Consider the following 57,671-nt stretch of genomic DNA (forward strand, 5'->3'; position numbering starts at 1 on the left):
CGGGAGCGAGAAGTCGCCGCCGGGGCCGGAGAGCAGGCTGCCGAAGAGCGCGACGGCGAGCGCCCCGCCGGTCTGGCGCAGGGAGTTGAGCAGCCCCGACGCAGTCCCGGAGCGCTCGGCGGGGACGGCGTCCATCAGCAGCGCGGTCAGCGCGGGCACCACGAGCGCCCCGCCGATGCTCAGCGGCAGCAGCAGGACCAGCACCAGCCACACCGGGGTGTGCGCGGCCAGCGGCAGCATGGCCAGCATCGCCGCAGTGAAGACCAGCTGCCCGGCGACGATCACCGGCCGCCGTCCGACCCGCTCCGCCAGCCGCGGCGAGACCAGGTTGGTTGCCGTCACCACGACCGACATGGGGACGAACATCAGCCCGGCCGCGATCCCCGGCATTCCGCGCAGCTGCTGGTAGTACAGACCGAGGAGGAAGATCCCGCCGTAGAAGGCGGCGTTGACGGCGAAGCCGACCGCGAGCGGGACGGCCACCCTGCGGTCCCTCAGCACACCCAGCGGGACCATGGGCTGGCGGTGCCGAGCCTCTATCGCACGGAAGGCGCAACCGGAGGCGACGGCGAGCGCGCCGGCGGCCAGCACAGGGCCGCTCGTCCACCCCAGGTGACCGCCCTCGATCACCGCGAAGGCCAGCCCGGCCAGGGCCAGTACGGCCGTGAGCTGGCCGCCGCCGTCCAGCGCGGCGGGCCGGCGCGGGGAGCGCGGCACCCGGATCAGCAGTCCCAGGATCACCGCGCCCACCGGGAGGTTGAGCAGGAAGACCGCCCGCCAGCCCACCGAGTCGGTGAGCAGCCCGCCCAGCACCGGTCCCGCGGCCATCGCCACCGAGCCGCCGACCGTCCACAGCGCGATGGCGCGGGCGCGAGCCCGGGGGTCCTCGTAGGTCTGCCGGATCAGCGCCAGCGAGGCCGGCATCACCACCGCGGCGGCGCCGCCCTGCGCCACGCGCGCGGCGACCAGCACACCGATGCCGGGCGCGAGCGCGCAGCCGAGCGAGGCGAGGGTGAACAGGGCGACGCCCCAGGCGTAGGCGCGCCGGGCGCCGACCCGGTCGGCGAGGGCGCCTGCGGAGAGCATCAGGGCTGCGAACATGAGGGTGTACGCGTCCACCACCCACTGCAGTCCGGTCATCCCGCCGCTGAGGGAGTCGCGGATCGCGGGCAGTGCGATGTTCACGGCCGAGACGTCGATGGTGATCACCGTGAACCCGAGCAGCGAGGCGACGAGCGTGACGCCGCTGCGCCGCTGCGCGGCCGGTCGGGCCCGGTCCGGCTGTCGTCGCTGGAGCGTGGGCGTAGGCGCGGGCGTGGCCGGCATGGTGAACTCCTTGGAAGAACGTAGGTCTGATGGACAGTCGGAGTGGATCCGCGGCGGGCGGCGCAGCCCGCCAGGGCCGCGGTCCGGTGTCTCGCACCCCCTGGGCCCCGGCGGCCTGGCCGCCCGCTCCCGACCAACTCTGCGCTTCCGCGCGGCCGTCCGGCAGACCGCGCTGTACCCGGGGTGCCGCGTTCCAGGCCCTGACACAGCCCCCCAACGCTCGCCGCCCACCTGCGATAATGATCAGATGACAGCATCAGCGGACGCGCGGGGCACTGAGTTGGGCAGATATCTGAAGGCCCGTCGGGCCCAGGTCCGCCCGGAGGACGCCGGCCTGCCGGTCGGCGCGGGCGTGCGTCGCACTCCCGGTCTGCGCCGGGAGGAGCTGGCCGTGCTGGCCGGGGTGAGCGTCGACTACTACATCCGCCTGGAGCGCGGCCGGGAGACCAACCCCTCCCCCGCCGTCGTGGACGCCCTCGGTCGTGCCCTGCGGCTGCGCGGCGACGGCTACGAACGTCTGCACGAGCTCGCGGAGCTGGCCTCCGGCCGGGCCTCCGAGTTGACGGCCTGCACGGACCACACCGTCCGCGACTCGATCCTGCGGATGCTGGAGTCGGTGCGCCCGCTGCCCGCCTACGTGGTGAGCCGCTACAACCGTGTGCTGGCCGCTAACCCGCCCGGTCGGCGGCTACTGCCCGGGCTCTGGGACTGGCCCCTGGAACAGCGCAACCTGACCCGCTATCTCTTCCTCCACCCGCTCGGCCGGACGCTCTACGAGCCGTGGCTGGACACCGTCGCGCTCTCGGTCGCGCATCTGCGGGCGGTCGCCGGGGCCGACCCGGACGACCCCGAACTGACCACGCTGGTCGGCGAACTGGTGCTGAAGTCACCGGAGTTCGCGAGCCTCTGGGAGCGGTACGACGTCTGCGAACGCGGCGGCGGGCAGAAGTCCTTCCGGCATCCGAAGGTCGGACCGATGACCCTGACCTACGAGGTCATGCAACTCGCCCGGACCGGCGGCCAGCGCATGGTGGTCTACCAGGCAGCCCCCGGCAGCCCGGACGAGGAGGCCATGCTCCGCCTCGAGTCCGCAGGCGCCCGACCGGAGCCGACGCCTGCGGGCCACCCGGAGCCCGCCACCGAGCCACACCGCGCCGGCGTGAGCTAGCCTGCGCTGCAGGCCGGGTGCGCAGGAACGACCACGGGGTGCGCACGGACCGGCCGACGAACCATTGGGGGGTTCACATGTCCATGATCATCACTGCCGCCATGCCCGCGCACGGGCACACCGCGCCGCTGCTGGCGATAACCGCCGACCTGGTGGCCCGCGGGCACCAGGTGGCCTTCCTCGGCGGGGCGCGGTTCGCCGAGGCCGCCGAGAAGACCGGGGCTCGATTCGTCGCCCTGCCGGCGGAGGCGGACTTCGACGACCGCCGGATCAACGACCACTTCCCGGGCCGGGCCGAACTGGCGCCCGGGCCGCAGCGGATGGCCTTCGACGCCCGGCACATCTTCATCGACCCGGTCCCCGCGCAGTACCGGGCGCTGCGCGCTCTGCTGGCCGAGTTCCCGGCCACGGCCGTGATCGGCGACTGCTTCTTCCACGGCGCGCTGGCCCTGGCGCTGGCCCACCCGCGCGACGAGCGGCCGGCCGTGGTGAGCATCGGAGTGGCGCCGCCGATGATGCAGAGCGTCGACACCGCACCCTTCGGCCTCGCCCTGCCGCCCCAGCCGGGACCGGAGGGCCGGGCCCGCAACCGCGAGCTGAACGCCGCGGCGGCGCAGCGCGGCGAGCCGCTGCGCAGGTACGCGGCCGAGGTGTTCGCCACGGTCGGGGCCGAACTGCCGCCGGGGCCACGGGCGGACGCCGCCGTGGCCGTACCCGACCACTACCTGCAACTGACCGTCCCCGGGTTCGAGTACCCGCGCAGCGACGCGCCGGCCTCGCTGCGGTACATCGGCGCGCTGCCCTTGCAGACCCGGGGCGAGGCGGAACTGCCCGCGTGGTGGCCGGACCTGACGGCGGCCCGGTCGGTCGCGGTGGTCACCCAGGGCACCCTGGCCAACGACGACCCGACCGAGCTGCTGGTCCCCGCAGTACGGGCCCTCGCCGACCGCCCCGACCTGCTGGTGGTCGCCGCCACCGCCCGCCAGGACGGGCCCGAGCTGCTGGCCCAGGCGCTCGGCGGCCTGCCGGACAACGTCCGGGCCGCCGGCTACCTGCCGTTCGACCGCCTGCTGCCGCACGCCGACGTACTGATCAGCAACGGCGGCTACGGCGGCGTCCACACCGCCCTCACCTTCGGGGTACCGCTGGTGGTCGCCGGCGGCAGCGAGGACAAGCCCGAGGTGGCCGCCCGGGTCGCCTGGCGCGGCGTCGGCATCGACCTGCGCACCGGCCGCCCAGGCGAACCGGAACTGCGCGAGGCCGTCGACCGAATCCTCGCCGACCCCACCTACCGCACCAACGCCGCCACCCTGGCCACCCAACTCGCGGCCCACCAACCCCTGACCGCAATCGCCGAACTGGTCGACTCCCTCACCTGACCGACACGCACTGACCCGGCGCGAGGCATCAGATACTCCTCGCGCCGGGCCAGCCCCAGCCACTGGTACCACGGCGGGCCCTTGACCTGACCAGCCGTCAACCCTCGGGGCTGTGAGGCGACATGGGTACGATCGCGCAGGCCGAGCGTGGCCGTGAATCGTGCGGCTCTACAGTCGAACGCCTGCGCCAGGTGCGGTTCGGGCGGGATGATTGGCGCCCCAAGTTGTCTGCCAGCACGGGAGCTTCAATGCCGGACCCGCAGGACGCTCAGCAGATAATTGAGGCCTTGGCCCTGACCGGCGCCACGACGGTAGTGGCGGCGATGGCTACCGATGCCTGGCAGTCGACCCGTGCCCAAACGGTCCGACTGTTCCACCATCGAGGCCATGATCTCCAGACTGTCGAGACCCAACTGGAGGGTGACGCCGTTGTCGTGGCACAGGACGAGAACGCCGAGGCGGCCCGGCAGGAGTTGGTCGGGCCGTGGCGGCGGCGCCCGGTGGCCCTGCTGCGCGAGGACCCCGACGCCGCGGCCGAGCTGACGGCGCTGATCGACGAGGTCCGCGAGGAACTGCCGCAGGCCCAGCGGAGCTGGGCGCAGACCATCACCGCCAGTGGCCACGGCGTCGTCAACGCGGTGCAGCACGGGAACCAACACAACTACTACATGGATTCCTCGGCCCCCGACCGTCAAAGGGGTACGGCGGCCCGTGAGGCCGACGCGTGAGCGAGCAGACACAGGGCTGGACCCAGCCGGACGGCGCGGTGTTCACGCAGACCATCGCGGCGGCTGGTCACGCCCGGGTGAACGCGGTGCAGCACGGCGATCAGTACAACTACATCTACCGCGGTGCGCCGCCGTACCGGGTGGAGGCACTCCCCCTCGCTGATCCGGCCGAGGTGCCCGCCGGGCTGAGCCGTGTGCCCAGCCGGCTGCTGATGGCCCGTCACCGCGTGGTCCCGTTCCTTCCGCGCCCGGAGCTGGACCTGTTGGAGTCCTGGCGGGACGACCGGGTTCCGGGCTTGTCGGTCCGCCTGCTCCATGCCGAAGGCGGCGCGGGCAAGACGCGGCTGGCCGGCGAGTTCGCCATCCGCTCGGCGCAGGGCGGGTGGGCCGTCGCGATGGCACGCCACCGCAGCGAGGTCGCCGCGGCGGGTGGCGAGGACGAGAGCCTGACGGTGCGTTCGCCGGGCCTGGTGCTGATCGTCGACTACGCCGACCGTTGGCCCTTGGAGGACCTGATAACCCTGGTGCGCCAGCACCGGGACGCCGCCCGCGACCGGCTGCGCCTTCTCCTGGTGGCCCGCCCCGCCGGCATGTGGTGGCAGGGTCTCGCCCACCAGTTCACCAAGATCGACATCCTCGACGTCAACACCATCACCTTGGCGGCACTCCCGGACGACACCGGCATGCGCTCCCAGATGTACACCGCAGCCCGGGACCGCTTCGCCGAGGTCTTCGCGCCCCCCGACCGCGCCGCCCTTGAGGTCCCCGGCGACCTCGACGATCCGATGTACGGCCTGACGCTAACCGTGCACATGAAGGCCTTGGTTGACGTCGACGCCCTCTCCCGCGGAGAGTTGCCTCCGGTCGGCTGTGACCAGGCCCATCTGTCGTCCTACCTGTTGGACCGTGAACACGACCACTGGCGCTCTTCGTACAACGGCGGGAAGGGGCCCGTGGCGACCAGCGAGCAGACCATGGGACGCGCGGTCTACCTCGCCACCCTCACCCGCCCCCTGGATCCCACCAGCGCGTCGGAAGTCCTGGCCCGCACGGGTGTCGCCACCAGCGCCGCCGCATCCGATCAGATCCTGCGCGACCACACCCACTGCTACCCGCCCGAGGACCCCGGCCGCGTCCTGGAACCGCTCTACCCCGACCGGCTCGGTGAGGACTTCCTCGCCCTCACATTACCCGGCAGTGAACAGCAGTTCGACTACTACGCCACCGACTCCTGGGCCACCGGCGCGCCGGAACTCCTGCTGGCGCCCAGGGCCGGTGACACCGGCCCGCTCCCCTGCACCCGCCAGGCGCTGACCGTCCTGATCGAGGCCGCCCACCGCTGGCCCCACCTGACCGTCCATCACCTGGAACCGCTCCTTCGTCGGCACCCAGCCCTGGCACGCACGGCGGGCAGTACCGCGCTCATCCGCCTCGCCGACCTCACCACCCTCGACCCCGCGATCCTGGCCGGCGTCGAAGCCCAGCTGCCCCGCGGCCGGCACGTCGATCTCGACCTCGGCGCCGCCGCCCTCACCCGGCGCGTCACCGAGCACGAACTCGCCCGCACCACCGACCCCGACACGCGTGCGACGCTCTGCCACAACCTCGGCTGGCGCTACAGCAACGCCGGCCTGTACCAGCAGGCTCTCCCGCCGACCGAGGAGGCGGTGGCGATTCTCCGCCACCTGGCCGGGGCCGACGCCGCCGCGGAACTGGGCCGCCTCGCAGGGGCGCTGAGCAACCTCTGCGCCATCCTCGCGGGACTGGGCCGTAGGACGCAGGCCCTCGCCGCCGCAGAGGAGGCAGCGGCGATCGAACGCCGCCTGGCCGGAGCTGCCCCCACCACCCACCTGCCCCAGCTCGCTCTGACCCTGAACAACCTGAGCCCAAGGCTCTCAGAGGCCGGCCGGCTCCAGGAGGCCATGGCCGCGTCCGAGCAGTCGGTGGCGATTCGCCGCCGACTTGCCGAGACCGAACCAGCGGATCAGCTACCCGAACTGGCGAGCGCCCTACTCAACCTCGGCGTGCTGCTCGGGAAGTGCGGAAGTCCTCAGGACGACCTGATCATCACTCAGGAAGCAGCCGACCTCTACCGTCGGGCCGCCGAAGCCGACCCCGCAGCTCATCTGCCCGACCTCGCCGCAGCGCTGAACAATATCGGTTTCACGCTCCTGAAGTTGGACCGTCCCCAGGAGGCGCTCGCCCCCACCCGGGAGGCGGTCGACCTCTACCGCCAGGCCGCCGAGGCCAACCCGGCAGGCCATGCATCCCAGCTGGCGAGGGCACTGAGCAGCCTCAGCATGGGATTCGCGGCACTGGGCCGCTTCGAGGACGCGGTGATTCCCGCACAGGAGAGCGCGGTGCTCCGGCGCCGACTGGCCGAGGCCGACCCCATCACTCATCTGCTCGACCTCACCGGTTCACTCAACGACCTCAGCCTGTGGCTGCAGCGAATCGATGGCGACCACGACTCCCTGAGCCCACTCCAGGAGTCGGTGATGGCTCTCCGGCGACTTGCCGAGATGCAACCCACCACCGCGCTGCCCCGCCTGGCTGCGTCATTGAGCAACCTCGGCGTCATACTCGCCGAGCGTGGCCGTATCCAGGAAGCGCTTGCCCCCGCCCAGGAGGCCGTTGAGGTCGGCCGCCGGCTCGTCGAGACCGATCCAGCAGCCCATCAAGGTCTTCTCAGCTCGTTCCTGACCAATCTCAGCCTCCGGTTGACCGAGCTTGGGCGGCAGCAGGAGGCGCTCGCCGCAGACGAGGAAGCGGCGGGGATCCGCCACCGAGTGGCCGAGGCGGAGCGAGCCGAGTCGTTGAGCGAGCAAGGCATCCGGCTGTCAGCGCTGGGCCGGCACCGGGCCGCGCTCGCCGCGATGGAAGAGGCGGTGGCGATCCGCCGCCAACTGGCCGAAGCCGACCCCCTCACCCAGCTGCCCCACCTCGCGGAGGCGCTGAACGTCCGAGGCGTTCGGCTGTCGGAGCTGGGCCGGCGCCGGGACGCGCTCGCCCCCGTGCAAGAGGCGGCGGACATCGTGCGCCGACTCGCCGAGGCTGACCCTGGCACCCATCTTCCCCACCTCGCCATCGCGCTGACCAACCTCGGCCGTCTGTTGACCGAGCTGGGGCGGCACCAGGGTGCGCTCGCCGCGATGGAGGAGGCGGTGGCGATCCGCCGCCGACTGGCCGAGGCCGACCCTCCAGGCCACCGACACAGCCTGACGATATCCCTGATCAATCTCGGCGCCCTGTTCGCGCAGTGCGACCGCCTTCACGAGGCGGTCGGCACCACGTACGCGGCTGTCGACCTGAGCCGTCGGCTGGTCGAGGCCGACCCGGCAGTCCACCTGCCCGAGCTCGCGGCGGCACTGAACAACATCGGCTTCTGGCTCTTGGAGCTGGGCCGTCCGCGGGACGCACTCGCCGCCACCCAGGAGGCGGTCGACCTCTACCGCCAGGCCGCTGAGGCCGACCCGACGGGCCAGCTGCCCCATCTGGCGATGGCACTGAGCAGCCTCAGTACGGGATTCGCGGCGCTGGGCCGCTCGAAGGACGCGGTGATTCCTGAGCAGGAGAGCGTGGCGATCCACCGCCGACTCGCTGAAGCCGACCCCCTCACCCATCTGCCCAGCCTCGCCGAGGAGTCGATGATTCTCAGCCGCCGACTCTCTGCGGCGGGGTGGCCGGCCGAGGCGTTGGCGGCGGCCGAAGACGCCATGAAGACCGTCCGGTCACTGACTGCTGCTCGGCCCGGAAAGTTCCTTGACCTTGTGGCGCTTGCTGAAAAAGCGCTCGCGGCAGCCCGGGAAGAGCTGGGACCCCTCGGAACCGCCCAGCGGATCCGCCCCCGGCTGTGGCAACGCGTTTTCCGGAAAGGTCCCCGTCCATGAATTTCCAGGTGAGTTCAGCGGGTACTGAGTCTCCTCCGAGGGCCCAAGGAACGGCAAGGGCCGCTACCGGTCACGCAAAGCCGAATGGCAGCCAACCCGATCGTGCCCATCGAACGCCTTCACCAACTGCTCGACCGCCATGGGCTGATGCGCGTCGTCCTCTTGCAAGTACCGGCGCCCCCGCGGGAAAATCCGGCCGCCTCGCTGGCTGCGGCCCGGGCAGTGCCGCAGATCCGCTTCGGCGATCTCATGCGCGCTCAGCTGTCCCAGGGCACCGATCTGGGGATCCGAGCAGCCGAGATCATCAACTCCGGCGGACTGGTCCCGGAGGAGATCATCACCGCGATCGTCCGCGACGCCCGGGTTAGCGGGGGACTGCCCGGACCAGCAGGAGGGCGATGTCGTCGGTGCGGTGCTCGGCCTGCCTGGCTTCGCCGATGAGGGCGTCGGCCAGCTTCTCCAGCGGTTCGCCGCCGTGGCGGGCGAGGGTGGCGGCGAGGTCGGCGACGGCCTGGTCGAGGTCGACGCCGGGGGCCTCGATCAGGCCGTCGGTGTAGAGCACCAGGGTGGTGCCGACCGGCAGGTCGACGCGGGTCAGTGGGTACTCGGCGGTTCGGTTGACGTTCAGTACCAGGCCGCTGCGTGGCTCCAGGGCGCTCGCCCGGCCGTCGGGGGTGCGCAGCAGCGGCGCGGGGTGCCCGGCGTCGGCCAGCCAGGCCACCCGGCCGGCGAGGTCGACGCGCAGGTAGAGGCAGCTGGCGAGCAGCGTGGTGTCCAGGTCGGCCAGCAGGCTGTTGGTGCGGGCGAGCACCGTGCCGGGGTCGGCGTCGACCGTGGAGAAGGCGCGTACGGCGGTTCGGAGCTGGCCCATCAGGGCAGCGGCGTTGACGTTGTGGCCCTGGACATCGCCGATCACGACGGCCGCGCTGTCGCCGTCGAGGCGGATGAGGTCGTAGAAGTCGCCGCCGACGTCCATGCCCTCGGTGCCTGGGAGGTAGCGGACGGTGGTCTCCAGGCCCGGTAGGTCGGGCAGGGCGCGGGGCAGCAGGCTTTCCTGGAGGCCGTGGGCGAGGCCGAGCTTGGTGTCGTACAGCCGGGCGCGGTCCAGGGCCTGCGCGATCAGACCGCCCAGCGAGGTGAGGACGGTGCGTTCCTCCATGCTGAAGCGGTGCGGCTCGGCGAACGCCAGTACGCAGGTGCCGATCAGCCGGCCCGAGGTGACCAGCGGCAGGTAGGCCCAGGCGGCCATGTTGTCCTGGGTCTCGTGGCGGTCGGGGTAGAGGCGCTCCAGCTCCGCCCGGGTCTCGAAGAAGGTCGGCACCGCGTTGGTCGACGTCTGGACCCCGGGCGTGGACTCGGACAGCGGGGTGCCGTCGAACTCGTCCACCAGGCCGGGCGGGTAGCCGCGGTGGCCGACGATGCGCAGCCGGCCGCCCTCGACCATCAGCACCGCGACGGCCTGGCCGCCGAAGCCCGGCACGATCTGGTCGGAGATCATGCGCACCACGTCCTGCACGCTGACGGCCTCGGTCAGCGCGCTGGCGAGGTGCAGCACGTGGTACAGCGCTCCGGGCCGGGTGTGCACCACGGACTCGGCGGGCGGGTCGGCGACGGGGCGGTCGTGCTGGGCGATGTCGACGGCGGTGACGCTGACGGTGAGTCCCCCGGAGGCGTCCGGGTAGAGCTGGAAGGACAGCCACCGGTCCGGCGGCCGCAGCGCCACGAACGCCATGGTCCGCCCACTGATCACCGCCGCGCGGTAGTGGTACTCGTAGACGGGATCGCGCAGCCACGGGAGCGCCACCCACGGCTTGGCCCCCAGCAGGCGCTCGGCCGGCTCCCCGAGCAGCTCGGCCGCGCTCGGCGTGACAACGGTCAGCCGGCCGTCCAGGTCGACGCCGCAGATGCCCCCGGGCAGCCGCGCCACTATCGCCGCGAGCGAGTCCGACGCTACGTTCTCGGCGTCGATCGCCGCAGGTCGCGGGCCGGGTCGGACCGGACGGCCCGCCTGCGCCGCCCGTGCCAGCACCTCGCCCAGCTGCGAGGCGAGTACCGTCAGCCCGCGGCGCTCACGCGCCGACAGCTCGGGCGGATGCGCGGCGGGCCACAGGAAGAAGAGCGCGCCGTACGTGGTCCGCCGCGCGACGACCGGGGCGGCGGCCAGGCAGAAGGTGTACGGCATGGCGACCGCGACCCGCGGATACCGGCTCGCCAGCTCCTCCGCGCCGCCCACCCAGATCACCCGGCCGCTGCGCACCGCATCAGCCACCGGTATCGGCGTGCCCAGGCCCACGCCCTGCCACGGTCTGGTGAACTGCCGCGCGGCCCCCAGCGTCATCGCCAGTTCGAGCAGCTGGCCGTCCTCGGAGAGCAGGTAGAGCCCGCCCAACTGCGCGCCGACCCGCTCCGGCGCTGATCGCAGCAGCTCGGCGAGCGTGTCGAGGACGTCCTCCTCCGGTGGCTCGGCGCCCGCAGGCCCGCGCCACCAGGATGCGGGCCGTGACGTACTCACCGTAACCACCTCATCCGACGGACGGGGTGCGCCCGCCCGGCCTCCTCCCATCTTGGCCCGTCCGGGTGCCGGCTGTCCCGCCGATCTCCAGAACCCCCTGCGATCAGTGCAGGATGTTCACCGCGCGGGCCACCACCAGGAGCACGGTCAGCAACGACACCACGGACTGCAGCATCATCAGCATCTTGGCCCAGAGCGAGAGCGGCATGGTGTCGGTCGGGCTGAAGGCGGTCGCGTTGGTGAAGGCCACGTAGAGGTAGTCCAGGAAGCCGGGCTCCCACATGGCCGGGGCGATGTCCGGCTGCTGCATCTGCGGGAAGAGGAAGTCGGGGTAGTCGGCAGTGCCGCGGGAGCGGGCGGCCGGGCCGCCGCGGTCCCACTCCCAGTACCAGAGCGCGAAGGCGATCACGTTCGTCGCCCAGACCGCGCCGCCGGTGCCGAGCAGCCCGAGCGGGGTCGGCGCTCCGGCGCCGGTGATCAGCTCGCGGACCAGTTTGACCGCCGACCAGCCGTTGGCGAGGCTGATCGCCGCGACCAGCGCCAGGCTCAGCGAACGCAGGGCACGGGTGCTGCGGTCGAGCCGGCGGTGCGGGTTCAGCGCGACCAGGGCGATCAGCAGGCCGATCTCCAGCGCCGGGAGCATCCAGCGCGGGTGGATGCTCAACCGCGGCGGCAGGAAGAGCTGCAGTGCGACGGCGGACAGAATCGCGACCGTCACGGCCCAGCGCTGCTCGGCCTCGGTCCCCACCCGCCAGACCGGGCGGGTGGGGAGGCCGCCCGCATCCTTCGCCACGACGGCCGCGACTGCCGCGGCTGGCCCGCCAGCCGCGTCAGGCCCGCCAGCCGCTTCGGCCGCGCCGCCCGTGAGCAGTGCCTCGATGCGGTCGAGCCGGTGGTGGAGCTGCCGGCTGAGGTACTCCGGATCGGGGGCGTCGCCCTCGTGATGGGTAGTCATGGCGCTCATTGTCCCCGGCAGGATCCGCCCGGCGGCCGAAGGGCGGTGAGCGCGCGGACTCACGCCTCGCAGCGGACGGCCAGCAGGGCCGCGTCGTCCGTCAGGCCCTCGACGACGTAGCCGCCGACGTCCGTCAGCAGCTGGTCGAGCACCGGGCCCGGCTCCTGCGCGGGAAAGGCGGCGAGCCGGGATGCGAGCGGGTAGAAGCGCCCGTTCGCATCCCTCGCCTCGGAGACCCCGTCGGTGTAGAGCAGCAGCAGATCGCCCGGGTACAGCTGAATGCTGCGGACCCGGTAGTGCTCACCGGTCAGGTCGCGCAGACCCAGCGGCGGCGCGAAGCCGGGCGGGTCCACCTCGCTGACCCTGCCCGCCCGCCGCAGCAGGGGCGAGGGGTGGCCGCAGTTGACCACCTGCGCCGGCTTCGCCCCCAGAGGCACGCCGACCAGGACGGCCGTCACGAACCGGTCGCCCCGCGCACCGCGGGCGAGCTGCGAGTCCAGCCGCTCGGCCACCGCGGCGAGGTCGCCCTCGGTGCGGGCCGCCTCGCGGAAGACGCCCAGCACGTCCGAGGCCGTCTCGACCGCCGCCAGGCCCTTGCCCTGCACGTCGCCGAGCAGGATCCGCACGCCGTGCGGGGTGTCGAGCACCTCGTAGAGGTCCCCGCCGATCCTGGCCTCGGCTGCGGCCGCCGCGTACCGGACGGCGATGCGCAGCGGGCCGACCCGCGCCGGAACCGGGCGCAGCAGGGCCCACTGGGCCGCCTCGGCCACCGAGCGGACCTCGCGCAGCTCGCGGTCGCGGGCCAGCAGCAGGACGACGTTGGCGGTGCTGGCCATCGTGACGGCAGCGACGGCGATCAGGGCGGCCACGTGGACGGAGGTCGGCACGTCCGGGTTGGCCAGGCTCAGCAGCCCGACGGACGCGAGCGCCAGCAGGCCGGCCAGGAGCGGCACCCGGGCGGTGCGGCTGCCCGTGCCCGCCAGGACGGGGACGGCGGCCAGCACGGGTGAGACGGTGGTCCCGGGGCCGGTGACGAGGTCCGCGACGATCGCCGCGACGAGCAGCACGTAGGCGCCGACCAGCAGCCGGCGCGACCCGCGGGGCAGGCGCGCCGCCTCGGCGGTCCGCAGGCCCAGTGGGGCGGGTGGCCGCGGCAGGACGTCCTCAGGCACGGTCGGCTCCCTCGGGGTCGGTCCGCTCCTCGGGGCCGCACGGCACCCGGCGGGGCGGGGGCGGCCCGGCTCTCCCCTCAACTCTCCCCCGTTCCCGCCGCCGCTGCGACGCGGCGCGGCCGGTCACCGCGCTGCTCCCCAGCGCGGTGACCGTGCCCTCGGCTCAGCGCAGCAGGGTGTCCAGCAGCGGGCTGCTGAAGACCCGGTGCGGGTCGTAGCGGTTGAGGGTGGCGACCGCCTCGTCCCAGCCCGCGCCGCCGCCGGCCCGGTGGCTGTCGGGGATCACCCGGGCTATCACGTCCGGGTCGGCCCAGGTGGCGTCGGCGGTGTAGGCCCAGCCCTTGGACCACTCGACGCGCAGCGCGGCCCGCGTCCCGTCGAAGGTGGTCAGCAGGTACTGCTCCAGGTCGCGGCCGAACTGGTGCAGCCCGGGGGTGGACGGCAGGGTCAGCACGTCGAACCAGACCGCGACGTCCCACTCGGGGTGGTCCGGCCGCGGGCTGAGTGCGGACAGCAGCGGCGCGCGGGCGCCCGGGACGCCGACGACGGCCGGATCGTCGAGGCCGGTCACCCGGATCTCCACCGCGCCGTTGATCGGGAAGGCGCCGCGCGCCTGGTACTCCGTCAGCAGGTTCTGGTAGCCGGAGGTGACCTGGCTGACCACCCACTGCACGTCGTCCCGCTTGCACATCACCGCGTACCCGTTGGCGGTCATCCGCAGGGTGGTCGGCCGGACGTACTGCAGCAGGGTGCGCGACGGGCCCCAGAGGTCCGAGCTCAGGCCGCTGGCGAGCAGGTGGGTGATCACGTCGAGGGTGAGCAGGTCGCGCAGCAGGCCGCCGGAGAGCAGCACGTCGGTGATGTCCCCGGTGAGGCCGAGCCGGGCCAGCAGGAACTGGAGTTGGCCGAAGACCGGCGCCAGCGCCCAGGACCCGCCGACCAGTTGACCGGCGAGATCGGCGACCGGGGTCGGGATGCTGTCGGAGAACGGGTAGTTGTAGGGCTGGTCGACGGCCCGCGAGGGGAACGGCCTGTCGGGCGTGACGCTCCAGGACTTCAGCCACGGGTACTCGGTGAAGGCGAACCAGATCGCCTCCACCCGACCGTCGCGCTCCAGGAAGTCGGCGAACCGCCGGGAGCTGGACGTCGACCCGGGAGCGGCGAAGAGCTCGGTGGCAGGGATGTCCAGGCGGCTGACGCAGCGCAGGTTCTGGTCGGCCCCGGCGACCAGCACTGCCTCCGTCACGAAGGCCCGGCCGAGGTGGACCAGGAACGCGGCGCTGTCGGCCTCGGCCCGGCTGAAGGTGCGCAGCGCGTACCGGCCGGCGGCCTCGTCCCAGACCACGGCGGTGAGTTCGGTGACCAGATTACTGACCGACCCGTAGCCGTGACCGGGCAGAGCGGTCTCGCCGGCGGCCGGGACGGCCGTGCCGTGACCGCCGATGGCGAGCACGCCGCCGAGCGTCACGTCCCCGGGGGCCGGGCAACTGGTGACGCCCAGGCCGCGGTCGGCGAGGAAGGCGAGCACCTGCTCCATCCCCGCGCCGGCCTGTGCGCGGACGGCGGACAGGCCGCCCGCCGTGGTGGCCGGGCTCAGCGCGGTGAGGTAGCGGGTGGTGTCCACCAGCAGCACGGCGGCCGAGGACGGTGTGCCGTCCGCCACCGTGAGCGGCGCCCAGGTGTGCCGGTACCCCTGGGCGCGCAGCCGCCAGCCCTGGGCGTTCGCCCAGTCGGCGAGGGTCACCACGTCCTGCGGGGTGCGCGGGGCGCACGTCCACAGCTGGTCGGTGTGGATCTCGCCGGCCCAGTTCTCGAAGACCTGCCGGTAGACCTCCACCCCGGCGGGGAAGGCCGGCGGCGCGGCAACGGCGTCGGCCGACGCCGAGTCCGGTCCGATCGCCCCGCGCAGCAGCCACACCCCACCGCCCAGCGCCGCGGAGCCGGCCAGCAACCGACGCCGCGTAAGCCCCGCCGCCCCGCCCGCGACCTCGCCGACCGCGTCACCCACCACATCACCCTTTGAGTCACCCTGTGGCGATACCCGTCCCGGTGACCTGCGCACTGCCATTGCCGCCCCGCCCTCTCCCACGAACCGTCAGACCACGGACGGCCCACGCCGTTCCGTGGGACAGACGCTACGGATCACCCTGGGCTGCCCGCCGGAAGTTCGCATTCAATCATTAGTTCGAGTGAAACTCGGATCACCGGGAACTTTCTCCGATCACCCTGGCCCCGACTGACCGGGGCAACTGCGAGGGCCGAAGCAGCGTCGTAGATCATGGACGACGTGCCACTCCACCCGGAGCAGGCGCGCCGTCCCGAGGTCGGGAGGAGCGCTTCCCAGGCAGCCCGTCGGCAGCACGTCGCCGGTGCGCCGGCGTGTTGCTCGCGACCTCCTCGGCGGCCCCGCCCGGGGCCACCGCCCGGTTCGTCCGGCCGGGCGTGATATCGATCGGAGAGTTCTCACCGTGCAGCACCCGCAGTCGCAGTCGCAGCCAACCCGCACTCGTGCGGTCCTGGCCGGTATCGCCGCGCTCGCACTGTTCGGCACCCTGGCGGCCTGCAGCAATGGCAGTAGTGGCAGCAGTGGCAGCAAGCCGGCCGCCGACGCCAAGCCGGGCGACAGCGCGGCGGCGGGCAGCCCGGCCCCTGCGGCGAGCAGTGCGCCGCCGAAGAACTCCAAGGTCGTGATGCCGACCGGTCCGGCCGCCAACCTGACGAAGACCCGTGACACCAAGGCCGGTCCGATCATGATGACCACCCTGGCGGGCCAGAAGTCCGGCGTCTCCGCCAATGTCTGGGTCTGGCTGCCACCGCAGTACAACGACCCGAAGTACGCCAAGTTCGGCTTCCCGGTGCTCACCCTCTACGCGGGCGGTCAGAGCAACGGCTACAACACCTGGACGGACAACCAGCTGCCGATCCAGGAGATCGACGCCCAGCTCGTCCAGCAGCAGAAGGCACACCCGTTCATCATGATCATGCCGGTGCAGAACCTGACGGCGGACGAGCACCACTCGCTGGACTGCTCCGACATCCCCGGCCAGCCCAAGATGGGCACCTGGTTGTCCCAGGACATACCCGACTTCGTCCGCGCCAACTTCCGCACCCTCAAGGGCCCCGACAGCTGGGGGCTGATGGGCGCCTCCAGCGGCGCCGACTGCAGCGCCAAGCTGGCCATGCAGCACCCCGACCTCTACAAGGCCGCCGTGCCGATCGACGGCGACTTCAAGGCGGACTCCCAGCTCTGGAAGGGCCACCCGGCCGAGCAGAACGCCAACGGCCCGGACAAGTTGATCTCCACCAGCAAGGCCGACGTCAGGATGCTCGCCACGGCCGGCGGCGGCAGCGCCTACGAGGTCAACGTGGTCAAGCAGTGGGTCGCCAAGGCCGTCCCGCCGACCACCGTCGAGTACTACGAGCTGCCCGGTGGCCAGCACAAGACCTCGGACTTCGGGAAGTTGATCCCGATGACCCTGGAGTGGCTCACCAAGAACCTCACCGGCCCGGAGGGCGACAGCTGACGACCCGAGGGGATTGGTCTGGACCATAAGCCGAACGGCGGTTAGGGTCCTCACCAGATGCCGCGCCGCACCGAAAGCAGGCCCTGGTGACCGCACCGCCCCGGCGCACCGTCGTGCTCTCCCCGCACTTCGGCGACGCCACCCTCTCGCTGGCCGGCCTGATCCCCGAACTCCCGGGCCCGGCCGCCGTGGTGACCGTGTTCGGCGGCGCCCCGGCGGCCCACCTCCCGGTCTCCTGGTGGGACAGCAGCTGCGGCTTCTCCTCCGCCACCGAGGCCCACCGGGCCCGGCTGGTCGAGAACGCCCGGGCCAGCGAGCTGCTCGGTGTCGAGCAGCTCGCTCTGGACCATCCGGACGAACCCTACGCACAGTCGCCCGAACTGCCGCACCTGGAAAGGTTCCTGGCCGAGCTGCCGGCGCACGCCACGGTCCTCGTCCCGCTCGGCAGCAACCAGCCGGACCACGAGCGGGTCCGCGAGCTCGCCCTGCGCACCCTGGACCGCCTGGGCGCGCCCCCGCCGCTGGTCTACGCCGACCTGCCGTACACCGACCTCCCGTACACCGGCCACCCGTACACCGGCCACCTGCCGCAGTGGGCCGGCGACCAGGCGTGCCCGGACCTGCTGCTGCGCTACCGCACGACCGTGCGCCACGACCTGCGGCTGACCGACGAGCAGTGGGCCCGCAAGCGCGCGGCGGTGCTCTGCCACGGCTCCCAACTCGCCCCGCTGGCAGCCGATCACGGCAGCGTACTGGCCCGCGGCGGCCCGCTCTGCGGCGAGCTGGTCTGGTCCCTGGAGAAGGTCTCCTGAACACCGCGGCAGCGCTACTGCTGGGAGCGCGTGCGCCGACCGGGTGAGCGGACGCCGCGTCGGCGCCGTGCCCGCCGGGGGCGCTGCCAGGCTGGGCGGGAGGCGGTCCCGAGGCGGCCTGCGCCGTGCGGACCCGGGAAGGGGCATCGGGATGACCGCGAGCTCGAAGCGTCCAGGACCACTGACCGCGGTGCTCGCGACGCTGGCGGTGCTGGCGGTGCTGGCGGCCTGCACCCCGGGGCGGAGCCAGCGAGGCGGGAGCTTCCCCAGCGCCGCGGCCCTCTCCCCGGGCACACGGGCCGCGGTCGTGCTGGAGCCGGGCGACTGGCCGACGTACCACCGCGACGCGGCCCGCAGCGGCCTGGCCCCCGGCCTGCCGCCGGCCGGGGAGGTGGCCCGCCTCTGGGCGGCCCGGCTCGACGGAGCGGTCTACGGCCAACCGCTGGTCGTCGGGGGGAGGGTTCTCGCGGCGACCGAGAACAACACCCTCTACGCTCTCGACGCCGCCACCGGCGCGGTCCTGTGGAGCCGCCATGTCGGAACTCCCGTCCCCGGCACGGACCTTCCGTGCGGCGACATCGATCCGCTGGGCATCACCGGCACGCCGGTCCTCGATCCGGCCACGGGGCTGGTCCTGGCGGTCGCCGAGCTGAGCGGCGGCCGGCACCAGCTGGTGGGGCTCGACATCGCCACCGGCGCGCCCCTGGTCAGCCGGGAGGTCGAGCCGCCCCGCGGGAAGCGCATCGCGCACCAGCAGCGAGGTGCGCTGGCGCTGTGGAACGGACGGGTCCAGATCACCTTCGGCGGCCTGTACGGCGACTGCTCGCAGTACGTCGGCACCGTGCTGTCGGTCCCGGTCACCGGCAGCGGACCCGTCCTCGACTACACGGTGCCCACCGCCGGCCAGGGCGGGATCTGGGCGCCCGGCGGACCGGTGGTGGACGGCGACCGGCTGCTGGTCTCGGTGGGCAACGGCGCCTCCACCAGCGGCCCGTACGACGGATCCGACTCCGTGCTCGCGCTCTCCGCCGACCTGCACCGGACCGACTTCTTCGCCCCCGCCGACTGGGCCCAGGACAACGCCGCCGACCTCGATCTCGGTTCACTCACACCGGCTCTGACGGGTAGTCACATCCTCATCGCGGGAAAGCGCGGCGTCGCCTACGCCCTGTCCGCCGAGCATCTCGGCGGCGTCGGCGGCCAGCTCTCGCAGGCCCCGGTGTGCGCAGCCTACGGCGCTGCCGCGGTGGACGGCGGCACCCTCTACCTGCCGTGCGACGACGGCCTCACCCAGCTGTCGGTGGCCGGCGACGGCACGATCCGTCCGGGCTGGCACGTCCCGCTCCACGGCGCCGGGTCGCCGGTGGTCGGCGGCGGCGCGGTGTGGGTGGTCGACCAGGGCAGGGGACTGCTGGACGTGCTCGACCCGGCCGACGGCCGGATCCGCCAGCAGCTGCCGGTCGGGCCCGTACCGCACTTCGCCTCGCCGTCGCTCTCCGGCGGCCGGGTCTTCCTCGGCACGATGGACGGAGTCCTCGCGCTCAGCGGCGCCTGACGGCCGCCTGCAATCTCACAGCAGGGCCCGCCGTGGACGGGATTCGGCACCTGCCACGCCCTCAGCCCGTAGGCTGATCTCGGTGATTGGTGCGGCGTTGCCCGGTAACCGCCCGGCGGACGGAGAGGATGACGGATGTCTGACAGCGAGGCGGGTGCCGAAGGCAAGGCAGGCGAGGCGGGAGGCCGCGACCGGGCCGTCGGCAACACCGTCTCGGGCGGTTCCGTCGAACACCTCCTCCAGACGTCCTCCATCGGGACCGTCAACATCCATGCGCCCGACCGGAGTCGGCCGTCGGAGCGGCTGCGGGTCCCCCGGCAGATCCGGCCGCCGTTCCGCAGCTTCGTCAACCGGGCCGCGGAGCTCGCCCTGCTCACCGAGGCGCTGGAGCTGCTGGGCGACGGAGCCGGGCCGCCGATCGTCGCGTTCACGGGACTGGTGGGGGTCGGCAAGACCGAGCTGGTCGCGCAGTGGGCCAGGCAGGAGCGGGACCGGTTCCCGGACGGCGAGCTCTACGTCGACCTGGGCGAGGGCCGCCACGAGGGCGGGGTCGACGTAGGGGTGGTCCTGGGCCGCTTCCTGCGCTCGCTCGGGGTCGAGCCGGAGTACGTGCCGCACTCCACCGGCGAGCGGGTGACGCTGTTCCGTTCCGTCACGGCCGGTCTGCGGCTGCTGGTCTTCCTCGACAACGCCGAGCACGCCGCCGAGGTCCGCGCGCTGCTGCCGTCCGACGGCCTGGTCGTGGTGGCCGGGCGCAGGCGCCTGGAGGGGCTGGCGCTGCACGGTGCCCGGGTCCTCGAAGTGCAGCCGCTGACCACGGGGGCCGGCAGCGAACTGGTCCGGCGCTGGCTCGGCTCCGGGCGGGGAACCGATCAGGAGCTGGCCAGCCTGGTGCGGCTGTGCGGCGGACTGCCGGTGGCGCTCAACGCGGTCGCGGGCCAACTGCTCACCCGCCGGCGGTTGACCGTCCACCGGGTGGTGGCGGACCTGTCGGCCAGGCATCGGGAACTCGATCCCGCCGAGGGCGGGGAGACGGAGGCGGTGGTGGACGACGCGTTCGAAGAGGTCTACGGCTCGCTGTCCGCACCGGGGCGCCGTCTCTACCACCTCATCGGGATCCACCCCGGCCGGACCTTCACCGCCGAACTCGCCCTGGCCGCCGGCTGCGAGCAGATCGACGAGGCCCTGGACGAGCTGCTGGGCGCCCACCTGATCGACGAACTCGCCCTCGACCCGGGCGGGGAGGCCGCCGTCGAGGACCGCTACACCTGCAACGACGTGGTCCGCCGGCACGCGCGCCGCCGAGCGCTCGGCGAGCTGTCCGCCGACGACCAGGCCGACGTCCTGCGCCGGATCGTCGCGTACTACCGGGCCTGCGCGGCGGTGGCCGACCGGTGGATCCTCGGCGAGCGCTTCCGGCTCCAGGAGTCCTCCGCCACCGCCGAGTCGCTCGGCTTCCCGGTAGGCGTCGCGCCCGACCTGGCCTGGCTGGAGCGGGAGAGCCCGAACTTCGCCGCCGTCCTGCGGATCGCCGCTCAGCACCGGTGGCACAGCGCGGTGTGGGGCCTGTGCGAGTCGCTGTGGCCGCTCTACCACGGCCAGAAGCTGTACGCCGACTGGATCGACGCCCACGAACTGGGCGTCGAGGCCGCGGGCTGGGACGCCCGCCCCGACGCCGAGATCCGGATGCGCAACCAGCTCGCCCGCGCCCACCTGGAGCTCGCGGACTACCCGCGGGCCCTCGAGCAACTGGACCTGGCCGAAGCGCCGCTGAGGCTGGTCGCCGATCCCCGGCTCGACGGGATGGTCCGGGAGACCCGGGGGCTGATCTGCCTTCAGCAGGACCTGCCCGAGGAGGCGGCGGCGCTCTTCGTCCGGGCCCGCGAGGCCAACCGGGGTGACGCGCACGGCGTCATCGTGCAGAGCTACAACCTGGCCCAGGCCCTGCTGGCCTGCGACCGCGCGCAGCAGGCCTTGACCGTCGCGGTGGAGGCCGCGGCGCAGGCCGAGCGGACGGCGGACCGGGCGATGGCCATGCGGCTGGGCGTGCTGCGCGGCCGGATCCACGACCGGCTGGGGGACACGGCCGCCGCCATCGCCCAACTCGCCCTGGCTGCACAGCAGGCAGCCGATCTCAAGCAGCGCTTCAAGGAGCAGCAGGCGCGCGAGCTGCTGGTCGAACTCGCGGCCCGGGTCGGCGACCGGGAGCTGGAGCGGGCCGGACGGGACCGGATCCGCGAGCTGCGCCGACTGGCCGGCCTCCCGCCGCAGGAATAGACACAGGCGCTCAGCGGGCCGGCGGGCGGGCGGTGAAGCGGACGGTGATCCGCTGCGCGGTGCGGATCACCAGGTCGGCGCCGGTCAGATCGGCGTCCGGCCGATCGGCCAGCCGGAGCGCGACGGCCGCTCCGAGCACCACCGGGTCCAGCCGGGCGGGCGCGCTGCCCCACGGCCGAACGGCCTCGGCCTCCAGCAGCAGACCCGAGCGCAGCCGCACCAGGTGGCGGTTGGCTTCGAGGGCGGCCACCGCGACGGCCAGGCCCGGCAGTTGCGCGGCCGTCCGCTCCAGCCAGGTGGCCGGCTCCGGCTCGGCGTGGGCCTCGGTGCGGGCGATCACCTCGGCGCTGAGGCGCCGGCGCAGGCGGCTCTCCTCGGCCGTGACGGCGTAGAAGCCGCGTGCCGCGGTGTGGTCCGGGCCGACGGCGTACCGGCGCAGCGCCACCTCCTCGGCGGTGGCCTCCCCCACGACGTCGTAGGAGGTCGGGCGGCGCACGTCCACCGGGACCGGGTCGGCGTAGGGCGTCGGCTGCGGGTCGTCCTTCGGCTCGTCGACGCCGTGCAGGTAGGAGTAGAGGATCTCGCGCAGGATGCGCACGGAGTGCCCGCGCTCGCCGAGCGAGCGTTCGGTGAGCGCGGCCAGCCCGCTGCGGTCGTGGAGTTCGGCCGCGCGGTGGAGCTGGGGTTCCAGGGCGCGGTCCAGGTCGAGGGCGGGGGCGCCGCGCCCGAAGGCGTACGTCGGCGACCCGGGGTCGAGTTCCTCCTCGCCGGTCACGGTCAGTAGCGTCACCCGGTCGAGGGCCGCGCCGTACAGCGACACCGAGCCGTGGTCGCCGACCACCCAGTCGGCTGCGACCAGCGCCGCCTGCCAGCCACTGTGTGGCGGGATGATCAGCAGGCCCGAGTCCTCGGCCTCGCGGAGCAGGCCGAGCGGGTTGTGCCGGGCCCAGATGTTGGGGTGCAGGACGACGGCCACCGCGTACTCGTCCACCGGCAGCTCGCGGACCAGTCGCAGCGGCAGCTCGGGGAACCGGCCGAGCGAGGAGTGCGCGCTCCAGGTGGAGCTGACCACGACGAGCTTGCGACCTGCCACCGCGCCCAGCCTGCGCCGGTAGCGGTCGCGCTCGGCCAGGCTGTCCAGGAGGCGGTCGAAGCAGGGGTCACCGACCACCCGGGCCCGGGGCAGGGCCTCCGGGCAGGCCAGCCGCAGCCGTTCGAGCTGCTCCTCGTGGGAGAGGCCGATCACGACCGGAACCGGTCGGCCGTGCCAGGTCAGCTCGTGGCGCGACAGACCCGCCGGGGAGCGGTCGTCGCCCGTGGTCGGGCGGACCAGCCGGTTGTATCCGGCGCCGTGCGGCAGGACGACCAGCGGGGCCCGCAGCTGGTGCATCGAGCGGTGCACCGTGCAGGCCACCGCGAGGTCGAAGGTCCGCCGGGTGGCCTCGCTCCAGGGCAGCACGGTGATGCCAGGCAGCGAGGCCAGGTAGGCGTCCAGGCCGGCGGCGAAGGCCGAACCGGGGTTCACCGTGATGTAGAGCTCGATGCCGTCCTGCGGGCGCAGCAGCGGCAGCACGTCGAGGACCCGGGTGGCGGAGGTCAGCGTCCGGGTGACCGCGAGGACGCGCGCCTTGGCCGACCAGGTGTCCCACCGGTCGTCGTCGACGCGCCGGGGCAGCAGGCGCGAGAGCAGATCGAACAGCGCCACACCTCCCGCTCGACCGGACGACGGCTACCCCGTGATCGTAGTCAATGCGACCAGGCCGTGAAGGACCGGGCTTGCGCGCAGGCCGCCGCCGTTCGGGCGACGGCCTGCGCTGGGTCCGGGCCGCGAGGTACGGGCGCCGGGCGTCAGCCGCTGACGCTCGTGCTGCCCGTCTCGATGTGGCCGGTGGCCCGGCGGGACCAGGAGGCGTCGCCGCTGACGGTGACCGTGAAGTCGTACCAGCCGCCGGCGATGGTGACGGCGTTGAAGTAGTCCGAGACGGTGGTTCCGGGGGCGACCTGGTAGGTCCACGGGCCGTCGGTGCGGTAGTTGGTCGACGTGATGGTGAAGGTGACCGTGCTGGAACCGGTGTTGGCCATCTTGAACCAGACCGCCGGCTGCCCGGTGTTCGGTGCCGGCGCGTAGTACGTCGAGGCCTCGGCGGTCTTGCCGGCGGTGGTCGCGTTCCCGGTGAAGCGGCGCAGGAAGCGGTTGGGGCCGACCACGCTGAGGTCGTACTGCCCGTTGCCGTAGTTCGTACCGATGTTGAAGAAGTCACTGGCGCTGCCGTCGGCGCCGGTCGCGGCGTTGTAGGGCGCGACGGTGTACTGCCAGGGACCGCCGGTGCGGTAGGCGTTGGCGTAGATCGAGTAGTGCGCGTGGGCGGTGGCCTGCGGGCCCTGGTTGGCCATGTCGATCCAGAGCAGGATCTGGTTGTTGGCGTCGTACTCGATGCGGTCCACCCAGGCGTTGGGCTGGTACGGCAGCGCGCGGGCGGGCTTGCTGCCGGACTCCTGGACGGGCATCGCGTTGGTGCCGGGGCTCGGGTTGATCTGCGTGTTGGCGGTGGCCTGGCTGATGGTGGCACTGGTGTCGGGCAGGCCGGGCAGGCCGTACACCGGGTTGGCGAAGTCGAAGGCCCCCGTCAGGTCGCCGCAGACCTGGCGGCGCCAGGCGCTGATGTTCTGACAGGCGGCGGGGGTGCCCAGGGCGGCGGTCCAGGTCTCCAGGAACTGCAGGACGCTGGTGTGGTCGTAGACCTGGGAGTCGACGTAGCCGCCGCGGGTCCACGGCGAGGCGATGATCATGGGCACCCGGAAGCCGAGGCCTATGTTGGTGCCGGAGTAGAACTCGCCCGCGGTCCCGGCGGGCGCGACGGGCGGCGGCACGTGGTCGAAGAAGCCGTCGTTCTCGTCGTAGTTGAGGAACAGGACGGTGGAGTTGAAGGTGTCCGGGTCCGCGGCCAGGGCCTGGATCACCAGGTTGACGAAGTGCGCGCCGTTCTCCGGCGGGCCGTCCGGGTGCTCGGAGAAGAGCTGGTTGGAGACCACCCAGGAGACCTGCGGCAGGGTGCCCGCGAGAGCGTCGGCCCTGATCGCGGCCGCGATGTCGTCCGGCGTCGAACCGGTGCTGGGCACCGAGGCCATTCCGCGCTGGGCGAGCGGGCTCGAACTCGGCGCTCCCGTGAACTGGTTGAAGTAGGCGAGGGCGTTGTCGCCGAAGTTGTCGGAGGCGTTCTGGTAGACCTTCCAGCTGACGCCGGCGTTCTGCAGGGACTCGGCGTAGGTCTGCCAGTGCAGGCCCGACTCCGAGCCGCCGTCGTAGGCCGGGCCGCCCGCGGTGGCCGACGGGTCGATCGTGCCGGACCACAGGTAGGTGCGGTTGGGACCGGTCGCCGACAGGATCGAGCAGTGGTACGCGTCGCAGATCGTGTAGGCGTCGGCCAGCGCGTAGTGGAACGGGATGTCCGAGCGGTTCATGAAGCCCATGGTCCGGTTCGAGCCCTTGGCGGCGATCCAGGAGTCCATCTTCCCGTTGTTCCACGCCTGGTGCTGGGTGGACCAGGAGTGGTCGAGCGAGCCGTCGCACTGCGCCAGCTGCTCCTTGCTGACACCCCACCACCAGGTGCTGGTGTCGCTGAGCTGCCACGGGTACTGCCGGCCGCTGCCGTTGGGCTGGTTGAAGACGCTGTTGCCGCCCGCGAGTTGGATGGTGGCTCTGTCACCGAAGCCGCGCACGCCCTTCATCGCGCCGAAGTAGTGGTCGAAGCTGCGGTTCTCCTGCATCAGGACGACGACGTGCTTGACGTCGGCGATCGTCCCGGTGGTCCCGGTGGTCGCGGCGGCCGCGCGGGGCGTCGCACCGGGCAGGGAGTCCAGGCCGATGGCGGCGCCCAGCGCGGCGGCGGAGCCGAGGAAGGTGCGGCGAGTGACGGGCGTCATACGAGGCCTCCGGAAAGTTAGCTGGACAACTACAGCCAGCAGACTGTGCAGCAGGCAGATGTCTACTGTCCAGTAGTCACGTAGCAATCAGATGAAGCGCAGAGGTCGGCTGGCTGGGGAGCCGGCTCCACCACTGCCGGGCCCTGCTAAAGTCCCGATAAATTACCCAAGGTGTGCCGGGAAGCCTGGTCGGCTCGGGGGACGACTGCGCCGATCGGGCGGCAGCGACCCCGCTCGTCGTGATGGGGTCTTTCGCAGATGCACGCCGTGGGAATCGTCCTGTTCCTGGTGGTTCTGGCCACCGCCGTGGCCACCTTCGCCCGGCGCCTGCGCGTGCCCGCGCCCTCGCTGCTGGTCCTGGCCGGCCTCGGGGTGGCGCTGATACCCGGCGTGCCCGCGCTGCACATCCCGCCGCAGGCGATCGCCCTGGTGGTCCTTCCCCCGCTGCTGTACGCCTCCGCCGAGGAGCTGTCGCTGCGTGACCTGCGCGCGGTGTGGAAGCCGGTGACGATCCTCGCCTTCGGCCTGCTCTTCGCCTCGGCGGCGGCCGCCGGCTTCGCGGCGGTCGCGGTGACCGGGCTGCCACCCGCGATGGCGTTCGTGCTGGGCGCCGTGCTCGCCTCCACCGATCCGGTGGCGGTCACCGCGCTCGGCCGTCGGCTCGCGCTGCCGGGGCGCGTCCAGGTCCTGGTGCAGGCGGAGAGCCTGTTCAACGACGCCACCTCGCTGGTGCTGTTCAAGGTCGCCGTCGGCATCGCCGTGGCCACCGGAACGGCCGTCAGCCTGCCTGCGGCCGGCGGGGAGTTCGTGCTGCTCGCCGGCGGTGGCAGCGTGATCGGCGCCGCCGTCGCCGGCCTGGTGTGGCTGGTCCGCCGGCGTACCGCGGACCCGGTGCTGGAGACCGTGATCGCCCTGGTCACCCCGTACGCGGCCTATGTGCTGGCGGAGTCCGCACACACCTCGGGCATCACCTCGGTCGTCGTCGCCGGCGTGCTGCTCGGCCGGACCGGACACCGCCTCACCGACGCCCGCATCCGCCTGCAACTGCACGCCGTCTACGCGGTGGTGGTGTTCATCCTGGAGAGCGTGGTCTTCAGCATCGTCGGCCTGGAACTGCCCACGCTGGTGCGGGACCTGCCCCGGGGCAGCGGCTGGTGGCCGTTGCAGGCCCTGGCCCTGGCCGGCGTGCTGATCGCCGTCCGCGTGCTGTCGACCCTGCCGCTGACCCGGGCGATCAAGCCCTCCCGGGGCCGGCTCTCCTGGCGGGTGGCCGGGGTGCTGACCTGGGTCGGCACCCGCGGCGTGATGCCGCTGGCCGCAGCCCTGTCGATCCCGCTCGCCGCGGACAACGGCACCGCGCTGGCCGGACGCCCACTGGCGCTGGTGCTGACCACGGCGGTCGTCGTCTTCACCCTGGTCGTCCAGGGCCTCAGCCTGGCGGCCGTGGTCAACCGCTCCGGGCTGGCCCTGGAGCCCGAGCACACCGCCCGCGAGGAGGCCAGCGCCCGCGACGCCCTCAACCGTGCCGCGCTGACCCATGTCGACGACCTCGCCGCACTGGAGGCGATACCCGACACCGTCATCGACCGGGTCCGACGCGCCCTGACCGCTCGCCTCGACCACAGCATCGACGGCCCGGACGGCAGCACCGTGGACGCCGTCTACCGCGAGCTGCGGCACGAGGTGATCGCCGTCCAGAGCACCGAGCTGCGCCGCCTGTACGACGAACACCGCATCAGCGACACCACCCGCCGAAGCCTCCAGCACGACCTCGACCGCGAGGAAGCCGCCCTCGGCACCCCGTGAGGGCCTCGGCTCGGTGCGCCTTCTCCCTGACGCGCGATCAGCCCTCTTTCGCACAGCGTCAGACTTTCCCGAACTTTATCGGACACACGGTCACACTTGGCGTGTGACATGTGCAATTGTACGTGCCGACCAGATCGGTGTGTGCATCCGCCACCGATGACACCGAGAAAGGAACGCTGTGACCTCATCACGTTCCAGTGCGCGGCGCGGGACGGGGCTGTTCGCCTCTGCCCTGCTCGCACTCGGCATGGTGCTGACCGGGCTCGCCGGCACCGCACAGGCCACCGATCCCGTGCCTGACGCAGCGTCACATCCGGCTTCAGCCGGGTGGGTTCAGACGCACGGCAACTGGGTCCAGATCCAGCCGGGCCACCCGCACGCCGCGCTCAGCGCGCGCCCCGCCGCGCCGTCGGGTCCGCAGTCCGGGCCGACGTCCCACGCCGACCCGGCCAAGGCCGACGTCGTGGTCAACAACGACCAGCCGAACATGACCTACCGCGGCGGCCAGGACTCGGTCGGCGTCACCTCCGGGCCGCCCAAGGTCTACGTCATCTACTGGGGCTCCCAGTGGGGCACGGCCGGCCAGGACGCCGACGGCAACACCACGCTCTCCAACGACCCCGACAACGCCGCGCCGTACCAGCAGTCGTTCTTCAAGGGCCTGGGCACCAACAACGACGCCTGGAGCGGCGTGCTGACCCAGTACTGCGAGAACGTGGCCTCCGGCAGCGGGAGTTGCCCCTCCAACGCCTCGCACGTGGGCTACCCGCAGGGCGGCGCACTGGCCGGCGTCTGGGTGGACAACACGGCGGCTGCCCCCGACCGCGCCACCGAACCGCAGATCGCGGCCGAAGCAGCGGCCGCCGCCAAGCACTTCGGCAACACCACCACGGCGCAGAACCGCAACGTCCAGTACGTGGTCAGCACGGCCAAGGGCATGGACCCGGACAGCTGGCACGAGCTCGACACCTGGTGCGCCTGGCACACCTTCGAGCGCTCCAGCTACGGCACGCTGGCGTACACGATCATGCCGTACCTGACCGACAACAAGTACTGCGGCACCAACTGGATCAACCCGGGCCCGCGCGGCCGGTTGGACGGCTACTCCATCCTCGGCGGGCACGAGTACGCCGAGACCCTCACCGACCAGAACGCGATGGGCGGTTGGATCGACCCGGCCGGCCAGGAGAACGGCGACAAGTGCGCCTGGATCACCCAGGGGACGCCCGGCGGCCTGTTCAACCTGCAACTCGCCACCGGCCCGTTCGCCGTGCAGACCACCTGGTCCAACGACCAGCACACCTGCTCGGGTTCGCATCCCGTGGTGGCCAACCAGCCGCTCGTCGTCAGCACCATCTGCGACCAGACCGCCGCACCGGGCCAGCAGGTCAGCGTCCCGGTGGTCGCCACCGACCAGAGCGCGCGACGACTCACCTACCGCGCCACCGGCCTGCCGCACGGCCTTAGCATCGACCCGCACACCGGGGTCATCCACGGCCGCACGCAGGACCGCGGCTACCACGACGTCTCCGTCACGGTCCGCGACGACGCCGGCCACCAGGCGGGCACCCGGTTCTGGTACGGCTTCTTCACCTCGGGTGAGTACGGCTGCCTCGGGATCGAGCAGATCGTCGACCCCGGCTTCGAGGTCCCGGCGGACGCGAAGGGCAACTACCCCGGCTGGTGGTCCCAGTCCTCGCCCGGCATCATCACCCAGTCCGCCGCCCACCAGCCGCACTCGGGCGCCGGGTACGCCTGGCTCGGTCACAGCGCCGCCCAGGACGACTCGCTCTCCCAGGGCGTGGAGACCACTCCCGGCTACACCCGGGCCTCGCTCTCCTTCTGGCTGCACGTCGACTCCGCGAACACCGCGGCGACCGCGCAGGACAACCTGACCCTGGAGCTGGACGACCAGTACTCGGGCAAGCAGATCGCCGTCCTGAAGAACTGGTCCAACCTGGACGCCAGCAGCGGCTACGTTCCGGTCTCGATCGACCTGACGCCTTACGTGGCACCGGAGTTCGGCTCCACCGTGATCGTGAAGTTCACCTCGCACGAGACCGGCAGCGCCAACACCGCGTTCCTTGTCGACGACACCTCCATCCACCTGAGCTGACCCTGCGGCGCGCCGTCCCGGCCCACCCCACGGCCGGGACGGCGCGCGTCCATGAGGGCGTGGAAGCTACTCGGCACCACCGGGGCGACGCGCGGGCAGTTCAAGGCCGAGCAGCTCCCGGAACGCCGTGCGGCCGCCCGGGGTGACCGCCAGGGCCCGGCCGGTGCCGATCCGCTCCACCCAGCGCTGGTCGAGCGCCCGTCCGCACAGCGCCGCACCGACCGTGCCGGCCAGATGGTGGCGGCGTTCCGTCCAGTCCAGGCAGCTGCGCACCAGCGGCCTGGACCCTTTCAGGGCCGCCAGGTCGATCCCCTGCGACGCCAACCAGGCCCGGCCCGCCGCGGTGACCGCGAACCCCGCGTCGTCGCTGACCAGGCCCCGGGCGAGGACGGCGTCGGTGACGGCGACGCCGAGCCGGCCGGCGAGGTGGTCGTAGCAGGTCCGGGCCTGCGCCTCGGCGCTCATCCGGACCGACTCGCGCAGGTTCCCAGGGGTGGCGGCGGGAGCGGCGACGGACGACGCGTAGACGGCGAGATTCTCGATCAGTGCCGCGGCCGCCGGGTTGGCCAGCCGGACGTAGCGGTGCCGGCCCTGCCGCTCCTCGGCCAGCAGGCCGCCGGCGACCAGCCGGGAGAGGTGCTCACTCGCGGTGGACGGTGAGACTCCGGCGTGCCGGGCCAACTCACCTGCGGTCCAGGCCCGTCCGTCCAGCAGCGCCATGCAGAAGGCGGCCCGGGTGCGGTCGGCGAGCAGCCCGGCGAGTTGGTCCAGTGACATTCCTCCATCATGCCCTCGGCACAGTTCGGCGGGCACCGAAGTGTTCGGGTCGTAGGTTGGGTGCATGACCAGCTCGACGCACGAGTTCAACCGCTACGACGACGTCCGCGCCGCACTCGCCGATCCGCTGCTCGTCCCGCTGCCCGCCGCGCCCGGGGCGGAGAGCGGCGTGGCCTGGCTGCGCGCCGCGGTGGCCCGGTTCAGCACCGGTGCGGAGCATGCCCGGCGCCGGGCGCTGGTGCAGGCCGAACTGGACCGGCTCGATCCGGCGGCCCTGCGGTCGGCCGCGGCGGCCGGGCCGGAGGGCGAGGCGCGCCTGCTGGTGGTCCGCGCGCTGGCCGAGGGCCTGGGACTGCCGGAGCCGGACGCCGTCGCCGAGGCCGTCGCACTGGTGGCGCGGACGTACTTCGGCGGGGAGGACGCCGAGGCGGACGCCGCCGTGGCCTGGCTGCTGCCCCGGATGTTCCCTCACCACGCCGGCGCGGACCAGGAGGCCGCCGCCAACCGGATCGGCCTGCTCGTGCAGGCCTGTGACGCCACCGGCGGCCTGGTGGAGCATGCCCGCCGCGCGGCCGCCGACTGCGCGGCGCCGCTCCCCCTCCCCGCGCTGCTCGCCGAGACGCTGCGCCACGACCCGCCCGTCCGGGTGATCCGCCGAGTCGCCGCCGGCGACACCAAGCTTGCCGAAGTCCCGATCGCCGAGGGCGACCTGGTTGTCCTCGACGTCGCCGCCGCCAACCGCGACCCGCTGCACTTCGCCGACCCCGCCGTCTTCCGCATCGAACGCACCGGCCCGCCGGCGCTCACCTTCGCCGGCCCGCCCCGGCTCTGCCCTGGACGCGACCACGCGCTGGCCCTGGCCGCCGGAGTCCTGGAGCGCGACCAACTCCCCTCCACCCGCACCGAACCGAGGACGCCATGACACCCTTCGCCGCCCTGCACCGCGCCGACACCCCGCTGCTGCTCCCCAACGCCTGGGACCACGCCTCGGCTGCCGCCCTCGCCGCCCAGGGCTTCGCGGCGATCGGCACGACGAGCCTGGGGGTGGCCGCGGCGGCCGGCCTGCCGGACGGGACGGGGGTGACCCGCGAGGAGACGCTGCTGCTGGCCCGGCGGCTCGGCGCCGGGCCGTTCCTGCTCTCCGTCGACGCCGAGGGCGGGTTCAGCGACGATCCGGCCCAAGTCGCCGAGCTGGCCCGCGAGCTGGCCGCCGCCGGGGCGGTGGGCATCAACCTGGAGGACGGCCGCGGCGACGGCACGCTCACCCCCATCGCCCTGCACGCGGCCAAGATCGCGGCGGTGAAGGCCGCCGTGCCGGAGCTCTTCGTCAACGCCCGTACCGACACCCACTGGTTGGGAGGCCGGGAGGACGAGACGACGGCCCGGCTCGACGCGTACCAGGAGGCGGGCGCCGACGGCGTGTTCGTCCCCGCACTCACCGAACCGGCCCGGATCACCGCCCTGTTGAAGGGACTGGATGTCCCGCTCAACATCCTCTACTCCCCCACCGGCCCCACCCTCGGCCAGCTCGGCGAACTGGGCGTGCACCGGGTGAGCCTCGGCTCGCTGCTCTTCCGGGTCGCGCTCAGCGCGGCGGTGGGCGCGGCGCTGGACATCCGGGCGAGCCGTCCGGTGACCGCGCCCGCCGTCACCTACGCCGAGGCCCAGGCCCTTACGAAGTCCTGACGCCGCCGCCTCGCAGCAGCTTCGACGCCCGCCGCGCCGCTAACGTCGGGGCATGGAGATTCTGCTCACCGGCGGCGCCGGGTTCATCGGCTCCGCCGTCGCGGCCCGGCTGGTCCGGGCCGGCCACCGGGTCCGGGTGCTGGACGCGCTGCTGCCGGCCGTGCACCCGGACGGGCTCGCCGGGGTCACGCTGCCGCCCGAGGTCGACTTCACGCACGGCGACGTCCGCGACCGCGCGACCGTCGAGCGGGCGCTGCGCGGGGTCGACGCCGTCTGCCACCAGGCAGCCATGGTCGGTCTCGGCCTGGACCTGAACGACGCGCCGGAGTACGTGAGTTGCAATGAGCTGGGCACCGCCGTGCTGCTGGCCGCGATGGCGCGCGGCGGTGTCCGCCAGTTGGTCCTGGCGGGGTCGATGGTGGTCTACGGCGAGGGGCGGTACAGCTGCGCCGCGCACGGGCCGGTCGCGCCCGGGCCGCGGCTGGCGGCCGACCTGGACGCCGGGCGGTTCGAGCCGCCCTGCCCGCGGTGCGGCGCGCCGCTGCTGCCCGGGCTGGTCGGCGAGGACGCGCCGGCCGACCCGCGCAACGTCTACGCGGCGAGCAAGCTCGCCCAGGAGCACCTGGCCGCCGCCTGGGCGCGCGCCTGTGGCGGCCGGGTCGCCACGCTGCGCTACCACAACGTCTACGGCCCGGGGATGCCGCGCGACACGCCGTACGCGGGGGTCGCCTCGCTGTTCCGCTCGGCGCTCGCCGCGGGCCGTCCGCCGCGCGTCTTCGAAGACGGCGGCCAGCGCCGCGACTTCGTCCATGTGGCGGACGTCGCGGCCGCCAACGAGGCCGCGCTGCTGTCGCTCGCGACGAGCCCCGAGGGCGGCGTGCGGGCGTACAACACCGGCAGCGGCGAGGTGCGGACGGTCGGTGAGATGGCGAGCGCGCTGGCGCAGGCGTTCGGCGGCCCGGCGCCGGTGGTGACCGGGCAGTACCGGCTCGGCGACGTCCGGCACATCACCGCCGACTCGCGGCGGCTGCGGGAGGAGCTCGGCTGGCGGCCGAGCGTCCCGTTCGCCTCGGGCATGGCCGAGTTCGCCGCCGCCCCGCTGCGCGGCGCCCGTGTCTGACTTGTAGTCAGTCCTGCCTACGTGCAGCGGCGTTGGCCGTGATCGCCGCCACCAGCGCCGGCCAGAGCGGCCGCGGCAGGTCGTGCCCCATGCCCGGCACCAGCCACAGCCGAGCCCCGGGGACGGCCGCCGCGGTGGCCCGGCCGCCGTCGGCGTTCACCAGCGGGTCCTGTTCGCCGTGCACCACCAGGGTCGGCACAGCCACCGAGCGCAGGCCCTCGGTGCGGTCGGGCGAGCCGTAGATCGCCGACAACTGGCGCAGGAGCCCGTCGGGGCGGTAGGCGCGGTCGTAGGCGGCGGCGACCTCCGCCCGCCGCTCGGCCGGGTCCATCGGGTGGTCCGGCGAGGCGATGATCTCCCCGAACGCGACGCCGGCGTCGACCACCCGCTCGCGCCCCTCGCCGGGCCGGTTCATCAGGAACTCGTCGACCTTCGGCTGCGTACGGCCGCTGGCCCTGTCACCGGGCCGGGACATGATCGAGCACAGGCTCAGCACCCGGCTCGGGTGATCGATCGTCAACTGCTGGGCGATCATGGCGCCCATCGATGCGCCGACCACGTGCGCGGCCTCGATCTCCAGCGCGTCCAGCAGTCCGACCGCGTCCTCGGCCAGGTCGGGCATCAGGTAGGGCGGCCGGCGGACCCCGGCGACCCTGACCCGCGGCGGCACCGGGCCGACGTTCACGGTCAGCCCGCAGTCGCGATTGTCGAAGCGCACCACGCGGTAGCCGCACTCGGCCAGCTGCGCGCAGAACTCGGTGGGCCACCAGGTCAGTTGCGAACCCAGCCCGGCGATCAGCAGCAACGCCGGGTCGGCCGGCCGGCCGAAGGCCTCGTACTCGGTCTCCAGCCCCTTGAGCCGTGCGCGCGCCATGGACCCAACCCCCCGTCGTACGACCCGTCCCGCCCCGGACGGACGAACGGTTCGTAGGCACGCTACGGGCAGCCGCCCCACGTGACAAGCACCTCAAGCCACCGGCCACGCGCCGTCCGCGGCCACAGCCAGGACCAGCGCGGCGATGTTCCAGGCGTCGTCCTCACCCCGGTGGTGCCGGCCCTCCAACGGCAGTCCGGCCAGCACCAGCGCCTGCGCCATCCCGGGGCGTTTGCGCAGGCCGCGGGCGGCGGTGAAGACGGCCTTGGCGTTGGTGTGCCGCGCGCCGAACGGGTAGGCGGTCCCGGTCGCCGCGCACTGCCGGGTGAACTGGTGCCGGTCGTAGTCACCCCAACTCGCCCACGGGCGCTCGCCGCTGCGATGCTCGACCGCCAGCAGGCGGCAGGCCTCGGCGAAGGACAGGCCGCTGTCCACCTCCGCCTGGGTGAGCCCGGTCAGTTCGGTGCAGAACGCGCTGACCGTGGAGCGCCGCGGACGCACCAGCACACGGTGGCGGCCGATCCGCCGGCCCTGCGCCAGGTCGACCACGGTCAGCCCGATCTCGATGATCTCGCTGACCGCACCCGGCGGCGGCTGGCCCTCCCAGCAGGTCGCCTCGACGTCCACGACATTGAGCAGTTGCACCGTCATGGGAGTCGATCATCCTGACCACCGGGTCACACCGGCAACCGCTTTTCAGCCCAGCGCCGACCGGGCCGCCGGCAGGGCGATCTCGAAGCAGCACCCGCCGCTGACGTTGCGCACCGACGCCCGTCCCGCGTGCGCCTCCACGATGCCGCGGACGATCGCCAGACCCAGGCCGGCCCCGGTGTCGCCGTGGTGCTGGACGGCCGAGCCGCGCGGACCGCCGCTGACCGGGCGCGCCGCGCGCGGGGTGCGGGCGCTCTCGGCGCGCCAGCCGGTCTCGAAGACCCGGTGCAGGTCCTGCTCGGGGATGCCGCCGCAGCCGTCGGTCACCGACAGCACCACCTCGCCCTCCTCGCGCCGCGCCGCCACCGCGACCACGCCGTCCGCGGGCGTCGAGCGGATCGCGTTGATCAGCAGGTTGCCGAGCACCCGGGTGATCTCCCGGCTGTCCACCTCGACCGGCGCCGGCTCCACCTGCTCGCCGAGCAGGTGCACGCCGCGCTCGCGGGCCAGCGGGTAGGCGCCCGCGATGGCGTCGCCGACCAGGTCGTAGACGGAGATCCGGGAGAGCGAGAGGGTCAGCGCGCCGGCCTGGATCCGGGAGAGTTCGAAGAGGTCGTCCACCATGCCGGTCAGCCGGTCCACCTCGGTGCGGATCCGCGCGTGGTAGCGGACCGGGTCCTCCGCGACGCCGTCCTCCAGTGCCTCGGCCATCGCCCGCAGGCCGGCCAGCGGGGTGCGCAGGTCGTGCGAGATCCAGGCGATCAGCTCGCGGCGGGACGACTCCAGCGCCTGCTCGCGCTGCCGCGACTCGGCCAACCTCGCGCTGGTGGCCGCGAGTTCGGCACTCAGCTCGGCGAGCTCGGAGCCCAGCGGTTCGGCCGGGGCGGCAAATCCCCCGTCACTGCCGACCGTTCGGGCAGCCACCGCCAACGCCCGGCTGCCGGCCACCACTTGGCGGCCGAGCAGGGCGGCGGTGATCAGCGAGACGACGGCCGCCATACAGGTCACCGTGATCACCACACCCAGGTCGTGGTGCGAGAGGAACATCGCCTGGGCCACCGCGACGGTGCCGGCGGTCATCGCCAGCACGGTCACCACCGCGACGGCGAAGAGCGAGAGCGCCACCGAGCGACGGCGCAGCAGCCGCACGGCGGGCCAGCCGAGCAGCCCGGCCGCACCCGCACCGAGGGCCGCGAACACGGCGATCAGCAGCAGATCGCTCACGCGGACGCACCCCCCTGCGCGGCCGGCGTACCGGCCGCGGTGCCGACCGGGTCGAACCGGTACCCGACACCCCACACCGTGTTGATCAGCACCGGCGCCGCCGGATCGTCCTCGACCTTCTCGCGCAGCCGCCGCACGTGCACCGTGACGGTGGAGAGGTCGCCGAAGTCCCAGCCCCACACCTTGTGCATCAGCTCCTCGCGCCCGAATGCCGTCCCGGGGTTCCGCGCCATGAACGTCAGCAGGTCGAACTCCCGCAGAGTCAACGAGAGTTCACGCTCACCGCGGTAGGCCCGGCGGGCTGCCGGGTCGAGTGTGAGATCCCCGGCGCGCAGCGGTGCGGTGCCCGCGCCGGGCGCCGGGGCGGCGTGCCGGCGCAGCACGGACTGGATCCGCAGCACCAGCTCGCGCGGACTGAACGGCTTGGTGACGTAGTCGTCCGCACCGAGCTCCAGGCCCAGGATCCGGTCCGACTCCTCGCCCTTGGCGGTCAGCATCACCACCGCCGGGCCCGCGCCGCCGACCCGCAGCCGCCGGCAGACCTCCAGGCCGTCGATCCCGGGCAGCATCAGGTCGAGCACCACCAGGTCGGGCTTCCCGGCTGCGGCCCGATACAGCGCCTCGGGGCCGTCGGCGGCCCGGTCCACGGCGTAGCCGGCCCGCAGCAGGTAGCCGGCCACCACCTCGGCCACGGTCGGGTCGTCGTCGACCACGAGCACGCGGGCGGCGGGCGGCGCGGGGGTGGGCGGGGTCGGCAGGGTCTCTGTCACGCTTCGAGCATAAGGAGTGCGGACGCGCGCGAGGCGCCGCGCGACCCCCCGTACGACTTCCGTAAGGTGCCGTAACCCCCTTCCAGGCGGTGACCGTACGTAGCGTGGTCGCCGTGACCACACCCCACTCCACCCCCTCCGTCGACGTCCTGCTGCCCTGCCTCGACGAGGCGGCCGCCCTGCCCTGGGTACTCGGCCGGATCCCGCCGGGCTGGCGGGCCGTCGTCGTCGACAACGGTTCCAGCGACGGCTCGGCCGAGCTGGCCCGCTCGCTGGGCGCCACCGTGGTGCACGAGCCGCGCCGCGGCTTCGGCGCCGCCTGCCACGCCGGACTGCTGGCCGCCACCGCCGAGGTGGTCTGCTTCCTGGACTGCGACGGCTCCCTGGACCCGGCCCAACTCCCGCGCGTGGTCGACCCGGTGGTGTCCGGCGCCGCGGAGCTGGTGCTCGGGCGCCGGCGCCCGACCGCGCTGGGCGCCTGGCCGGCCCACGCCCGGCTGGCCAACGCCGTGCTCGCCCGCAGGCTGCGCGCCCGCACCGGCGCGCCGCTGCACGACCTCGGTCCGATGCGCGCGGCCCGCCGCGAACGGCTGCTGGCGCTCGGCCTGGGCGACCGCCGCTCGGGCTACCCGCTGGAGATGGTGCTCACCGCCTCCGCCGCCGGGATGCGGATCGCCGAGGTGGACGTCGACTACCGGCCGCGTGCCGGACGCTCCAAGGTGACCGGGACCCTGCGCGGCACCCGCCAGGCCGTCCAGGACATGCGCGCCGTGCTGGCCGCGCCGCCGCCGACCCTGCTGGTGATCGCCAAGGCCCCGGTCCCGGGACGGGTGAAGACCCGGCTGACCCCGCCGTACTCCCCCGAGCAGGCCGCCGCACTGGCCGAGGCCGCCCTGGTGGACACCCTGCGCACGCTGGACACCGTCCCGGCCGGCCGGCGACTGCTGGTACTGGACGGCGCGCCCGGGCCCTGGCTGCCGCCCGGCTGGCAGGTGGTCCCGCAGGTGAGCGGCGGCCTCGACGCCCGGCTCGCCGCCGCCTTCGCGCACGCCCCGGCCGGCGCCCCGGCGCTGCTGGTCGGCATGGACACCCCGCAACTGCGCGCCGAGACGCTCGCCGCGCCGCTCGCCGCCACCGCTCGCGCGGGCGCCGACGCCTGGTACGGACCGGCGGCCGACGGCGGATTCTGGGCGCTGGGCCTGGCCCGGCCCAGCGCCGAGCTGGCACAGCGCCTGCTCGCCGGGGTGCCGATGTCCACCCCGCGCACCGGCGCCGCCCTGCTGGAGCGGCTCGCCGAGGCCGGCCTGGCCGTCCGCCGCCTGCCGGAGCTGACCGACGTGGACACCGCGGCGGACGCCGACCAGGTGGCCGCCGAGGCCCCCGACGGCGCCTTCGCGGCTCGGCTGCGAGAGCTGCGAGAGTTGCGCGATCTCGGCCGACGCGCCGGGGTGACCGGGTGAGCCTGCTGCAGACCGGCACTGCCCGCCCCGCCGTCCACCCGGCCACCGCCACCGCCACCCGCCCCTGGAGCGACGACCCGTTCGCCGAGGCGATGCGCACCGGGCGCGGCCCGCTCTGGCTGCGCCGCGCCGACGGCGGACGCCACCACCTGGACGTGGAGCGCTGGTGCGCGCCGCCGGACGCCGCCGACCGCAGCCTGCTGCTGCGCTGCCTGGCCGCCGGCCACCCGGTGCTGGACATCGGCTGCGGACCCGGCCGCCTGGTCACCGAACTGCTGGCCCTCGGCCTGCCCGCGCTCGGCGTCGACATCACCCGTGCGGCGGTGCTGCGCACCCGCAGCCTGGGCGGCGCGGCGCTCTGCCGCTCGATCTTCGACCCGCTGCCCGGCGAGGGCCGCTGGGGCACCGCGCTGCTGGCCGACGGCAACCTCGGCATCGGCGGCGACCCCGCCGCCCTGCTCGCCCGCACCGCCGAACTGCTGGCCCCCGACGGCGTCCTGCTCGCCGAGGTGGAGCCGGCCGCCGTGGACGAACGGCTGACAGTCCGCGTCGAGGACGCCACCGGCTGGTGCGGACCGCCGTTCCGCTGGGCCCGGCTCGACGCCGCGGCCGCCGTCCGCTGCGCGGCCGAGGCGGGACTGACGGAGTGCGAGCGCTGGACCGTGCGCGGGCGCGCCTTCGTGGCACTGCGCCGCTGACAGTCCCCATCCCGGCGCGCGGCGCGGCGCACGATGCCGCACGGTGGAGGGGAGGGCCGTCAGGCTCTCCCGTCACCACCAGCCGTCCCGATCCGGAGGCCGCCATGTCCGAGCACACCTACCGAGTGACCGAGATCGTCGGGACCTCCCACGAGGGCACCGACGCCGCGATCCGCAACGCCCTGGCCCGTGCGTCGCAGACCCTGCGCAACGTCGACTGGTTCGAGGTGGTGGGCACGCGCGGCCACGTCGAGAACGGCGTGATCGGGCACTTTCAGGTGACCGTCAAGGTCGGCTTCCGCCTGGAGGACGCCGGCTCCTGAGCCGTCCCGCTGCTTCCCCTTCTTCCCCGCCCCGCGCGCACCGCCGCGGCCACCAGCACCAGTGCCAGCGCCGCCGCGTAGGCGGGCTGCTGGGCATCGCCGCCGAGCAGGTACTGCACCTGCCCGGCGGCCGGCACACCCAGCCACTCCCACCGGCCGTCCAGCCCGACCAGCGCCACCACCAGCAGCCCGTACCAGGGGTAGCCGGGCGTCAGGGCCAGCAGCGCCGTCCCGGTGACCAGCAGCGCGCCCCGCCACGGCCGGGCCGGATCACCGCAGCGCAGCACGTACAGCACCGCCGCCAGCACCACCGCGGCGGCCCCACCGGCGGCCAGCGAGTCCGGCACCAGCAGCCGGACCAGCGCGAAGCGCTGCACCCGGCCCTGGTCGTACCCCTCCTCGCGCAGGTAGCCGGGCAGGAAACCGAGCACCTTGCTGCCGGACAGCGCCAGGTACGGCAGATAGCTCAGGACGAAGACGCCCAGCGCCACCACCGGCAGCAGCAGCGCCCGGCCCCGGTCGGCGGCGGACCGCCGACCTCGCGCCAGCAGGCCCGACAGCGCGCCGGGCAGGGCAAGGACCGGGATCAGCTTCACCGCCACCGCCGCCCCCAGCAGCGCCCCGCCGGCCGTCCGGCGGCCACGCGCGGCGATCCCCAGGCCGAGCACCATCAGCAGCGCGCCGAGGGTGTCCACGTGCGCGTCGTTCACCGACCACACCGCCACGCCCGGGAACCACCCCCAGAGCGCGGCCCGACGACGGCGCTCCGGCCGCAGCAGCCACAGCAGCGCCCCCGTGGTGGCCACCGCGAGCAGCGCGCCGCCGACCTGCGCGGTGCGCACCCCGTGCCCGTGCCCGACCAGGTCGAGGCCGGCGAACCAGGCCTCGGCCACCGGCGGGTAGATGGTCGGCACACCCGGCCGGTTGACATGGCTGCAGAAACCGGGCGCGGCCCGCCGCAGATCCCAGCCCACACAGTCCCCACCCGACGGGAACAGCGCCGGAGCCTGCGCACGCAGCGCGCCGAGCTGCGGCGCGTCCGGCGGATAGGCGTACGGGGAGATGCCGGCCACCTGCACTTGTCCGTCCCAGAGGTACCGGTAGGCGTCATCACTGGTCCGCGGCGCCACCAGCACCCCGGCCCCCGCCACCGCCACACTCCCCAGCAGCACCACCCCCACCACCCACCGCACCGGCACCCTGCGCAGCGCAAGCAGCGCCAGCACGAACAACCCGAGGTCCACCGGGTACCAGAAATACAGCGGACCGTGCTGCGCCAACGTCCCCCCACTCCCGAACGTCAACCCGAGAGCAGCCGCCAGCGCGGCAAGGACGGCAAGGCAGAACAGGGACGATCGAGTACCGGACATCCCGCCACCCTCCCACCCCCACCACCCCCAAACCCCGCCCCACCACCCGCCGTACGACTTCCGTAAGGGACTCCGCCGGCGTCAGAGCGGGCAGTACATGATGTGCAGCCCCACCAGGCCCTTCTGCGGGTGGCGAAAGCCCTCGGGCAGGGTGCCCAGGATCTCGAAGCCGAGGGAGTGGTAGAGCTGCACGGCGTGCACGTTGGTCTCCACGACGGCGTTGAACTGCATCGCCCGGAAGCCCGCTGCCCGGGCCCACTCCAGCGAGTACGTGCACAGCGCGCGGCCGACGCCGCGGCCCGCGTGGGCCGGGTCGACCATGTAGCTGGCGCCGGCGATGTGGGAGCCGTTGCCCAGGTGGTTGGCGTTCATCTTGGCCGTGCCGAGGACCGTTCCGCTCTCGTCGACGGCGACGACCGAACGGCTGGGGGCCGAGAGCAGCCACCAGTCGCGGCCCTGCTCCTCGGTGAGGTCCGTCGGATAGGTGAAGGTCTCGCCGGCGGCGACGATCTGGTGGAAGAACGGCCAGATGGCGGGCCAGTCGGCGGCGGTGGCTTCTCTGATCAGCATCCGGCCAGGATGCCGCCGCGCCGACCCGGTCCGCCAGCACTTTTCCTCATCCGCCGGACCTGCGCAGCAGGATGCCGACGGCCTCGGGGACGGTGTCCACCGCGTGGTCGGGCGGCGCCTCGGTCGGCGGCCACGCTCGGCCGCGGCGGATCCACACCGTGCCCAGGCCGGCTGCCCGGCCGCCGCCGACGTCCGCGCCGATGCTGTCGCCGACCATCCAGCCGTCGTACGGTCCGTCGACCTTGCAGCGTTCGGCCGCCAGGGCGAAGATCCTGGGATCGGGCTTGCGCAGGCCCTCCGCCTCGGAGATGCACCAGCCGTCCAGCAGCGCGGTCAGGCCGGTGTGCCGCAGGGCGCCGAACTGCGTCTCATGGTTGCCGTTGGTCACCACGCCGACCCGCCATCCCGCTGTCCTCAACTGCCGTACGGCCTGCGGGACTCCTGGTTCGCAGCGCATCAACTCGGCATGGCGGGAGCGGTACTGGGACCAGAGCCGCTCCACCGAGGCGTCCAGTCCGAAGCGTTCACGCACGGCGGTGAAGAACGCGTCCTTGGGACGCAGACCGTCCTGGTCCAGTTCCGTCAACCACCCGACCGCCTCGGGGTCGAGCCGCCACTGGGAGGCGAACTCCCTTGCCCAGCGCCCGAAGGCGGCGCCGCGGTCGGCGAGGGTGTTGTCCAGGTCGAAGAGGGCGAGGCGCTGCATTGGGCCGACTCTAACCGACCGGTACGCCCAGTGCGTCCGGGCGGGTGCGTGCGGCCCAGGCAGCCAGCGGCGGGCCGAGCAGGCCGAGGACCGCGAAGAACACGCCGAGCAGCAGCCAGCCGAGCTGTCCGAGACCGAGGCAGAGCGTGGTGAGGATCGCCGGCGCCAGTGCCTGGCAGGTGTCGAAGCCGAGCCCGACCAGCCCCTGGTACTGGCCCTGGGCGTGCTCGGGCGCCAGGCCGAAGCCGAGCGCGAAGCCGGCCGAGGACTGCCAGACCTCTCCGACGCTGTGCAGGGTGATCCCGACGAGCAGCAGCAGGACCGCGGCCCAGGGCGGCACATCGGCGGTCAGGGCCATCAGCGGACAGCTGACCAGGAAGAGCAGCCCGGCGTGGCGCAGCGCCCGGCCGCCCTCCCGCGGGGTCTCCACCGCCGACCCGATCCTGAGCTGAAGCAGCGCGCACACCCCCGAGTTGACGGCGTAGACGGCGGCGACGGTCCAGCGCGGCGCGTGCGTGTGCGCAGCGATCCAGACCGGCAGCAGCAGCGAGGCCACCGGATACTGCAGGCCCATCGCGCCGTCGAGCAGGGCGAACGCGGCGAACGGCCGGTCGGCGAGGGCCGCCCAGCGGCTCACCCGCCGCGGCCGGGGCAGCGCCTGGTAGTCCGGCACCCGCAGGAGCAGCAGACCGCAGCCGACGTAACTGGCGGCGTTGGCCAGGATCAGCGCCGTGTACGCCGCACGGCTGTCGATCTGCACGGCGAACGCCGCGCCGAGCGTCCCGCACACCACGCCCACGTTGACGAACGTCCGCAGCCGCGCCCGGAACGCGGCCGGCCGGTCTCCGCCGACCCGCGCGATCAGCGCGCCGCGCGCCGCGTTGTTGGCGGACCCCGCCAGCAGGTCCAGCGAGGCGATCAGCGTGAACGCGGCCCAGGCGTGCACGAAGACGAACGCCGTCATCGTCAACGCCTGCACTGCCAACGTCAGTTGCATCACCCCGCGCGGCCCGCGCCGGTCCGCCAGATCCCCTGCGGGAATCCCCGCGAACAGCCCGACCAGCCCGGCGATGGTGAGCCCGAGCCCGACCTGAGCCGCCGACAGGTGCACCACCCGCGTGAAGTAGAGCACCGACGCGGTGTTGAACAGCCCGTTGCCGACCCGGTTCACGAAACTGGACAGCAGCAACGACCGTTGGGGCCCACGCGGCGGCAGCGCGCCGCCTATTCGCGCGGCCGTTCGCACTGTCATTCGCTTGGCGCGTCGGAGTTCGATCATGACCAGCAGGCTAGTTCATCGGATTTCATGGACGAGTCGGTGATCCGGCGCTCAGTGGGAGACCCCCAGGCCATGAGCCGCCAGATCGCCTACATGCTGGAGATGTCCTACCTGCCGAACGTCAACCTGCGGATCGTACCGTTCGGACCGCACCCGGCCGTCGGCCCACAAGGGATGATGGCTTTTCTCGAACTCCCGAATGCCCGACGATGGTTCTACACGGAGAGCCTCGAATACGGAAGTTGCAACAACGACCCGATCGCCGTCGCGAAGCAGTGGCGCAGCTATGATCGCATCCAGGCCCAAGCGTTGTCGGCGCCCGACACCCGTCAGCTGCTCCGGCGCGCGCAGGAGGAGCTGATCGCCATGAACCGTCGTCCCATCGAGCCGTCGTCGGTCTCGTGGTTCAAGGCCAGCTACTCCACTGGCAGCAACGGCGGTTGCGTCGAGATCTCCGCCGACCTCCTCTCCAGCGGCTACGTCCCGATCCGCGACAGCAAGGACCCCGAGGGTCCCAACCCCCTCCTCCCCACCCCCGCCTTCGCCGCCTTCCGCGAAGCCGTCAAGGCAGGCGAGTTCGCCTACGGCGAGCGCTACCTTCGCCCCTGACGCAGCGTCACGGCACGACCGTCACCGGCCAGCGGCCGGCACGGACCAGCCGCACTGCCACCGATCCCACGATGCGGTGTCCGACGTGCTCGGAGACGCCGACGATCACGGCGTCGGCCTTGAGGTCGTCCGCCGTCTTCGCGAGGGCGTGGTACGGGTCGCCCTGGAAGGTGTGGAACTCCCAGCGCAGCGACCGGAGATCGCCCAGTCGCTCGACGGCCTGCCGGATCTCGTTCAGCAGCCCTTCGGCGACCTCCTGCGTGGTCGCCTGCGCCGCGGCGGCCAGCATCGCGTTCGCCGCCAGCACGGGCTGGACGTAGACGAAGGCGACCCGCGCCCCTTGCCGCCGAGCCAGGCCGGCGCCGTAGGCGGCCGCGTGGTAGGAGGACTCGGAGCCGTCGAGTCCGACGACGATGGTCCTCGGTCCGTCCGTGCCCAGCTCGAACCCGGCGGGGGCCCGGCCGCCCGCGTGCCCATCAGTGTTGTGGCTGCTGTCTGTCACCCTTCCGAGGCTAGCGCCCGCGGTCGGCGTCAGGTGGTGGCGGCGCGCTGGGCACTGGCTGGTTGCCGTCGGCGGCGACCGCCTGCCAGATCGCGTGGGCCAGCGGCGGGTGGCAGATGTCGCTGTGCGCGCCGGACGCACCCCCGCCGGACCTGATGACAGCGCTCGCATCCAGGTTGTGCACGGTTCGCGGCTGGAAGTCGTACTGGGCGTCGACCAGCCCGAGGATCTCGTCCGTCGCCCGGTCCCCGAGGCCGCGCACACCGAAGGTCCCGATTCCGCCGTAGGTGGGCAGCGTGCCGGTGCCGACCGCGTAGTCCACCTGCCGCCTCGCCCTGGCACCGAGCGGATAGAAGACGCCGACCGCGCGATCGTGGACGGACGTCGTGGCGAGCAGTGGCCCGCGGACCAGACCGTCCGCCACCAGCCGGTGGAAGTAACCGTGCCGATCGGGTCTCGACGGGATCGAGGGGCAGAACGACCAGAGCGACATCGCCCCCTGCACCAGGACGAGCGTGTCCACTGCGGTCGTGATGGCGGCCGAGACGACGATGCAGCCGAAGCTGTGCCCCATGAGATGGAATCGCGCCGTCGGCGCGGCAGCCCGCAGATCGCCGAGGAGGGTGGCGGCGCCGCGCTCGCCGAACTTCAGGGCCCGCCGCTTCATCTGCCAGAAGGTCAGGACACGCAACGGGGAGAGCACACCCCCGAGCGACGCCCCTCCGAACGAGGCCAACTCCTCCACCTGGCACGCCTGGTAGGTCTCCTCCGCGTCGAAGGGCTCGCGGTCGTCCCCGGGTGCGGCGCCCTCTCCGTCGCTGCCCGCGCCCGCCTCCGCGTCGATCACCTGGTACGCCCGCCTCACCGGGTCGGGAAGGAACGTCGGCACGGCTTCGTGGTGGGCGCTCTCCAGAATGGTGCGCAGTGCCTCACGGGTGCGCGCCGTGTCGGTGAGACGCGCGGCGTAGTAGTCGACGAGCCACTCGGTCCCTCCATCGGGCTCCCCCACGGCCGTTGCGGCCGGCTCGCCCGGAAGTTGCTCGTCGCTCCACGCCTTGCTCGGCCAGTGCAGCCCGACCAGCAGCGGCCGGTAGCCACCGGGTCGAGCCTCCAGCACTGCCCGGTCCTCGGCGCAGGACTCCATGGTCGCTATCCAGCGGCCGTACTGGCTGCGTGCCCCTGCGACGTCGGAGTTCCAGCCGTGACTGAAGACGAACACGTCCGTGGGCCGGGTCGTCGCGGCCTCGCGGAGTAGGAACGGGCTGTACGGGCCGCCGTTCTCGTCGCGCTCCCGGCCGTGGGCGTCGAAGGCGACGAGGTGGTAGCGGATATCGGTCCCCGGAACCGTCTCGGCAGACATGCGGACCTCCTCAGGTGTCCTCGGCTGAGTCTTCCGCCCTGAGACACCGGACGGCGGGGTCGCCGAGCAGGACGTAGTTGCGGGCGTCGTGGTACGCCATCCACAGCCCTGTCAGCTCCCGGTCGTCAACGAGCAGCCCCGCGTTCCGGATCCGGGTTTGCTTTTCGGTGAGCAGGGTGGAGATCTCCGCGGCCCGCGAGTTCAGATACTCCAGCGCGTGTCCGATCCGCCACCTGCCGTGGAGCGCCTCCAGCGCGCTGGTCATCGCGACGATCTGCGGCTTCACGCCGCCCCACAGGAAGGAGCTGCTCCACGCACGGTCCACATGGCCGACGAACGCCAGGGCGCCACCGGCCGGGTTGCCGAGCAGTCGTTGCGGCAGACGGGCGACGAACGGCGAGTCGCCCGCCGGCGCGGGCTCCGGCTCCGACCCCTCGAAGTCGGTCACGGCCGGTGTCCCGGCGCCGTAGCAGCTGAAGGAGAACACGACGCGAGGAACCACCGGACGGTCGCCTGGGATGTCCGCGCCCGCCAGGTAGTGCTCGGCCCTGACGCCGCCCTGGCGCTTCAACGGGCCCGGCCACTCCTGGCAGACCAGCGAGCCCTGCGTCTCCCGTCGACCGTCGACCGCGCCCGAACCGCCGAGCCCGTGCGTGGCGGTGAAGAGCAGCTCGGGCGCCGATCCGCCGACCAGCAGGTCGTACAGGCGCGACTTCGTCGCCCCCTCGCCGACGTCGGCTGTGAGCTCGGTGGCCGGGTCGTCGGTGCCCAGTTCGGCGCCGAGCGGCTCGATCAGCCGTGCGGCGCTGAGAGCAGTCGACGCGTCCCCGGGGTGCCGGGTGCCGAACAGGTGGATCCGAGGCCGCTTCGGCAGCGCCGAGCTTGCGGCCGCGCCCTCGGCGGCGACCACCGTGGCCGCGTAGGACGCGTACTCCTCGGGGGTGTCGAAGTGCACCCGGCCGACCGCATAGCTGACATCGAGCTGGTACTGCAGGGAGAACGGGATCTGCTCCGGGCTGCCGACCAGCAGGAGGTAGTACGGCATGGTCCGCGGATCCGCCGGCCCGGGCGCCAGGCCGAGCCGCCGGTAGAACTCCTCCGCACTCTCGCCGGGCTCCACCGTGAGCTCCCGGTACAGGTCGCCGGCCTGGCTCCGGCGCAGGTTCCGCAGGGGCTCGAGGGCCGCCGGCACCTCCCGATCCGTCCCCTCCGCCGTGAGCAGCGCCCAGCCCACCGATTCCAGATCCTCGGGGTTACGGCCGAACGCCACGGCCCGGTGCGCCAATTCCCTGGTGTGACGAGCGCTGAGCTCCCGCTGCTGCCGGTCGCGCTGCGGACCTTCGCCGCGGATCCGACCCGCCAGCTCGGACAGCGGCATCGGGGCGAAGAGGTAATCGCCGGTGTCCGCGTCGACGCCGTTGAAGACCAGCTGGTCGTCAGGCATCTCGAACAGGTTGAGCGTCTCGGGCATGGCGGCCTCCTGGAGTCACAGGGCGAGCTAGAGCCACAGGGCGAGCAGAATCGCGATCACCACCGTCTCGACCACGACCAGCGCTGTCAGGACGCCGACCACGCTGAGGGCGGTGCTCACCCACCGCCCGCGGCTCGCGTCGTCCTTCGACGCGTCGAGGAACTGGTGCTCCAGGGCAGTCGGCTCGTCGTCCCTGCCCGGCCCGAAGCGCGCGAGGTCGCGTGCGGAGAACAGGCGAGCTCTGGGTCGGCCGCTCCGCTGCCACTCGTGCGCGGCGATCTGCCAGAAGGCCAGGTTCTCCCAACGCCACAGCTCGTTGCTCCTGCGCACCGCCCTGATGAGCCGGTCGTGCTCCAGTTCGTACCAGGTGGTCTGGGCCCGGGTGTCCGCTCGGATGAGGTAGGCGTCCTCCAGCAGTCTCAGGAGCTGGACACCCTCGTCTCCCATAACCGGCCTGGCCACCGTCTGGCTACGAAATCCCTCCGGCGTGATGAGCTGATACTCGAACCAGTCGCGGACGGCCCGCTCGGAGACATGCGTTTCCTTCGCCGCATCAGCCACCGTGTCGGCGTAGAAGCGGCTGAGGGCGCGGTCGATGTCGACGGTCTCGACGTCGGCGCTGTCGATGCTGTCGAACGCGTCGGCCTTCGCCGACCTGACCGTCCTCCACAGCCTGCTGCAGACGACCTGGAGTTGGAAGGGCTCCACGTACGGCGTCTGCTGCCACTCGCACTTGTGGTCCGGGCTGCTGACCATCGTCATGGCCAGCTTCTCGATCAGGGCGTTGGCGGCAGGGTCCGAGAACGTCACGTTCCGATCCTCGGCGGGGCGCTGTATCGCGAGCTGGGCTTCGTCACGTGTCAGGAACTCCAGGCGGTATTTCGCCCGCAGGTGCCCCGGAACGAGCAGACGGTAGCGATGCAGACCCCCCATGTAGTCCTCGCGCATGGCGAGCAGCAACCAGAGCCTGCGATCGGCGAGCTCGCCTCCCAGTTCCTCGAAGAACGCCGTCTTCGCGTCCCAGTCCGTCGGATCGAGGGTCAGGATCTCCTCGAACTGGTCGATCACCAGGACCTGCGCCTCGCGCGGACCGAGCGAGGGCACCGTCTCGGCGGTGACCTGGTCAAGGACCTGCTTGAGCGTGTAGGACTGGAACAACTGCGGGTCGGTGGTCCGCTGCCCCAGCAGGTAGAGCGCAAGGCTGTAGACATAGCGATTGTGGATGTCGAGGTCCTGCGGCGGCGGTTTGTCCACCCGGGCCGGGCCGACGGGCCGGAACCCGTGATCGGCGAGTTCCTCCATCACCGTCGACTGGATGAGGGAGGTCTTGCCGGCGCCCGAGGGGGAGTGCAGGAGCACGACGCGTTCGGCGATGACGAGATTCGCGAGTTCACGGGCCTCGCGCCCACGGTTGGGCAGGTGCTCGCCCATCTGAAAGGCGCGCGGCCCTACATAGGGATTCCGACGAGAGGAGGCGGATTCCGCGGGCTTCGTCGCCAGCCCGGCGCTCATGAGGGGACCTCCATCCTTCGGCGGAACTCGGCGAGAAAATCGCGGGGAGTCGACCAGAAGATCTCCACATCATTGTCGTGGAAGTACGACTGCAGATACTCCTGTGCGGCCTCCGGATCGATCGTCTCGTTCTCGGGCCGAAGCTGGACTCCCACGTGGGTCGCGACGCCCTTCTTGTTGTAGCCGAGGAAGCTCTTGATGCCCTGGAACACCACTCGGAAATCCCAGTCGTCCAGACGGTATCCGAGGAACATCAGAGACGACGCGACCAGGTGGCCTTCCACGATGGCCGGTACGGCGGCACGCTGGGCGACCCAGTTGGTGAGCCACTCGAAATGGTCGTCCTCCGTCAGGACGAGCGAGTTCCACTTGTCGAGCCGCCCGAACAGGTGGTACACCCAGGGCCTTTCCACCGTCGGCTCCTGATCGGTGTCCGCAACCTTCCACGCCACTCGGTCGGTCCACGGAAAACACATGGTCACCGGAGTCTTCTTCGGCTCACAGGCCAGCAGTGCCTCCTGCAGAAGGTCGGTCCACCCGGTCGTCACGTACACCTCCACCGGCAGTTCGGCGAGGACCCGGTACGGATCGTCGGAATTCCGCTCCCGAAGAATCCGCCCTGCCTCGACAATGGTCTTCTCCGGTGAGCCCTCAATGATCGACGATGGAATCGAATCGAACAGGTCGCCCTCCTGGGACTTCTCCTTCCGGTCCCGGAATTCGTCTCTCAGGTAGTTGGCGAGATACATGCTGACCATGTTCTCCGAGTGCCGCACGCGCAGGTACTGGGCGACCTGGGCGAGATTCCCCTGGCTCTGTGCCACGATCGGCAGCTGGCGCCGCCGCACCCACCGGCGGGCGATCTCCTCCCGCGAGCCGAGGATTCCGTCGGCCAGGCCGGGCCCCAGCACCGGGGTCAACTGGTGGTTCGGGACCGTGTCCCGCAGCTCCTGCCAGGTCGCCCCGAAGTCTCCGGTGCGCGTCAGCGAGTGGTAGGCCAGGCCCGAGCGCAGCCGGGAGAACAGCACCGGGACCCACCAGTCCGGCCGTTCCCGGATCGCGTTCCGGGCGGCGGCCATCGCCTGGTCGACGGCTGCGTCCTGGGCGAACCGCTGGAAGAACGCGGGGCTGAAGAGTTCCGCCGAGGCCTCCGTGATGTTGCCCTGCATGGCCACCACCGCCCCGACGCCGGCGCCCGCCAGCCTCGGGCCGAGCGCGGCGAGCACTCCCCCGTCGTCACTGCGGGGCTCGCCGCCGTCCCCGGCCGACTGGCAGGAGATCAGCAGCGCCAGGGTGGGCTTGCGCTCCAGGCTCCGGATGCGTTCGGCGAGCTGGGCCGCGTTGACGATGTCGGCGGTACCTCCCGGCGTTTCGAGGACCAGGATCGGGTCATCATGATCGTCCATCGCACCATGGCAGGCCAGGTAGAGGATGTCGAAACCGCCCTGGAAGTCGTCGATGCTCTGCATGATCGCTTCCAGCGTCGCCCTGCGCCGGCCGAAGAGCTCCACGCACCGGTAGTCGGCGAGTGCCCGCCGGGCGCGCCCGGCCTCCCTGCCGACATCGATCGGTGTGAGAGGCCGGCGCCGGGGCGGTGGTGCGAAGTCCTCCACATTGGTCGGCGAGGCCACCACGATGAGAGCCCGGGTTTCATGAACGGGCCGCGCCCGGAGCGGACGCCAGTTGGCATCGACAAGGTAGCGCGACAGCAGGATATTGCTGATCGTAGCGATCGGCTGGTCCTCGTTCGGGCTACGGAGTAACTCCCAGTGCACGGCATGGAACCTGTCCGGCCCGTCGATATGAATCCGGAAGTGCACCGGACTCTCGCTCGACGCGTCGATCGCCCATCCGAAGAACTTGGCGACCTCTTCACTCGACTCGAACACCATCCGGGTCAGCGTTCGCCCGTACTCGTCCGGATCGTCCTCGAGCTGCCTGAGTTCACTCGTGTCGATCTTCAGTGGCCGCCTGGGATGACTGGGCCGGTCGATCGAGTCGGAATCCGAATATCGCAGGCTCACGTCCAAGGCTTCCTGCGCCTTGTCCCACTCCAGGCCGAATTCGAAGTCAACACTTTCCGCGGACATAACCTCTCCGCCTCATCCTGCGATTCGGAGATGGTGCCTTGCTCTTGGCTGATGTGACGCTGCGTTACAGACGCCCCTTCCGGTACTTTCAGTCTGTTCCTGCCGACGACGTGGGTCAAGGTCGGCATCGCGTCGGCTCCGTAGGACTTCCGTAAGCACGTCACACCACCTCAAAAGCCCTTCCAGGCGGTCTGATGATGGGGTGGACGACGACACCCCCGCCCCCCGACGCAAGCCGTACGACCTCCCGCTGCCGACGCCGCCGGACGTGCTCCGGCGCGGCCCGCTGCGCGAAGGCACCTTCACCTCCGCCCTGCACGAGCCGCGCACCGCCGTGGTGATCGGCCGCTGGCTCGGCGCCGCGCTACTGACCTGCTTCCTCACCGGACTGCTCAGCCACGTGCTCCAGCAGCCGCCCACCTGGCTGCGCGACCACCTGCCCAGCCGCCCGGTGAACGGCTACCGGGTCACCCAGGGGCTGCACGTGATCAGCGGGATCGCCGCGATCCCGCTGCTCGGCGCCAAGCTCTGGACGGTGTATCCCAAGCTCTTCGAATGGCCGCCGGCGCGCAGCGTGCTGCACGCGCTGGAGCGGCTGAGCATCGCGATCCTGGTCGCCGCCATGCTGCTGGAGGTGTTCACGGGGCTGCTCAACACCTTGCAGTGGTACCCGTGGCCGTTCCCGTTCCGCCAGACGCACTTCTGGCTGGGGTGGCTGGCGGTCGGCGGGCTGCTGCTGCACGTCGCGGCCAAGGCGCCGCTGATCGCCAGGCACTGGCGGCGCGTCAGGCCCGGCCTCGCGCAGCGCCGGGCCTTCCTGACCGCCGTCACGGCCTCGGTCGGCGTGGTCACCCTGACCACCGCCGGGCAGACGGTGCCCTGGCTGCGCGCCCTGGACCTGTTCGCCCCGCGCCGCCCCGACCTCGGCCCGCAGGGACTGCCGATCAACCGCACCGCCGTCCAGGCCGGCACCAGCACCGTCCCCGCCGACTGGCAACTGACCGTCGACGGCCCGCGCCCGCTCCGCCTCTCCCTCGCCGAGCTCGCCCAACTCCCGCAGACCACCGCCGAGTTGCCGATCTCCTGCGTGGAGGGCTGGAGCGCCTCCGCGCACTGGACCGGCGTCCGCGTCCGCGACCTCCTCGACCTGGCCGGCGCACCCGCCGACGCCCGCCTGCAGATCACCTCGCTGGAGAAGGACGGCCCGTACCGGGTCGTCGAGATGCCGGCGACCTACGCCCGCGACCCGCTCACGCTGCTCGCACTACGCGTCAACGGCCAAGTGCTGGACCCCGACCACGGCTATCCGGCCCGGATCATCGCGCCCAACCGACCCGGCGTCCTGCAGACCAAGTGGGTCACCCGAATCGAGCTCATCTGATGCGAACAATGCGAACGACCCGCGCGCTGCTCGTCCTGGCCGGCCTCGCCCTCACCGGCTGCGGCCTCTACGGAATCGCCACCGATCCCTACATCGACCTCGCCCAGCACCCGTTCGACATCCTGCGCTGGGCGATCGGCGGGCTCGTCCTGCACGACGGCCTCTGGGTCCCGCTGGCCTGCCTGGCCGGCGTCACCCTCGCCCGCAGCACCCCCGTCCGCACCGGCCTCATCCTCGCCGCCGCCGTCACCGCCGTCGCCCTGCCCGCAGTCCTGCGCGCCGGCCACCACAACGGCAACCCCACCGTCCTGCCGCTGCCCTACCTGCGCAACTGGCTCCTCACCCTCGCCGCCATCGCCCTCCTCACCACCACTTGGGCCCTACTGCACCACCACCGCAAGCGCCGCTGACGGCAGCGGGTCGGCGGTCAGCCGTGGATCCGCGCGGCGAGGACCGCGATGTCGTCCTCGGGTGTGGCCGGCTTCACCGCGGCCAGCACCTGGTCGAGAAGCTCGTCGAGACTCGCGGACGGATTCTGGTGCCCGAGCCGGGTGAGCCTGGCGAGTGAGGTGTCGATGTCCTCGGTACGTCGTTCGACCAGGCCGTCCGTGTAGAGCAGCAGCACCTGCCCGGGGTGCAGGGCATGGACCACCGACGTGTAGGCACCGAGTCCGGTGCCCAGCGGCGGGCCGGTGGGCACGTCGAGCAGTCGGGCCGGTTCGTCGGGTGTGATCAGTGTGGGCGGCAGGTGACCGGCGCTGGCCAGGGTGCAGCGGCCTCGCGCGGGTTCGATCAGGGCGAGCAGGCAGGTGGCGGGGCGGGTGGCGTCACCCTCTGAGGTCAGGTGGTCCAGCTGCCGCAGGATGGCATGGGGTGGCAGGTCGGTCGCGGCGATGTAGCGGAGCATCGTCCGGTAGGAGCTCATGTCGACGGCCGCCTCCACGCCGTGCCCCATGACGTCACCGATGACCAGCAGGGTGCGGCCGAACGAGAGGCGGATGGTCTCGAACCAGTCGCCGCCGACCATGGCGGACGTGCCGCAGGGAAGGTAGCGGGAGGCCAGGTCCAGATTGGCGTGCGGGCTGCCCGGATCGGCCAGCAGCGCGCGCTGCAGGTCGACGGTGAGGTCCTGCGCGAGTGCGAAGCGCCGGGCGCTGTCGATGCTCCTCGCCGCCCGGTCGGCAACGGCCGCGATCAGGGACGTCTCGTCGTCGGGAAATCCCTCGGCCCGGGTCCGGAGCAGGGTCAGGGCGCCGATGAGCTGACCGCGTGCCTGTAGCGGGACCACCAGCCAGGACGGCGCGCCCTGCGCCCGGTCCGCGAGGTTGGCGCCGGCCTCGCAGTCCCACTGCGCCACCGTCCCGGCCTGGCTGCCCTGCGACCGGTCACCGCTCAGAACGCGCCCCGACTCCAGGCTCCTCGACGTCGGGCAGCCCTGCCGATGGCGGACCCACTGGTCGGCAGGGGCGAGGCGTTCGCGGTGCCGACGGAGCGCGGGTACGGCGTCCAGTGCCAGTCGCCGGGTCCGGAGCAGACCGACGTTGTACGTCAGACCCGCGGGGACGGCTTCGGGCGGCAGGATCTCCACGCTCGCGAGGTCCGCGAAGTTGGCGACCGCGAACTGCGCCAGCTCTGCGCAGGTGCCCACCAGGTCCAGGGCGGTGCCCACCCGCTCCGCGGCCTCGTCGAGGAGGGCGAGCCTGGCTCGGTCGGCCAACAACTCGCTCAGGGCACCGGCTTCGTCGAAGCGCACCGCAGCCTCCCGGGGCTCTTCCCCGCCAGGTCCCCAAGCAATCATCGGTCCAGCCGGTCCCATGCGCACCCCAGGATGTGTCTGTGCCGGACGTTATCGCGCGATCCTAGCCCCCACCTACCGGAGCAGTCACCGCTGTCCGCACTCAGCCTGCCGACTCCTCCTCGGCCGGCAGGAGTTCGGCGACGATCTCGATGCCCAGCGCGTACGCCGGCACGCCCGAGGTGATGAGTGCGGTCTCGGCGACGCCGACGAGGTCGGTGAGGCTCGCGCCGGCGTGCAGGGCTCCCTGGGCGTGCAGCCGGGCGGGGGCCGCCCGGCCGAGTGTCAACAGCTGCCCGAAGTGGACGAGTTGCTGCACCCGACCGCCCAGCGGGCTGTCGGTCAGCACGATGTGCCGCAGGGCCGCCAGCGCCTCCTCGGTGGGCAGCCGGCCCAGGACTCCGGCCACCCGCAGACGGTCCTCGACGCCGCCCGGGACGGCTCCGAGCGTCGCGCGATAGCGGTCGCGTACGGTCTCGGTGCGGTCGGGCTGGGCCTCGGCCGTCACGACGCGACCCGCGCGATCGCGGCGCGGACGGCCGCCAGGGCGCCGTCGGGGAAGTCCACGGCCCCGCCGAGTGCCGTCGCGGCGATCTCCGCCTCGGCACTCTCCTCGATCGCCACCACGAGGTGGGCGGTGGCCGCCGCGTCCGGGCCGAAGACCAGCAGGCCGTGGTTGGCCAGCAGGACGGCGGACGTCGTGGGGCGGCGTTCCAGCACCTCGGCGATGCCCCTGACCGACACGTCCGATCCGCGCGGCCCCCAGGGCACCACCGGCACCTCCTCGGGCTGTCCGAAGCGCAGCATCGGCTCGGTGCGGCACGGCAGCGGCCGGTGCGCCAGGGCGAAGGCCGTCGCGGCGGGCGAGTGGGTGTGGATGATCGCGCCCACCTGCGGGCGAGCGCGGAAGACGACGCTGTGCATGGCGATGATCTCGGCGCTGACGGACCGCAGTTCTCCCGCGAGGACCCGCCCGTCGTGACCGACGGTCGCCAACTGCTCGGGCAGCAGCCCGCGGACGAATCCCGGGGTCAGCAGGAAGCGCTCGTCGTCCAACCGCGCGCTCAGGTTGGCGTGCCCGGAGTGCGACATCACCCCTGCGGTGAACAGCTGTTCGGCGGCCTGGACGAGCTGCTGGGCCCGCTCGTTCGTCTCAACTCTGTCTGTCATCTCGTCATCTCCGATGGTGTCTGGTTCTCCCGACACAGGACAGCCTTCAACTTGAACTAAGGTTTAAGTCAAGCGCCGGACCGGAACACGACGGAACGAGAAGAGAGAGGCGCACAGCATGCTCATGACCATCGGCCGACTCGCCGAGCTCACCGGAGTGCCCGCGTCGGCCATCCGGTACTGGGAACGCCACGGCCTGCTCCCGGCGCCCGAACGCCAGGGCGGGCAGCGGCGCTATCCGCCGGACGCGGCGGAGCGGATCGTGCTGCTGCGCAAGTGCCAGCAGGCGGGACTGACGCTGGCCGAGATCAGCGAGTTCCAGCAGGAGCAGCCACGCAGAGAGGCGATGATCCGCACCAAGGTCGCCGAGATCGAGCAGCGCATGATCGACCTCGACCATGCCCACCAGATCCTCAGCCACGCCCTCAAGTGCAGCAGGGCGGATATCGTCGGCTGTCCGAACTTCCAGGCACAGATGGCGACATGGCGCCAGTAACCTGAGGGTCCCCAGCGTCGGGAGGATGCGCCGTGTGTACTGCGTTCGTCAGTGTGGATCCGCACTCCGCCACGCCGGTCCTGCTACTGGCCGCGCGGGACGGCGACACCGCGCGGGGGTGGCTGCCGCCGGGCCGGCACTGGCCCGAGCGGCCCGGGGTCGTCGGCGGGCGGGATCTGCTGGCGGGGGGCACCTGGCTGGCGGTGGGTTCCGTGGACGAGTCCCCGTGGCGGATGGCGTGCCTGCTGAACGCGGTGGGTCCGGCGGCGCCTGCGGAGGTGCACAGGTCGCGCGGGGAGCTACCGCTCCTGGCACTCGGCGAGGAAGGGATCGGCGGGCTGGATCTGGCGCACTACGACCCGTTCCACCTGATCCGTGCGCGGCCCGCCGAGGTGCAACTGCTGAGCTGGAACGGCGGCGAGCTGCGGACTCGCCTCCTCGGCCCGGGTCTGCACGTGGTGGCCAATGACGGACTGGACGGCCAGGCCGACAGCCTCGGACCAGGGGACGACGTTCCGGTGACGGCCGCTCGCGCGGCGCTGCTGCGACCGCGCCTGACGGCCGACGCCCGGCCCGAGCCCGCGCCCGGCGCCGCCCCGACCGCACTGGCCTGGGGCGGCTGGCTGGGGATCGCGGACGACGAAGCGGTGTTCGTCCACCGGCCGCAGTTCAGCGAGGGCCTCTGGTGGGGAACGACGTCGCTCTCGCTGGTCGCGCTCGGCCGCACCGCGATCCGCTACGACTTCAACCCGCGCCCCGGCGACCGGAGTTCCTGGTACCAGGTCGACCTCGGCACCCCGGCAACCCGGCACTAGGGCTACGGCCTGCGCGCCAGCACCAGCCGGCAGCGCGGGCTGCCGTCCTCGCGCCACCCCAGCGGCTCCAGCGGCTCGGTGGTCACAGTGAAGCCCGCCGCCGCCAGCTCCGTGCGCAGCGCCGTCAGCGGGGAGGTGCGGTAGTACATGACGAAAGGGGGCCGCCACAGCGCGTTCCGCACCCGCATCACCGCGTCGAACCCGGCCAGCACCCAGTACCAGGGCGAGCTGATCGGCGGCGGCGCGCCGACCGGAAGCGCGAGGACCCCGCCGGGCCGCAGCGCGCGGTACACCCCGGCGAAGAGCGCGGGCCGCTCGGCGGGCAGGAAGTGCCCGAGGGCCCCGAAACTGACTGCCAGGTCGAAGGCCCCCGCGAAGGGCAGCGCCCGCGCATCCGCCCTGACCCACTCCGCGCCCGGGTAGGCCCGGCCTGCCTCCGCGAGCATGCCCGCACTGGAGTCGACGCCCGTCGACCGGCCTCGGCAGACCGCCTCCAGGACCCGCAGACCGGCGCCCGTCCCGCAGCACACGTCCAGCCCTTCGCCGAACGGCCCGAGCGGGCGCAGCGCGTCGGCGGTCGCGTCGAGGATGCTGTCGGGCGTGCGGAACGGCGTGTGGTCGAACCGGGGAGCGAGCAGGTCGTAGCCGTGCTCGACCGAGGACAGCGCCTGGACGACCAGGTCGCGCAGCGAGGGGCCTTCTGGAGAGAACACCGGCTCAGCGTACGGTCCCTGTGGCCCCTCCGGTTCACAGTCCCGGAGTCAGGTGCCGACGGCCGGCGATCTGCTCGAAGATCAGGTTGGTCCGGGTCTGCGCCACCGCCGGGTGGGTGGTGAGGTGGTCCACCACGAAGTCCCGCAGGGCGTCGGGGTCCGCGAGCGCGACGTGCAGCAGGTAGTCGTCGGATCCGGCCATGTGGAACACCGCCACCACGCCGGGCAGGTCGGGGGCCGTGCTCCGGAAGCTCTCGTTCTGCTCACGGGTGTGGGCCCGGAGCCGGACCGAGATCATCGCCTGCAGCGTCAGTCCGATCGCGGCGGGGGCGATCTCGGCCCGGAACGCGCGGATGACGCCGCGCTCGCGCAGCGCGCGCACCCGGGCCAGACAGGTGGAGGGGGCGATGCCCACCGCCTGCGCGAGCGCGTTGTTCGGTAGGCGGGCGTTGTCGGCGAGGATGCGCAGCAGGGCCCGGTCCACGTCGTCCAGGGGTGCCCGGCGGGCTGGAGGATTGTTCGGCACGCAGCCCAGGATGTCAGCGCGAACGGACGATATGCAAGATCGTATGAGCTGATTCCGAATGTTCTGCCGATTACTTCCCTGGATAGGGCCAGGTGTTCCATTCTGTCTTCCGATCGGATCGGCCATCGCCGCCCCACCGGACCCACCCGGCGGAACGTCCGACCCAGCGAACCGGGAGTGCAGCGCCGTGAGCCCAACCGACACCTTGGCCGTCCAGGTGGACCGCGACGAGCCCACGCTGCCGGGTGCCCGCGTGCCGTTCATGTCGATGGACGCGGCCGAGGAGCCCGACGCCCGCGACTTCGAGCTGCCGGCCGGCGGACTGGACGACGCGCAGCGCCTGCGCAAGCTGGACCGGATCGACGCGTACCTGACGAGCAAGCGCCGCCACCTGCTCGGCTTCCAGGCCGCCCAGGAGATGGGCGGCAGCGCGTTCGACCTCGGCCGCTTCATGCACCACAACATCAACAACCTCGGCGACCCCTTCCAGAGCGGTGGCTACAAGCCGAACACCAAGATCATCGAGCGCGCCGTGCTCGACTACTACGCCGCCCTGTGGAACGCCGAGGCGCCGCACAA

48 protein-coding genes and 1 pseudogene (2 of these 49 cut by a window edge) are annotated in these 57,671 nt (G+C 72.6%); 23 read left to right on the forward strand and 26 right to left on the reverse strand.

Features of this window, described 5'->3' with window-relative positions; translation table 11 throughout:
* Positions 1–1,326 carry the 5' portion of an MFS transporter gene (locus P3T37_RS07160; RefSeq protein WP_280722597.1) on the reverse strand. Its footprint begins 84 nt before the window's first position, so only the first 1,326 of its 1,410 coding nucleotides appear in the window; it begins with the start codon at positions 1,324–1,326; its stop codon lies off the left edge, out of view.
* 247 nt (positions 1,327–1,573) lie between these two features.
* Here P3T37_RS07160 and P3T37_RS07165 point away from each other — a divergent pair, with 247 nt between their 5' ends.
* From P3T37_RS07165 to P3T37_RS07180, 4 genes are all read left to right on the forward strand, one after another.
* Positions 1,574–2,494, forward strand: coding sequence for a helix-turn-helix transcriptional regulator (locus P3T37_RS07165; protein WP_280722598.1), 921 nt, complete (start codon positions 1,574–1,576; stop codon positions 2,492–2,494).
* Between the two features lie 83 nt (positions 2,495–2,577).
* Entirely contained in the window at positions 2,578–3,873 is a 1,296-nt protein-coding gene (locus tag P3T37_RS07170; RefSeq protein WP_280722599.1) for a nucleotide disphospho-sugar-binding domain-containing protein, read from the forward strand.
* A 434-nt stretch (positions 3,874–4,307) separates the two neighbouring features.
* Positions 4,308–4,601 (forward strand): hypothetical protein, encoded by a 294-nt coding sequence (locus P3T37_RS07175; RefSeq protein ID WP_280722600.1) that lies wholly within the window; start codon positions 4,308–4,310, stop codon positions 4,599–4,601.
* Positions 4,598–8,491, forward strand: coding sequence for a tetratricopeptide repeat protein (locus P3T37_RS07180; RefSeq protein WP_280722601.1), 3,894 nt, complete (start codon positions 4,598–4,600; stop codon positions 8,489–8,491). The genes P3T37_RS07175 and P3T37_RS07180 overlap by 4 nt, the downstream gene beginning before the upstream one ends.
* Positions 8,492–8,855: 364 nt before the next feature.
* On the opposite strand, the gene P3T37_RS07185 is transcribed toward P3T37_RS07180, so the two are convergent.
* The 4 genes from P3T37_RS07185 to P3T37_RS07200 all read right to left on the reverse strand — a co-directional run bounded on the left by P3T37_RS07185 (position 8,856) and on the right by P3T37_RS07200 (position 15,138).
* Positions 8,856–11,003, reverse strand: a complete 2,148-nt coding sequence (locus P3T37_RS07185; protein ID WP_348533220.1) for a SpoIIE family protein phosphatase — start codon at positions 11,001–11,003, stop codon at positions 8,856–8,858.
* A gap of 103 nt (positions 11,004–11,106) precedes the next feature.
* The gene (locus P3T37_RS07190; protein WP_280722603.1) at positions 11,107–11,958 is read right to left on the reverse strand and encodes a hypothetical protein; all 852 of its coding nucleotides are present in this window, start codon (positions 11,956–11,958) and stop codon (positions 11,107–11,109) included.
* Between the two features lie 59 nt (positions 11,959–12,017).
* Complete coding sequence (locus P3T37_RS07195) at positions 12,018–13,130, reverse strand: PP2C family protein-serine/threonine phosphatase (protein ID WP_280722604.1); 1,113 nt, start codon at positions 13,128–13,130, stop codon at positions 12,018–12,020.
* 163 nt (positions 13,131–13,293) lie between these two features.
* Positions 13,294–15,138: a cholesterol oxidase substrate-binding domain-containing protein gene (locus P3T37_RS07200; protein WP_280722605.1), complete on the reverse strand. Its 1,845-nt coding sequence runs from the start codon at positions 15,136–15,138 to the stop codon at positions 13,294–13,296.
* 460 nt (positions 15,139–15,598) lie between these two features.
* Here P3T37_RS07200 and P3T37_RS07205 point away from each other — a divergent pair, with 460 nt between their 5' ends.
* The 4 genes from P3T37_RS07205 (at position 15,599) to P3T37_RS07220 (ending at position 21,298) form a co-directional block, all read left to right on the forward strand.
* Positions 15,599–16,654: an alpha/beta hydrolase-fold protein gene (locus P3T37_RS07205; protein ID WP_280722606.1), complete on the forward strand. Its 1,056-nt coding sequence runs from the start codon at positions 15,599–15,601 to the stop codon at positions 16,652–16,654.
* An 83-nt stretch (positions 16,655–16,737) separates the two neighbouring features.
* Positions 16,738–17,466, forward strand: coding sequence for a PIG-L family deacetylase (locus tag P3T37_RS07210; protein WP_280722818.1), 729 nt, complete (start codon positions 16,738–16,740; stop codon positions 17,464–17,466).
* Positions 17,467–17,617: 151 nt separating this feature from the next.
* Positions 17,618–19,021, forward strand: coding sequence for a PQQ-binding-like beta-propeller repeat protein (locus P3T37_RS07215; RefSeq protein ID WP_280722607.1), 1,404 nt, complete (start codon positions 17,618–17,620; stop codon positions 19,019–19,021).
* Positions 19,022–19,156: 135 nt separating this feature from the next.
* Positions 19,157–21,298, forward strand: coding sequence for a regulator (locus P3T37_RS07220; RefSeq protein WP_280722608.1), 2,142 nt, complete (start codon positions 19,157–19,159; stop codon positions 21,296–21,298).
* A 10-nt stretch (positions 21,299–21,308) separates the two neighbouring features.
* On the opposite strand, the gene P3T37_RS07225 is transcribed toward P3T37_RS07220, so the two are convergent.
* Positions 21,309–23,003, reverse strand: a complete 1,695-nt coding sequence (locus P3T37_RS07225) for a hypothetical protein (protein WP_280722609.1) — start codon at positions 23,001–23,003, stop codon at positions 21,309–21,311.
* Between the two features lie 143 nt (positions 23,004–23,146).
* The gene (locus P3T37_RS07230; RefSeq protein WP_280722610.1) at positions 23,147–25,222 is read right to left on the reverse strand and encodes a phospholipase C, phosphocholine-specific; all 2,076 of its coding nucleotides are present in this window, start codon (positions 25,220–25,222) and stop codon (positions 23,147–23,149) included.
* Between the two features lie 258 nt (positions 25,223–25,480).
* Here P3T37_RS07230 and P3T37_RS07235 point away from each other — a divergent pair, with 258 nt between their 5' ends.
* Complete coding sequence (locus P3T37_RS07235; protein WP_280722611.1) at positions 25,481–27,028, forward strand: Na+/H+ antiporter; 1,548 nt, start codon at positions 25,481–25,483, stop codon at positions 27,026–27,028.
* Positions 27,029–27,206: 178 nt separating this feature from the next.
* Positions 27,207–29,144 (forward strand): putative Ig domain-containing protein, encoded by a 1,938-nt coding sequence (locus P3T37_RS07240; RefSeq protein ID WP_280722612.1) that lies wholly within the window; start codon positions 27,207–27,209, stop codon positions 29,142–29,144.
* Between the two features lie 66 nt (positions 29,145–29,210).
* On the opposite strand, the gene P3T37_RS07245 is transcribed toward P3T37_RS07240, so the two are convergent.
* Positions 29,211–29,921, reverse strand: coding sequence for a winged helix-turn-helix domain-containing protein (locus P3T37_RS07245; RefSeq protein ID WP_280722613.1), 711 nt, complete (start codon positions 29,919–29,921; stop codon positions 29,211–29,213).
* 64 nt (positions 29,922–29,985) lie between these two features.
* Here P3T37_RS07245 and P3T37_RS07250 point away from each other — a divergent pair, with 64 nt between their 5' ends.
* The 3 genes from P3T37_RS07250 to P3T37_RS07260 are packed head-to-tail and all read left to right on the forward strand — an operon-like array spanning position 29,986 to position 32,727.
* Positions 29,986–30,843, forward strand: a complete 858-nt coding sequence (locus tag P3T37_RS07250) for a cytochrome P450 (RefSeq protein WP_280722614.1) — start codon at positions 29,986–29,988, stop codon at positions 30,841–30,843.
* The gene (locus tag P3T37_RS07255; protein ID WP_280722615.1) at positions 30,840–31,607 is read left to right on the forward strand and encodes an isocitrate lyase/phosphoenolpyruvate mutase family protein; all 768 of its coding nucleotides are present in this window, start codon (positions 30,840–30,842) and stop codon (positions 31,605–31,607) included. Before P3T37_RS07250 ends, P3T37_RS07255 begins: the two co-directional genes overlap by 4 nt.
* Positions 31,608–31,659: 52 nt before the next feature.
* Entirely contained in the window at positions 31,660–32,727 is a 1,068-nt protein-coding gene (locus P3T37_RS07260; protein WP_280722616.1) for an NAD-dependent epimerase/dehydratase family protein, read from the forward strand.
* A 7-nt stretch (positions 32,728–32,734) separates the two neighbouring features.
* Here the strand turns inward: P3T37_RS07260 and P3T37_RS07265 are convergent, their stop codons facing one another.
* The 4 genes from P3T37_RS07265 to P3T37_RS07280 all read right to left on the reverse strand — a co-directional run bounded on the left by P3T37_RS07265 (position 32,735) and on the right by P3T37_RS07280 (position 36,246).
* Positions 32,735–33,601, reverse strand: a complete 867-nt coding sequence (locus tag P3T37_RS07265) for an alpha/beta hydrolase (RefSeq protein WP_280722617.1) — start codon at positions 33,599–33,601, stop codon at positions 32,735–32,737.
* Between the two features lie 93 nt (positions 33,602–33,694).
* Positions 33,695–34,252 (reverse strand): 3'-5' exonuclease, encoded by a 558-nt coding sequence (locus tag P3T37_RS07270; RefSeq protein WP_280722618.1) that lies wholly within the window; start codon positions 34,250–34,252, stop codon positions 33,695–33,697.
* 45 nt (positions 34,253–34,297) lie between these two features.
* A complete protein-coding gene (locus tag P3T37_RS07275; protein WP_280722619.1) occupies positions 34,298–35,476 on the reverse strand; it encodes a HAMP domain-containing sensor histidine kinase in 1,179 nt (392 codons plus the stop codon).
* Positions 35,473–36,246 (reverse strand): response regulator transcription factor, encoded by a 774-nt coding sequence (locus P3T37_RS07280; RefSeq protein ID WP_280722620.1) that lies wholly within the window; start codon positions 36,244–36,246, stop codon positions 35,473–35,475. The genes P3T37_RS07275 and P3T37_RS07280 overlap by 4 nt, the downstream gene beginning before the upstream one ends.
* Positions 36,247–36,359: 113 nt before the next feature.
* Between P3T37_RS07280 and P3T37_RS07285 the strand changes: the two are divergent.
* The 4 genes and pseudogenes from P3T37_RS07285 to P3T37_RS07300 form a co-directional block, all read left to right on the forward strand.
* A pseudogene (locus P3T37_RS07285) lies at positions 36,360–37,034 on the forward strand (glycosyltransferase family 2 protein); the annotation flags it as partial.
* Positions 37,008–37,706: a DUF2064 domain-containing protein gene (locus P3T37_RS07290; RefSeq protein WP_280722819.1), complete on the forward strand. Its 699-nt coding sequence runs from the start codon at positions 37,008–37,010 to the stop codon at positions 37,704–37,706. The pseudogene P3T37_RS07285 and the gene P3T37_RS07290, both read left to right, overlap by 27 nt.
* Complete coding sequence (locus P3T37_RS07295) at positions 37,703–38,404, forward strand: methyltransferase domain-containing protein (RefSeq protein ID WP_348533221.1); 702 nt, start codon at positions 37,703–37,705, stop codon at positions 38,402–38,404. The genes P3T37_RS07290 and P3T37_RS07295 overlap by 4 nt, the downstream gene beginning before the upstream one ends.
* Before the next feature lie 104 nt (positions 38,405–38,508).
* Positions 38,509–38,727 (forward strand): dodecin, encoded by a 219-nt coding sequence (locus tag P3T37_RS07300; RefSeq protein WP_280722621.1) that lies wholly within the window; start codon positions 38,509–38,511, stop codon positions 38,725–38,727.
* Here the strand turns inward: P3T37_RS07300 and P3T37_RS07305 are convergent.
* The 4 genes from P3T37_RS07305 to P3T37_RS07320 form a co-directional block, all read right to left on the reverse strand.
* A complete protein-coding gene (locus P3T37_RS07305; RefSeq protein ID WP_280722622.1) occupies positions 38,679–40,097 on the reverse strand; it encodes a glycosyltransferase family 87 protein in 1,419 nt (472 codons plus the stop codon). The two genes, P3T37_RS07300 and P3T37_RS07305, sit on opposite strands and share 49 nt — an antisense overlap.
* An 81-nt stretch (positions 40,098–40,178) precedes the next feature.
* The gene (locus P3T37_RS07310) at positions 40,179–40,667 is read right to left on the reverse strand and encodes a GNAT family N-acetyltransferase (protein WP_280722623.1); all 489 of its coding nucleotides are present in this window, start codon (positions 40,665–40,667) and stop codon (positions 40,179–40,181) included.
* Between the two features lie 46 nt (positions 40,668–40,713).
* A complete protein-coding gene (locus tag P3T37_RS07315) occupies positions 40,714–41,373 on the reverse strand; it encodes an HAD family hydrolase (protein ID WP_280722624.1) in 660 nt (219 codons plus the stop codon).
* 10 nt (positions 41,374–41,383) lie between these two features.
* Positions 41,384–42,652 carry an MFS transporter gene (locus tag P3T37_RS07320; protein WP_280722625.1) on the reverse strand — a complete coding sequence of 423 codons (1,269 nt, stop codon included), beginning with the start codon at positions 42,650–42,652 and terminating at the stop codon, positions 41,384–41,386.
* Here P3T37_RS07320 and P3T37_RS37025 point away from each other — a divergent pair.
* On the forward strand, positions 42,569–43,261 hold the full coding sequence (locus P3T37_RS37025; protein WP_348533222.1) for a Scr1 family TA system antitoxin-like transcriptional regulator: 693 nt from the start codon (positions 42,569–42,571) through the stop codon (positions 43,259–43,261). The two genes, P3T37_RS07320 and P3T37_RS37025, sit on opposite strands and share 84 nt — an antisense overlap.
* Positions 43,262–43,268: 7 nt before the next feature.
* Here the strand turns inward: P3T37_RS37025 and P3T37_RS07335 are convergent, their stop codons facing one another.
* The 5 genes from P3T37_RS07335 to P3T37_RS07355 are packed head-to-tail and all read right to left on the reverse strand — an operon-like array spanning position 43,269 to position 50,196.
* Positions 43,269–43,763, reverse strand: a complete 495-nt coding sequence (locus P3T37_RS07335; RefSeq protein ID WP_280722626.1) for a universal stress protein — start codon at positions 43,761–43,763, stop codon at positions 43,269–43,271.
* Between the two features lie 10 nt (positions 43,764–43,773).
* A complete protein-coding gene (locus P3T37_RS07340; RefSeq protein WP_280722627.1) occupies positions 43,774–45,123 on the reverse strand; it encodes a hypothetical protein in 1,350 nt (449 codons plus the stop codon).
* A 10-nt stretch (positions 45,124–45,133) separates the two neighbouring features.
* Complete coding sequence (locus P3T37_RS07345) at positions 45,134–46,594, reverse strand: hypothetical protein (protein WP_280722628.1); 1,461 nt, start codon at positions 46,592–46,594, stop codon at positions 45,134–45,136.
* Positions 46,595–46,621: 27 nt separating this feature from the next.
* Complete coding sequence (locus P3T37_RS07350) at positions 46,622–48,106, reverse strand: hypothetical protein (RefSeq protein WP_280722629.1); 1,485 nt, start codon at positions 48,104–48,106, stop codon at positions 46,622–46,624.
* Complete coding sequence (locus P3T37_RS07355; protein WP_280722630.1) at positions 48,103–50,196, reverse strand: CHAT domain-containing protein; 2,094 nt, start codon at positions 50,194–50,196, stop codon at positions 48,103–48,105. The genes P3T37_RS07350 and P3T37_RS07355 overlap by 4 nt, the downstream gene beginning before the upstream one ends.
* A gap of 268 nt (positions 50,197–50,464) precedes the next feature.
* Between P3T37_RS07355 and P3T37_RS07360 the strand changes: the two genes are divergently transcribed.
* Entirely contained in the window at positions 50,465–51,577 is a 1,113-nt protein-coding gene (locus tag P3T37_RS07360; protein WP_280722822.1) for a molybdopterin-dependent oxidoreductase, read from the forward strand.
* Between the two features lie 8 nt (positions 51,578–51,585).
* Positions 51,586–51,987: a hypothetical protein gene (locus tag P3T37_RS07365; RefSeq protein WP_280722631.1), complete on the forward strand. Its 402-nt coding sequence runs from the start codon at positions 51,586–51,588 to the stop codon at positions 51,985–51,987.
* Positions 51,988–52,004: 17 nt separating this feature from the next.
* Here the strand turns inward: P3T37_RS07365 and P3T37_RS07370 are convergent, their stop codons facing one another.
* The 3 genes from P3T37_RS07370 to P3T37_RS07380 all read right to left on the reverse strand — a co-directional run bounded on the left by P3T37_RS07370 (position 52,005) and on the right by P3T37_RS07380 (position 54,542).
* A complete protein-coding gene (locus tag P3T37_RS07370) occupies positions 52,005–53,330 on the reverse strand; it encodes a GAF domain-containing SpoIIE family protein phosphatase (protein ID WP_280722632.1) in 1,326 nt (441 codons plus the stop codon).
* A gap of 145 nt (positions 53,331–53,475) precedes the next feature.
* The gene (locus P3T37_RS07375; RefSeq protein ID WP_280722633.1) at positions 53,476–53,880 is read right to left on the reverse strand and encodes a carboxymuconolactone decarboxylase family protein; all 405 of its coding nucleotides are present in this window, start codon (positions 53,878–53,880) and stop codon (positions 53,476–53,478) included.
* The gene (locus P3T37_RS07380; RefSeq protein ID WP_280722634.1) at positions 53,877–54,542 is read right to left on the reverse strand and encodes a class II aldolase/adducin family protein; all 666 of its coding nucleotides are present in this window, start codon (positions 54,540–54,542) and stop codon (positions 53,877–53,879) included. Before P3T37_RS07380 ends, P3T37_RS07375 begins: the two co-directional genes overlap by 4 nt.
* A gap of 118 nt (positions 54,543–54,660) precedes the next feature.
* Between P3T37_RS07380 and P3T37_RS07385 the strand changes: the two genes are divergently transcribed.
* On the forward strand, positions 54,661–55,038 hold the full coding sequence (locus P3T37_RS07385) for a MerR family transcriptional regulator (protein WP_280722635.1): 378 nt from the start codon (positions 54,661–54,663) through the stop codon (positions 55,036–55,038).
* A gap of 32 nt (positions 55,039–55,070) precedes the next feature.
* The gene (locus tag P3T37_RS07390; RefSeq protein WP_280722636.1) at positions 55,071–55,853 is read left to right on the forward strand and encodes an NRDE family protein; all 783 of its coding nucleotides are present in this window, start codon (positions 55,071–55,073) and stop codon (positions 55,851–55,853) included.
* A gap of 2 nt (positions 55,854–55,855) precedes the next feature.
* Here P3T37_RS07390 and P3T37_RS07395 read toward each other — a convergent pair whose 3' ends face one another.
* On the reverse strand, positions 55,856–56,566 hold the full coding sequence (locus tag P3T37_RS07395; RefSeq protein WP_280722637.1) for a class I SAM-dependent methyltransferase: 711 nt from the start codon (positions 56,564–56,566) through the stop codon (positions 55,856–55,858).
* Between the two features lie 34 nt (positions 56,567–56,600).
* Positions 56,601–57,092 carry an Lrp/AsnC family transcriptional regulator gene (locus P3T37_RS07400; protein ID WP_280722638.1) on the reverse strand — a complete coding sequence of 164 codons (492 nt, stop codon included), beginning with the start codon at positions 57,090–57,092 and terminating at the stop codon, positions 56,601–56,603.
* A 187-nt stretch (positions 57,093–57,279) separates the two neighbouring features.
* On the opposite strand from P3T37_RS07400, the gene P3T37_RS07405 reads away from it, so the two are divergent.
* Positions 57,280–57,671: the 5' portion of a histidine decarboxylase gene (locus tag P3T37_RS07405; protein ID WP_280722639.1), read on the forward strand. 1,333 nt of this gene lie beyond the right edge of the window; 392 of the gene's 1,725 nt are visible here — the first part of the coding sequence; the start codon lies at positions 57,280–57,282; its stop codon lies beyond the right edge, outside the window.

The organism is Kitasatospora sp. MAA4 (assembly GCF_029893355.1).
In the GTDB taxonomy this organism is placed as follows: Bacteria; Actinomycetota; Actinomycetes; order Streptomycetales; family Streptomycetaceae; genus Kitasatospora.

Coding starts and splice junctions, on each gene's coding strand:
- P3T37_RS07305 (WP_280722622.1), bottom strand. CDS start 40,097: ATGTCCGGTACTCGATCGTCCCTGTTCTGCCTTGCCGTCCTTGCCGCG.
- P3T37_RS07245 (WP_280722613.1), bottom strand. CDS start 29,921: ATGTCACTGGACCAACTCGCCGGGCTGCTCGCCGACCGCACCCGGGCC.
- P3T37_RS07350 (WP_280722629.1), bottom strand. CDS start 48,106: ATGAGCGCCGGGCTGGCGACGAAGCCCGCGGAATCCGCCTCCTCTCGT.
- P3T37_RS07255 (WP_280722615.1), top strand. CDS start 30,840: ATGACACCCTTCGCCGCCCTGCACCGCGCCGACACCCCGCTGCTGCTC.
- P3T37_RS07270 (WP_280722618.1), bottom strand. CDS start 34,252: ATGACGGTGCAACTGCTCAATGTCGTGGACGTCGAGGCGACCTGCTGG.
- P3T37_RS07340 (WP_280722627.1), bottom strand. CDS start 45,123: ATGTCTGCCGAGACGGTTCCGGGGACCGATATCCGCTACCACCTCGTC.
- P3T37_RS07315 (WP_280722624.1), bottom strand. CDS start 41,373: ATGCAGCGCCTCGCCCTCTTCGACCTGGACAACACCCTCGCCGACCGC.
- P3T37_RS07265 (WP_280722617.1), bottom strand. CDS start 33,601: ATGGCGCGCGCACGGCTCAAGGGGCTGGAGACCGAGTACGAGGCCTTC.
- P3T37_RS07190 (WP_280722603.1), bottom strand. CDS start 11,958: ATGACTACCCATCACGAGGGCGACGCCCCCGATCCGGAGTACCTCAGC.
- P3T37_RS07165 (WP_280722598.1), top strand. CDS start 1,574: ATGACAGCATCAGCGGACGCGCGGGGCACTGAGTTGGGCAGATATCTG.
- P3T37_RS07260 (WP_280722616.1), top strand. CDS start 31,660: ATGGAGATTCTGCTCACCGGCGGCGCCGGGTTCATCGGCTCCGCCGTC.
- P3T37_RS07385 (WP_280722635.1), top strand. CDS start 54,661: ATGCTCATGACCATCGGCCGACTCGCCGAGCTCACCGGAGTGCCCGCG.
- P3T37_RS07220 (WP_280722608.1), top strand. CDS start 19,157: ATGTCTGACAGCGAGGCGGGTGCCGAAGGCAAGGCAGGCGAGGCGGGA.
- P3T37_RS07230 (WP_280722610.1), bottom strand. CDS start 25,222: ATGACGCCCGTCACTCGCCGCACCTTCCTCGGCTCCGCCGCCGCGCTG.
- P3T37_RS07290 (WP_280722819.1), top strand. CDS start 37,008: ATGCGCGCCGTGCTGGCCGCGCCGCCGCCGACCCTGCTGGTGATCGCC.
- P3T37_RS07365 (WP_280722631.1), top strand. CDS start 51,586: ATGCGAACGACCCGCGCGCTGCTCGTCCTGGCCGGCCTCGCCCTCACC.
- P3T37_RS07215 (WP_280722607.1), top strand. CDS start 17,618: ATGACCGCGAGCTCGAAGCGTCCAGGACCACTGACCGCGGTGCTCGCG.
- P3T37_RS07345 (WP_280722628.1), bottom strand. CDS start 46,594: ATGCCCGAGACGCTCAACCTGTTCGAGATGCCTGACGACCAGCTGGTC.
- P3T37_RS07380 (WP_280722634.1), bottom strand. CDS start 54,542: ATGACAGACAGAGTTGAGACGAACGAGCGGGCCCAGCAGCTCGTCCAG.
- P3T37_RS07170 (WP_280722599.1), top strand. CDS start 2,578: ATGATCATCACTGCCGCCATGCCCGCGCACGGGCACACCGCGCCGCTG.
- P3T37_RS07310 (WP_280722623.1), bottom strand. CDS start 40,667: ATGCTGATCAGAGAAGCCACCGCCGCCGACTGGCCCGCCATCTGGCCG.
- P3T37_RS07320 (WP_280722625.1), bottom strand. CDS start 42,652: ATGATCGAACTCCGACGCGCCAAGCGAATGACAGTGCGAACGGCCGCG.
- P3T37_RS07235 (WP_280722611.1), top strand. CDS start 25,481: ATGCACGCCGTGGGAATCGTCCTGTTCCTGGTGGTTCTGGCCACCGCC.
- P3T37_RS07300 (WP_280722621.1), top strand. CDS start 38,509: ATGTCCGAGCACACCTACCGAGTGACCGAGATCGTCGGGACCTCCCAC.
- P3T37_RS07355 (WP_280722630.1), bottom strand. CDS start 50,196: ATGTCCGCGGAAAGTGTTGACTTCGAATTCGGCCTGGAGTGGGACAAG.
- P3T37_RS07250 (WP_280722614.1), top strand. CDS start 29,986: ATGACCAGCTCGACGCACGAGTTCAACCGCTACGACGACGTCCGCGCC.